This is a genomic window from Rhizobium sp. NFR07 (assembly GCF_900111905.1).
In the GTDB taxonomy this organism is placed as follows: Bacteria; Pseudomonadota; Alphaproteobacteria; order Rhizobiales; family Rhizobiaceae; genus Neorhizobium.
The window spans coordinates 1-55,403 of record NZ_FOKM01000026.1 but is presented as its reverse complement, the minus strand read 5'-3'; the positions used below and the strand labels follow the sequence as shown (position 1 = coordinate 55,403).

Genomic DNA, 55,403 nt, shown 5'->3' with positions numbered 1-55,403 from the left:
TTGATCAGGCCAGCGTTGCCGCTTGATCGTGGCACCAGAGGATATGTGAGCGCGCAACGCGCGCCATTTTTAGGGATAGGAGTGAAGTATGGTGGACGCGAAGATGTTGGACAAGATGAGCTCGGCGCCCGGGTTCATCGCAGCGCTGGATCAGAGCGGTGGTTCAACGCCCAAAGCGTTGCTCGCATACGGCATTGCCGAAACCGATTACCAGGGCGACGAGGAAATGTTCCGCCTGATGCACGCAATGCGCGTCCGCATCATGAGCGCGCCGGCCTTTTCCGGCGACAAGGTGATTGGCGCCATCCTGTTCGAACGGACCATGGACGGTGACGTCGATGGCCAGGCCGTTCCCTCCTACCTCTGGGAAAAGCGCGGCGTCGTGCCCTTCCTGAAGGTCGACAAAGGCCTCGAAGCCGAAGAGAACGGCGTGCAGCTGATGAAGTCGATGCCCGATCTGGATGCTCTCCTGATCCGCGGCCGCGAGAAGGGCATTTTCGGCACCAAGATGCGCTCGGTCATTGCCAATGCCGACAAGGCCGGCATTGCAGCCGTCGTCAAGCAGCAGTTCGAGGTGGCGCGCCAGATCATCGGCCAGGGCCTGATGCCGATCATCGAGCCTGAAGTTTCCATCAAGAGCCCGACGAAGAAGGAAGCAGAAGCCATTCTTCGCGATGAGATCGCGGCGCAGCTCGACAAGCTCCCTGCAGGCGAAACCGTGATGCTCAAGCTGACGATCCCGACCGTCGCAGATTTCTACGCACCTCTGATCGCCCATAAGTCGGTCATTCGCGTCGTCGCTCTTTCCGGCGGCTACAGCACCGATGAGGCATGCGAAAAGCTCAGCCATAACCATGGCATGATCGCAAGCTTCTCACGCGCCCTGGCGGAACACCTGCGTGCCTCGATGAGCGATGCGGAATTCGATGCGAGCCTGGGCGCAACGATCAATCAGATCTATGCGGCAAGCGTGAACAAGGCCTGATAGGCCTTTTCAAGGAACCGTTGCAGCGGTCTGCCAGCCTTCGAGGCGCGGATCCTGCAGGGAGGGAGAAAACCGCGTCGGCAACGGCGCGGTTTTTCCGTTTTGCCATCATCTTTCCAGCCATCATCTTTCTCGATTGCCACCATCACAAAGATTGGCTGGTGGCAGAGGACTGTCCCGCCTAGCATCGCACCAGTTTGATCTGGAGAATGCCATGCCCACCGTCGATTTCGTCACCGTCGATGTTTTCACCGCCGAACGCTTCACCGGCAATCCGCTGGCTGTAGTGCCGGATGCGCGTGGCCTCAACACCGAACAGATGCAGCAGATCGCCAAGGAATTCGGCTATTCCGAAAGCACGTTCGTGCTGCCGCCCGAAAACGCCGAAAACAGTGCGGAGGTGCGCATCTTCACGCCGACCATGGAAGTGCCCTTCGCCGGGCATCCCAATGTCGGCACCGCCTATGTTCTTGGCCAGCAGGCGGATCTGTTCGGCAAGCCGGTGGGCGATCGCCTGCGGTTCGAGGAGAAAGCCGGGTTGGTGGAGGTCGAATTGAAGCGGGATCGCGACGCCGTGGTCGCGGCAACGATCCGCGCACCGCAACCGCTCGAGATCGGCGAGACCATGGATGCCGCCCTCATCGCCCGCTGCGTCTCGATCGATGCCGATGCAGTGCGCAAGGATCGCCATACGCCGGTTTTCGCCTCCGTCGGCCTGGCCTTCGTGCTGACGGAACTGCGAGGGCTGGATGCTCTCGGGCAAGCCCTACCCGACCTTTCCGCATTCCGCGAGGCGGTCGAGCGCTACAAGGGCGATGGTCTGGGCATCCCGGTATTCCTCTACGTGCGGGACGACGTGCATCCGTGGAATATCCGCGCCCGCATGTTCGCGCCGCTGGATGACGTGCCGGAGGATCCGGCGACGGGTAGCGCGTCTGCTGCACTGGCCGCATTTCTCATCGAAAGGGAGCCCGCTCAGGACGGCCACTTCCACCTGACGATCGAACAGGGCGTCGAGATGGGCCGGCGCAGCATCATTGAACTTGATGTCGTCAAGCATGCAGGTGAGGTCACCGACGTCAGGGTCAGCGGACGCTGCGTCTTCGTCATGCGCGGCAGCATCGAGTGCTGATCAGAAGAATTCCCGCCCCAGCAACGCAACGGTCCAGATCGCGAAGGCCAGGAGCGCGATCTTCCAGAAATCCATGCGGCGCTTCAGCCCTGGCAGGCCGAGCGGCTTGATGATCTGGACACCCATGGCGAGGATCAGGATGATGGCGAGCGCTTTGGTCATTTCTTATCCGCTGACGGCCGTTTTCCGGTCTCGCCACAGGGTGGACATTTTTCAACTCCACCACAGATAGGCTTGGGGAGGGGCGACGCGATTCACAGACTGGCTGCCCTCCCCTTCGTTATCGCCCTGCTCGACCCGGCGCAACATGCCGGATAAGGCTGAGGCGCCGCCGCCGAATGTTTGACTCGAGCAATTTGTAGAGACGATGCGACGAAACCTCCTCCCCGTCCTCGCCCTTTTATCCGGTACCCTCTTCCTGTTTCTCGGCAACGGCCTCCAGGGCCTGGTGCTACCCCTGCGCGGTACCCATGAAGGATATTCCAACGAAGTGCTCGGCCTGCTCGGCACGACCTGGGCGGCGGGCTTCGTCATAGGCTGCTTCGTCGCGCCGAACGTGGTCAGGCGCATCGGCCATGTCAGGGCGTTTTCAGGCTTCCTGGCCCTGATCTGCATGAACGTCCTGCTGACCGGTCTGTTCGTCGATCAGACCGCCTGGCTGGTCCTCAGAGCGATTACCGGTTTCTGTACCGCCGGCACCTCGATGATCATCGAAAGCTGGCTGAACGAGCGCGCTACGCCGGAAAGCCGCGGCACGATCTTTTCCTTCTATATCTCCATCACCCTGTTCGGCGTTGTCGGCGGCCAGATGATGGTGCCCTTCGCAGATGTCACGACATCGACGCTCTTCATGATCTGCGGCATTCTCTACAGCATCGCCGCATTGCCGACGACGCTCTCCAAGGCGGCCTCGCCGCAGCCGCTGAAACGCGCGCGGCTGGATCTCAAGGGCCTGTTCAGGAACTCGCCGATTTCCTTTGTCGGCATCCTGCTGATCGGCATTGCCAACGGCGCCTACGGCACGCTGTCGGCCGTCTTCGCCACCCAGGCGGGCCTGTCCCAGGGCGCGGTGGCGGCCATGGTCAGCATCACCATCTTCGCCGGCGCGATCATGCAGTTCCCGGCCGGCCGGCTGTCCGACAGGCTCGACCGCCGCCACGTTCTGGCGGGACTATCCGGAGCCGCAGCACTCGCCGGCCTCGCGGTCGCGGTATTCAGCCCGACCAGCGTCTATGGCATCATCGTGCTCGTGGCGATCTATGGCGCCGCCGCAAACGCGCTCTACCCGATCGCCGTCGCCCATGCCAACGACTTTGCCTCGTCCGAGGACTTCGTCAAGATATCCGGCGGACTTCTGCTTCTCTACGGCATCGGCACGATCATCGGCCCCAGCATCGGCGGGCCTGTCATGAGCTGGGCGGGCCCATACGCCCTCTTTCTCGTCACGGCCATCTCGCATATTCTGATCAGCGCCTACGCGATCCTGCGCAGCCGGCAGAGAGCAGCGATACCGGCCGAACAGCGCGATGCCTATACCGCTGCCCACGCGCCGGCGACACTCAGCACGCCGGAAAGCGTCGCGCTCGATCCGCGCGCCGTTCCAGCTGATGGCCCGTCCGACGACCGGAGGAATTGAGCATGAGCTTTTTCGACGAAGAACGCCCGATCAATAAGACCGCTCACGAGATCGGCCAGGATCTCTCGATCTTGTCGGTAGACGATCTCGACGACCGAATCGCGCTACTCAGGCAGGAGATCGCTCGGCTCGAAGCCGACAGGCAGAAGAAGCAGGCCGACCGTTCTGCGGCCGACAACCTGTTCCGAAAATGAAATCGGCGCCGGAAATGCCCGCAAGTATTCGGCGGCTGTTTAAGTAAATATTAATCATTAACAGACATTATCGGACCGTCCAGGCTTCCTGGACTCAGACAGTTTCTCCACCCGGCGAATGGTCTGATTTCTCCCTGTTTTACCTTGAGAGCCGCCTTTCCGCGGCTCTTCTTTTTTACGTCCCGCCCGATTGTGAAATGGCGTGAACTCAAGGTACAAGGCGCCGATATTCCGCAAGCGCCGAAATCTGTATCAAATCAAGAACATTAGCACTCGTTTACCCGATCTTGTGGGTATTAACCTTTAGTTAATAAACGCCTTGCAGATTTGCAGTATAACGACCATGTTCAAGTCAATCAGGGCCGCGATGGAACTTTTTGGCCGTTGTGGCCTTTGCATCATCGTGATTGCATTAGCAGGATGACTTTCATGTCGGAACAGGGTTTGAATACTGTCAACTTCGCCGGTCGCGCCGCTGCGTCTCCGCAGTTCAAGACGCTATACTCCGAAGGCATGGCACTCGTTGAAGAAACGGCGAGCTATCTCGACGGCACCGGCCGCGCTGCATCGAAAGTCCTGCCCCGCATCGCCTCGGTTCTCTACGCTGCAGAATCCATGCGCCTGACCACCCGCCTCATGCAGATGGCCTCCTGGCTGCTGCTGCAGCGCGCCGTCAACAATGGCGAGATGTCGCGCGATCAGGTTCTGGCCGAGAAGAACAAGGTCCGCCTCGACGGCTTCAACGTCGATCGCAACGCACCGGGCTGGCTTGAGCTTCCGGAAGGTTTCCGCGATCTCGTCGAACGCTCGCTGCGTCTGCAGAACCGCGTCGCCCTGCTCGATCGCGAAATCTACCGCCCGTCTGATGCCGTTGTCGTTCCCGACAATGAAAACAGCGTCCGCGCCCAGCTGGACCTGCTGAACACGGCTTTCGGCAACTAATCTGCCCCGCATACCCGGTCTGCATAGTCTATGATTTGAGTGCGGCTCTTCAGCCGCACTTTTTCGTTGGCGAACTCGTCGAACATCCGCGCATGGGTCTGGAAGGAATTCCAGTTGTTGCGGCGCTCCCGGTATTTCGACACCCAGTCGATCAGCTCGTCGAAGCTTTCCTGCGTCTCCCCGCCCTGCTTGCCTCGCAGCGTGACATTGGCGACGCATTCGTCTTCCGGCAGGTCTAGGAAGATCAGCAAGGTCGTCCGCGGCAGGAGAACGTTGATCAGCCAGCCATGCACGCCTTCCATCAGCCACTCGTCCTGATAGGAAAGCTGCCGGATCTCCTCGGCGACGACAGTCTTGTCACGCGCCAATCCGAACCGGCCGGGCTGCCAGTAGACAAGGTCCATATGGGTCGGATGAAGCCCGAGACAGGGCGCAAGCCGCTTCGCAAGCCAGGTCTTGCCCGATCCGCCATTGCCTATGATGGCAACGCGGCGAAATCTCTCCTGCTGTCCTGCCTCCACCATCGCTCGATCCCCGAAACGCTGACCGGGAACAGAAAACGAAAAAAGCCCGGCTTGCGCCAGGCTTTTTTTGGGTCCGCCAAGGTTCGGATTAGAGGCCGAGGCCGCCGAAACGCTTGTTGAACTTGGAAACGCGGCCACCGCGGTCCATCAGCTGCTGGTTGCCGCCGGTCCAGGCCGGATGGGACTTCGGATCGATTTCGAGGTTCATGACTGCGCCTTCCGAACCCCAGGTCGAGCGGGTTTCGTATTCGGTGCCATCGGTCATGACAACCTTGATCATGTGGTAGTCGGGATGAATCTCAGCCTTCATGTCGCTAATCCTGCGCTGCGGGGTCACCATGCCGCATTTGCGATCACCGACCCTCTGTAATAGATGAAGCCGCAGACCGGTCCGGTCACGGCTTCCCAATTCGATGCGGAGCCTATACAGGAAGGTCACCGCAAGCACAAGTCCCGTGCGCGCGAGTTTGATATAGGTTCTACATGGCCTCGCCGTCTATGGCAGGATGGGCTTTATAGGACCGAAATTGCGCATCATGCCTGCTGGGAATCGCTTCTGATTGTCGGGTTGAGGCGCCAGCCAGGAGAGCACGTGGCAGTCATGCCCCAGACTGATAAGACGACCGAGAAGAAGAATCGCACGCTGAAACCTCTGGCGCGGCTGATCCCCTATCTTTCCCGCTATCGTGGCCTCGTTGCCGCAGCATTGTTCTTTCTCGTGCTCGCCGCCGCCACGACGCTGGCTTTGCCGCTCGCTCTGCGGCGCATGATCGACCACGGCTTCGCATCCACCGACGGGCATTTCATCAACAGCTATTTCGGTATGCTGCTGGTCCTCGCCATCCTCCTCGCGACCGCGAGCGCCATGCGCTACTACTACGTCATCACGATAGGCGAACGCGTCGTTGCCGATCTGCGGCGCGAGGTGTTTGCCCATGTCACCCGCCTCTCCGCCTCCTTCTTCGACGTCAACCAGTCGGGCGAGATCGTCTCGCGCCTGACGGCCGATACGGTCCAGATCAAGTCGGCCTTCGGATCGTCGGCATCCCAGGCGCTGCGCAACACCATCCTCTGTCTCGGCGCCATGGGCATGATGATCTATACCAGCCCCTGGCTCTCCACCATGGTGCTGGGTGCGATCCCGCTCATCGTCTTCCCGATCGTCGGCTTCGGCCGCTCCGTGCGCCGCCGTTCGCGTGCCGCACAGGATACGCTGGCGGAAAGCTCCGCCTTCGCCTCGGAAACAGTTGCGGCAAGCCGCACTATCCAGTCCTTCAATGGCGAGAGTGTTGCCAGCGACCGCTATGCCTTGGCCGTCGAGAATGCCTATGATGCCGCCCGCTCGGCGATCCGTTCCCGGGCATTGCTGACCGGCTTTGCCATTCTCCTCGGTTTCGGCTCGATCGTTGCCGTTCTCTGGTACGGTGCGCAGAGCGTCCTCTCCGGTACTATGACGGCCGGCACGCTTGGCCAGTTCGTGCTCTACTCGGTCATCGCCGCAAGCTCGCTTGGCCAGCTTTCTGAAGTCTGGGGCGAGCTTTCCGCAGCCGGCGGTGCCGCCGAACGCCTGACCGAACTGCTGCATGAGGTTCCTGCTGTACGGGATCCCGAAAATCCGAAGACGCTCCCCTCCCCGCCGCGCGGCGAAGTGGAGTTCAATTCGGTCTCCTTCGCTTATCCGGCCCGCGTCAGCGCGATCACGCTCAATGCGCTCTCCTTCAAGGTCAGGCCCGGCGAAACGGTTGCGATCGTAGGCCCCTCCGGCGCCGGCAAGAGCACGGTCTTCTCGCTGCTGATGCGATTCTACGATCCGCAGAGCGGCCAGATCACGCTCGACGGCGTCGACCTGCGCGAAACGCGCCTCGCCGATTTCCGGTCCCGCATGGCGATCGTGCCGCAGGACGTGACGATCTTTGCAGCGTCGATCCACGACAACATCGCCTTTGGCATGCCGAATGCCACCCGCGAAGCTGTGCGCGAGGCGGCAATTGCGGCCCAGGCGGACGAGTTTATCTCCAGGCTGGATCAGGGCTATGACACGATGGCCGGCGAGCGCGGCATCACGCTGTCAGGCGGCCAGCGCCAGCGCATTGCGATCGCCCGCGCTGTCCTGAAAAACGCGCCCGTCCTGCTGCTCGACGAGGCGACCTCCGCACTGGATGCCGAGAGCGAGACGCTGGTTCAGCGCGCGCTGGACGGGCTGATGGAAAACCGCACGACGCTCGTCATCGCCCACCGGCTGGCGACCGTGCTGAAGGCCGATCGCATCCTCGTTCTCGATGCCGGCCGCGTCGTCGAGGAAGGCACGCATCAGAGCCTCGTGGCCAAGGGCGGGCTCTATGCCAAGCTTGCACGCCTGCAGTTCCAGGACCTTGAACGGCCATCCGTTGCCGCCATCTAGGGATAGACATGACCTTTGAGCCTCCGGACCCGAACGCTCCGCTCGATACGCTGCTCGATCAGGTCCAGAGGAATACCTTCCTCTATTTCTGGGACGGCGCCCACAAGGACAGCAAGCTGCCCTATGACAAGCGCTGGGTAAACGGCGCGCTCGCCACCGAGATGATCTCGATCAGCGGCACCGGCTTCGGTGTGATGGCGATCATCGTCGCATCCGAGCGTGGCTGGATCACGCGACCAGAGGCTTTGGAGCGTATCGACCTCATCGTCGAGCGCCTCATGCTGGCACCCCGCTTCCACGGCGCCTTCTCCCACATGATCGACGGCACCACGAGCGCCTCGATCCAGTTTTCCCAATATGACGACGGCGGCGACATCGTCGAAACCATGCTCCTGCTGCAGGGGCTGATCTGCGCGCGGGAATATTTCACCGGCACGACGGACACCGAGACGACGCTGCGCAACCGCATCACCAAACTGTTCGACGAAGTCGAGTGGAACTGGTTCACAAAGGGCAGAGAAGATGGCCCGCTCTACTGGCACTGGAGCCCCAACCACGAATGGGTGATGAACCTTCCGATCGTCGGCTGGAACGAGGCGCTGTCCGCCTATGTGTTTGGCGCCGGTTCCGATACCCACCCGATCAAACCGGAAAACTACCATTCCGGCTGGGCACGATCCGGCGCGATGAAGAATGGCCAGGACTATCTCGGCACCACGCTTCTCCTCGGCGAACCCTTCGGTGGCCCGCTCTTCCTGTCGCAATATTCATTCTGCGCGCTCGATCCGCGCGGTCTGAGCGATCGTTACGGCGACTACTGGCAGCAGGCGGTCGCCCATACCCGGATCAACCGCGCCTATTGCATGACTGTGCCGGCCTACGAGCAGTACGGCGTATGGGGCTTGACCGCATCGGAAGCGCCTAACGGCTACAACGCCAACTCTCCCACGGTGGATACAGGCGCGATCGCACCGACGGCAGCACTCTCGAGTTTCCCGTTCCTGCCGCAGGAGTCGGAGGAAGCATTGCGGGCCTTCATCCGTTATGAAAACAGCAAGCTCTTCGGCGATTACGGTTTCGTCGACGCCTTCGCGCCTTCCACCGACTGGGTGGCCGCCACCTATATCGCCATCGACCAGGGCCCGATCGTCGCGATGATCGAGAACCACCGGTCGGGACTCTTATGGTCGTTATTCATGAAGGCGCCGGAGGTGAAGCGGGGACTGGAACGGCTGGGCTTCACGTCCAGCCACTACAGCGCCTGACGACGTGTGATCGACCTTACTCGGCCTTCTCGAACACCCATTTCACCACATATTTGCCGTTGGCCTTGAGCTTGGCCTTGGTCGTCACGGTGACCGGACCGCCGAGCGCGGCTTCGGCCTGACCGAACATCTCGCGCGCGTCTGCAATTGCCTGATGATAGGCGCTGTTGTCCCGGCGCGGGGTATCGGCGACTGCCTTGATGAGGGCGGTCATATCGGGCTTTCTGGGGGGCATTCTCAACGTTCCGTAAGCTTCAGCTCGATGCGGCGGTTCTGGGATTTCACCTCCGGAGTATCCCCCTGCGCGATCGGCTGGAATTCACCGAACCCGGCCGCGACAAGGCGGTTTGCGGGAACGCCCTTCGAGATCAGGTATTTGACCACCGAGGTCGCGCGCGCGGAGGAAAGCTCCCAGTTATCACGATAACGGCCGGAACCGGAAAGCGGCGAATTGTCCGTATGGCCGTCGACGCGCAGCACCCAGTTGATCTCCGCCGGGATTTCCCGCGCGAGCTCAAGCAGTGCCATCGCGAGCTTGTCCATTTCGACGCGGCCGGGATCGTCGAGTTCGCTGCCGCCGACAGGGAACAGCACTTCCGACTGGAACACGAAACGGTCGCCGACAATGCGGATGTTCTCGCGATCCGACAGGATTTCGCGCAGGCGACCGAAGAAGTCGGACCGGTAACGGTTCAGTTCTTGCACCCGCGCGGCAAGTGCCACGTTGAGGCGCCGGCCGAGATCGGCGATCTGCGCCTGCGAGGTCGAATCCTTTGCCTCGGACGCCTGCAGCGCCTGCTCGACAGCCGCGATCTGCGCACGGAGCGCCGCGATCTGCTGGTTGAGAAGCTCGATCTGGCTCGCCGCCCGCTGGCTGATCTGCTGCTGTTCGTTCAACTGGCCGGTCAGTTCGCCGACCCGGGCATTGGCGGCATTGCTGCTGCCAGCACCCTCGCTCAATAGCTGCTGCAGGCGGGAGCGATCACCTTCCACGGCGGCAAGCGACGACTGCAGATTGGCGAGCTGGTCTTCAAGGTCCTGATTGCCGCTCTTTTCAAGCGCAAGCAGTTCCGTCAACTCGGCGATCTGGCTGTTCAACCGGCTCAACACCTCGTCGCGGCCGGTGATCTCGCGGCTGAGCAGGAACTGCGCCAGCACGAAGACCGTGAGCAGGAACATGATGGCCATGAGGAGCGTGGACAGCGCATCCACGAACCCCGGCCAGAAGTCGACGCTGCGTTCGCGGCGGCGGTTCTTGGCGAGCGCCATCGTTTACTTGCCCCCGCTCTTGTCGGCCGCGATCTTGTCGGAAAGCCGATCGAGCGTCCGGCGCATGGCCTTGGATTCCTCCTGCTGGGCTTCGATCCAGTCGCGCAGCATCTGCTGCTCGTTGCGCATGTTCTTGACCAGCCCCTGGATGCCCTCGGCGAGATTTGCCATGGCGGACATGGAGCGTTCGGTGCTCGCGCCATCCTGACCGGTCTTGATCTGAGCGGCAGCGAGCTTGCGCAATTCGGTCGTGAGAGCCTTGAGTTCGTCGAGGGAGGCGCTGTTTTGAGCGCCATCGGCTATCGGACCGTCATAGCCGACATCGGTCACTGAGGAGAGCCAGTTTTCAAGCTCCGTATAGAAACGGTTCTGCGCGCGGCCGGCCTGCAAGTCGAGGAAACCCAGGATCAGCGACCCGGAAAGACCAAGCAGAGAGGACGAAAACGCCGTACCCATGCCGGCAAGCGGCTGTGCAAGACCGCTCTTGATCGCGCCGAGAATATCGTTCGAGCCGCTGGAGGCAGGGTCGAGTGCGCCGATGACGTCGCTGATCGAGCCGATCGTGCCGATCAGGCCCCAGAACGTGCCAAGCAGACCGAGGAAGACGAGAAGCCCGATGAGGTAACGCGAGGTATCGCGCGATTCGTCCAGCCGCGTGCCGATCGAATCGAGGATCGAACGATAGGCGACGGTGGAAAGCGCCACCTTGCGGCGACGGCCGATCAGGGTGCGCATCGGCGCGAGCAGGCGTGGCTCGCGGCCGACCTTGTCGGCATTGCCGCCGGCAGCCCGGAAGGAATTGAACCAGCTGACTTCGCGGGCAAGGCCGATTACCTGGACGAAGACGAGCAGGATGCCGATCGCCAGCACGCCGAGGATCAGGCCGTTCAGTCCCGGATTTGTCTGGAAGGCGTGCGCAGCCTGGCGATAGAGGATGGCGGAGACGAAGCCGACAAGGATCAGGAAGACAAGCATCGTCCAGAGGAAGGACGCCGGATTGGAGAGCTTGTGCTTGTAGCCGCCGCGGCCGGTCTCCGTTTCGTCCAGATCGTCCACTGTCGCATTCGCCATGATATACCTCGCCTCCGGTATGTTGGCCGGAGGCTAGTTTAAAATTGCGACGAATTGAAGTGTCCAAGCGTCGGAAAACAGTGGGCTATCCGCAGATGCTCACCTTCTTCCGACAGGCAATCAGCGGGTCGGGACCGGACGGTTGATGACTTCAACCAGCGCCTTCTGGATCAGTTCGTTACCGGCAACGGCGGAGCGGCTTTCGAACATGTTGGTCGTGCCCTTCATGTCCGAGACGAAGCCGCCGGCTTCGCGGATAAGCAGCAGGCCAGCCGCCATGTCCCAAGGCGAAAGCTCGGTTTCCCAAAAACCGTCGAAACGACCGGCAGCGACATAGGCGAGATCCAGCGCGGCAGCGCCCAGGCGGCGAACGCCGGCGACTTCGCCCATGATATGACGCAGTTCGACGAGGAACTTGCCGTGATTGTTGCGGCCCAGATGCGGCACGCCGCAACCGATGACGCAATCCGAAAGCACGCGGCGGGCCGCGACGCGGATACGGCGGTCGTTGAGGAAGGAGCCGCCGCCCTTCTCGGCAGTGTAGAGTTCGTCGGTCGCCGGGTTGAAGACAACGCCGGCAACGATCTCGCCATTGCGCTCCAGGGCAATGGAGACGGCGAACTGCGGGATGCCGTGCAGGAAGTTTGTCGTGCCGTCGAGCGGATCGACGATCCAGCGATGCGCGCCGTCGGTACCCTTCTCCTCGCCGCCTTCCTCACCGAGGAAACCGTAGGTCGGGCGCGCCTTCATCAGCTCGTCGCGAACGATCTTCTCGGCCTTCAGGTCTGCCTGGGAGACGAAGTCGCTCGGGCCCTTGACCGATACCTGAAGGTTCTGCACCTCGCCGAAATCGCGGGTCAGCGACTTGCCTGCTTTCAGGGCAGCCTGCACCATGACGTTGAGAAGGGCTGAACGGGCCATTTTCGGAATCCTTGAGCCCCTGGGCAGGAATGCCGGGGGAACACGCTTGTTTCTTTTTCGATTGGGCGGCTTCAAGACCACAAATTGCCGCTAAATTCAAGTCGTGCGACAGTCCGCGCTGTTGTCATTTGAGGTACAGCCTGCGAAAGGAGGGCAAACCTATCTCGGAGACCGCATCATGCGCATGCCCATTCCCTTCCTCATCAGCCTCGGCATGCTCCTGACCATGACCTTTCTTTCCGTCGGCCTGTGGTCGGCGCTGCCCGCGGATATGATGCTGCCAATTCACTTCGACTGGCTCGGCACTCCGGATGGTTTCGCACGTCCGGCCGTGGCGCTCTTCCTTCTGCCGGCCGTCATGCTCGGCGTAATCGCGGTCTTCACCATCGCGCCTATGGTCAGGCCGCAGGCAATCAACAGCCCGGCCCTCTATGTCTGCATCTGGCTCGTCGCAATCCTGATCATATCGGCGGCCCACGGCCTGGTCATCCGCCAGGCGCTCTTTGCACTGAAGGGCTGACGATCAGCGCGGTTCGCGCCTGAACCTGTTCGCGGCGTCGATCGCCTGCTTCTGCTGGTCGTCGTTGATGCCGAGGTAGAAGTCTTCCAGCCCCGCATCCTGCAGCCCCGCGCGCCTTGACAGCACATACCACTTGGCAGCCTCGACCGGGTTCGGCCGCGTTCCAAGTGCGTTGATGTAGAGATAGGCGAGCTTGTTCTGGGCGACGACATTGCCTCGCGTGGCCGCGATCCTCAGCCACTCGAAGCCCCGGTCGTAATCGCGGTCACCACCGATACCGTTGACATACCAGATGCCCATGTCGAGCTGGGCCGTGTCATAACCGGCCTTGGCGGCCCGCTCCATCCACTGCCGCGCCCGTTCGCGCTTCTCGGGCGCAACCTGTTTCAGCGACATATAAAGCTGGGCGACGGCATATTGTGCATCCGCCACGCCCTGCGCCGCGGATTTCTCATAAAACGGCAGGGCCAGTTCCAGGCCCTTGTCGCCGGGATTTTCAGAGATCAGGATCTGGCCCCAGTTGAACTGGGCGGCCGCATTGCCGGCCTCGGCCGCACGGCGCATGTAGTCGTCGGCCTTGACCTTGTCGACTTGCACGACACGTCCCTGCATCAACAACAGCGCATACTGGAACATGGCTGCGGGATCGCCACGCTCTGCGGCCTGCCCGTACCAAAAGGCCGCCGACTTGGCGTCGCGGGCGATGCCCAGTCCCTTGGTCATCATCTCGGCCACCAGCGTCTGGGCCGCCGCGTCGCCCTTTTCGGCACGTTCGAGAGCCTTGCTCATCGCCGTGACGTAAAGGCCGCGCTGATAGGCGCCATAGGCATCGTCGATCGGGCCGTCATAGGATTTTTCCGCGGGTGCAGGCGGCAAAGCCGCCCCCATGCGCTGATAGAGCTCGACACCACCCGAAGGAACGATGCCATCCGGTTGCTGCTGCTGTTCCATCCTGCCTGCGTCAGGCCCGACCGGCCGCGTCACGGCGCGGTTGGACTGCGCATGGGCGGAAGCACCGGCCACGGCGGAAAGAAGCAGAACGGTTGTTATCTTCAGCGAATGGCGAAGCGGGCTTGTCGTCGATGGCATGCGGACCATCAAGCCCCAAACCGTGGCGCTTTTTCGTCCAGCAGGGCGTTCGCCTTTTCGACCGCACTGGCGGGGCCACCATCGGCTTCGAAGACAGCGCTGCGAAGCGCCACGAATTCCGCCCCGCTCTCGGCCACTGTAACCACCGATTCGACCGCGGTTCCACCCATGGCGATGCAGGGGATCTCGATCATTGATGCCCACCACTCCGCCAGCGCGACATTCTTGGGATGCGCTTCCGGCTTGATGTCGCCGTCGAAGCGGCCGAAGAAAATATAATCAGGGCGCAATTCTCCGATTTCGAGTGCCGTATGTCGCTCCGATGCGCCGCCGGCCCCCACGATCAGCTTCGGCGTGAATTTCTCGATCGCCTCGCCCAGTTCTTCCGGCGAGCCGTCCATGTGAAGACCATCGGCCTTGGCGCGGCCGGCAACCCGGCTATCACCATAGATGATCGCGGCAGCGCCCGCATCCTGGATGATCTGCACGAGACTTTCGGCACGCTTCTGGAATGCCTGATCGTCGAGTTCGTATTGCGGCAGCACGACGGAGGCGACATCGCCGCCCGACAGCGCTTGGCTAAGCAGGCTTGCCTGGCGTTCGGCATCGGCCTCGTTCGGCACGATCAGCACAAGGCGGCAGCGATCTTCCGGTTCTGTCATGTTTCTTCCCGTCTGGCGGCCAGGGCAACATCGAATGCTGCCTTCCGCTCTCGTTTTCCTGTGCGCAATTCGATAGACCGGACGGATTGAAGGATCAACCACCAGAAACCCGCCTGCCCGATGATAGATCTCCCCAGCGTCTCATTCTTTATCGCCGCAGTTCCGGCCGTGATGCTCGTCGGGCTGTCGAAAGGCGGCATCGGCGGCGCGATCGGCCTGCTCGGCGTGCCACTGATGTCGCTTGCCGTCGATCCGGTCCAGGCCGCAGCAATCTTCCTGCCGATCCTGATCCTCATGGATATCGTCGCCCTCTGGTCCTGGCGGAACTACAACGATCCGAAGACCCTGCTGATGATCCTGCCGGGCGGCGTGATCGGCATCGCGCTCGGCTGGGCGACATCGGCCTATGTGTCGGACAACGCGCTGAGACTGGTGATCGCATCGGCGACCATCCTCTTCACCGTCCGCTATTTCTGGCAGGTCTATGGTCGCAGGGGTGAAGTGGTGGCGCCCCTGCCCCATCGGCCGGTCGCCGCAACCTTCTGGGGCTCTCTGTCGGGCTATGCCAGTTTCGTCGCCCATGCCGGCGGCCCGCCCTTCCAGATCTATGTTCTGCCGATGCAGCTCGACCCGAAGGCCTATACCGGCGCCAGCATCCGCTTCTTCGCCATCGTCAACGCGGTGAAGGTCATTCCCTATTTTTTCCTCGGCGCTCTGGACAGCAAGAACCTCACGCTCTCCGCAACGCTTCTGCCCGTCGCCTTGATCTCGACCATGCTCGGCGCCGCTGTTGTGAAGCACCTGAAGGCGGAGACCTTCTATCCGATGACCTACGGTCTCGCCTTCCTCGCCGGCCTGAAGCTTCTCTGGGACGGCCTGCCTTTCTGACGGAAACAAAGTCCTGAAACGATTCTGGCCGTGGCCCTTATGGAACCACGACCAGAACAGGTATGGATTGTTTTACCGCTTGTGGACTACTGGCAAGTCATTCGGAGTCCGCGGCGGAGGCTCTATAAGCTAGCTCTAATGGCGCGTATTCGCCTTGAGCCGCTGCATTTCGTCCTTGAGACGCAGCTTACGACGCTTGACCTCTGCAATCTCCCTGTCATCGGCAGATGGTGATGACAAGATCGTCTGGAGCTCCTCCTCCAGATCGCCGTGCTTCTTCTCAAGCGATGCTATATGAGCCTGGATGGTCATGTGGCATGTCCTTCCCTATTGCCTGCTCCGGCCATCCCTTCGGCCGAAGCTTCAGGTTTACGAAGGAAGTGTGACACGATCGGCCGCGTTTGTCGAAGGAGAATTCGTGGTCAGAACGCGGCAAATTCGTGACCCTGCCTAACTTCCCGTTAACGCGGTTTGATGGTAGGAGCTTGCGCATTATGCCGGGCCCATTCAAAAGCCCGGAAAGACAGGGGACTGAAGACATGGCAGATCAGGAACAGGCGGATATCCGGCTTGCACTTGCGAAACTCCGGCAGGAGCACGAGGATTACGACGCCGCGATCAACGCCATGATAGAAGTCGGCTGCGACGCTTTGCGCGTGCAGCGAATGAAGAAGAAGAAGCTCGTCATCAAGGACAAGATGACCCAGCTTGAAGACCAGATCCTCCCAGACATCATTGCCTAGGATAAAGAGTATGGCCGAAACACCGCCCGTCGCAATCATCATGGGGAGCCAGTCCGACTGGGAAACCATGAAGAACGCCGCCGAGACCCTGGATGCGCTTGAGATCGACTACGAGGCGCGCATCATCTCCGCCCATCGCACGCCCGACCGACTGTTCGAGTTCGCCAAGGGCGCCCGCGAGGAAGGCTTCCAGGTCATCATCGCCGGCGCCGGTGGCGCAGCCCATCTTCCCGGTATGGCCGCCTCGATGACGCCGCTGCCGGTCTTCGGCGTGCCGGTCCAGTCCAAGGCGCTCTCCGGCCAGGACAGCCTGCTCTCGATCGTCCAGATGCCGGCCGGCATCCCTGTCGGAACGCTGGCGATCGGTCGTGCCGGCGCGGTGAACGCCGCCCTTCTCGCTGCCGCCGTGCTCGCCCTGTCCGATGACGACATCGCCTACAGGCTCGACGAATGGCGTGCCCGCCAGAGCGCCGCAGTCGCCGAATACCCGATGGACGAAGCATGAAGGCCCAGACGATCGGCATTATCGGCGGCGGCCAGCTCGGCCGCATGCTGGCCATGGCGGCCGCGCGCCTGAACCTGCGCACCATCATCCTGGAACCGCAGGCCGATTGCCCGGCAGCCCAGGTCGCCAACCAACAGATCACGGCAGCCTACGACGATCCCGCCGCCCTGGCCGAGTTGGCGAAGCGCTGCGATGTCGTGACCTACGAGTTCGAGAACGTGCCGGTATCGGCCGCCGAGACGCTGCAGAAGTCGGTTCCCGTCTACCCGCCCCCGAAGGCGCTGGAAGTCGCCCAGGACCGGCTGGTGGAAAAGCGCTTCCTCAACGATTGCGGCATCGAGACGGCCCGTTTTCACGCCGTCGACAGCCAGCAGGAACTCGAAGCGGCACTCGCTGACTTCGGCGGCAAGGGCGTGCTCAAGACCTGCCGCCTCGGCTATGATGGCAAGGGCCAGCGCGTGTTCCGCTCGCCGGACGATTCGCCTGCAGGTGCCTATGAGGCCCTGGGCTCCGTCCCGCTGATTCTCGAAAGCTTCGTGCCCTTCGAGCGCGAGATATCGATCATCGCAGCCCGCGCCGTCGACGGCACCATCCGCTGCTATGATCCGGCAGAAAACGTCCACCGCAACGGCATTCTCCACACCTCCACCCTCCCCGCCGCGATCTCGGACGAGACTGCAAAGACGGCCCGTGAGGCCGCAGAGAAGCTGCTGGCTGCGCTCGACTATGTCGGCGTCATCGGCATGGAATTCTTCGCCATGGCCGACGGCACGTTGATCGCCAACGAAATCGCGCCGCGCGTCCACAATTCCGGACACTGGACGGAAGCGGCCTGCGTCATCTCGCAATTCGAGCAGCATATGCGCGCCGTTGCGGGCTTTGCGCTGGGCGATCCCGGCCGCCATTCGGACTGCGTCATGACCAACCTGATCGGCGACGACATTCTCGCCCTGCCGGAATGGCTGGCGACGAAGGACGTGCTTGTCCACCTCTACGGCAAGACGGAAGCCCGTCCCGGCCGCAAAATGGGCCACGTGACGGAACTGAAAGGCCGGAAAACGTTGTCATAAGGTTGACACGGGCGAAGGCTCGGGTTATCTGCACGCCCAACCTGAGGCGCGCCCCTTGATCTCAAGAACTAGGCGGCGCGCTTTCGATTGATAGAGACAAGCGGCTCTACGAGCCCACAGACTGCTGGACCAGTACAATGAAGATCAAGAACTCGCTTAAGGCGCTGAAGGCTCGTCACCGCGAAAACCGTCTGGTTCGTCGCAAGGGCCGCATCTACATCATCAACAAGCAGAACCCGCGCTTCAAGGCCCGCCAGGGCTGATTGCGGCAGGCGGGTTCGCTCGCCGGCAATCAAATTGTCGATAGCGCGACAATTCGGCTTTGACCTTCGGCGCATGCGGTTTACCTTATCCGCATGCGCCATTTCATTTTGAGCATCCCGCTACTTGCAGCCGCCGGCCTGGCAACGCCCGTCTTCGCACAGGCTCAGACGCCCTCGCCACAGGCAGAATCGCCCGCCGCCCCTGCCCCACCGGCACCGCCGCCCCAAGGCGAGCAATCCCCCGCACCGCAATCGGCATCCGCCAAGCCCGTCGACGCTCTGTTCGACGCCTTGAAGCGGGAACGTGATCCGGAAAAGGCGAAAAGCATCGCCAACCAGATCATCGCCGAGGTCAACGATTCGGGAAGCGCTACGGTCAACCTGCTGATGCAGTGGTCGGCCGACGCCATCAAGGAAAAGAAGAACGCGGCGGCACTGGACTTCCTCGACCGCGCCACCCTTCTCGATCCCGATTTCACCGAAGGCTGGAACCGCCGCGCGACGCTGCATTACGCGATGGGCGACCGGCGCAAATCGATGGCCGACATTGCCGAAGTGCTGAAGCGCGAGCCGCGCCATTTCGGCGCTCTTGCCGGTATGGCCGGCATTCTGACAGAAGCCGGCGACGACCAGCTGGCGCTGAAGGCCTGGGAACGTTACCTCGACGTCTACCCCGCCGACCGCGACGCCCAGGAAGCCGTGGTGAAGCTCTCGGAAAAAATCGCCGGAAACCGTACGTGAGGCAGATATCGGATCGCTCCGCATGATCTTCCCCATCGCGGTCCTGGCCGTCCTCGCTGCCGCCTTCGGATTTACCGCATGGCAGGCGGGAGCGATTGAGCGACGGTTTCCGAGACACGGCGACCTGACAGACGTCGGCGGCTACAAGCTGAATTCCCTGCACATCAAAGGGCCGGAGCATCCATCTCTCCCGCCGATCGTCTTCATTCATGGCGCAAGCGGCAATCTGCGGGATCAGGAAACCGCCTTCCGCAAATCGCTGGAGGGAAGAGCCGAACTTCTCTTCGTCGACCGCCCCGGCCACGGCTATTCCGAGCGCGGCGGACCTGAAAACGATGTCCCCGAAGGTCAGGCAGCCGCGATCGCCAGACTGATGGAACTGAAAGGCATCGACCGAACGATCATCGTCGGCCACTCCCTCGGCGGCGCGATCGCTGCAAGCTTTGCCGTCTTCCATCCAGAAAAGACGGCAGGCCTACTGTTTCTCGCTCCGGCCACCCACCCTTGGCCGGGCGGTGTCGACTGGTACTACAATGTTGCGGCCACGCCCTATCTCGGCTGGTGGTTCACCCATCTCCTGAGCCTTCCCGCGGGCATGATGATGATGGACGGAGCCACCAAGGCAGTCTTCAGTCCGAACCAGCGCCGCGACCGCTATGTCGACGAGGGTGCACCGGCACTGGTGCTGCGGCCGGAGAATTTTCGCAACAACGCCATCGACGTCGCCAATCTCAACGCGTATGTCGCCCGGATCGCGCCCCGCTACAGGGAGATCAGGACACCGACCGTCATCGTTACCGGCGACAGCGATCCCATCGTGCTTGAGGAAATCCATTCGCAGGGCCTCGCCCGCGATATCGCCGGCTCCGAACTGGTGATGATCCACGGCCTCGGCCACAAGCCCGATTACGTCGTCACCGATGTCGCGGTCGCGGCTCTGGAAAAGCTCTCCGGCATCGATCGCGATCTCCAGTCCATGGCCCGCGCCGCCGAAGCCCGCCTCACCCAGTCCGGCGTGCCGAGCCGTCCGGCTGTCGGCCTTTCCGTCGAGAAGGGCTGACCGCCCTAGACCGGCGGCATGCGTCGCGTCACCGACGTGCCCTTGATCACCGCAGTGCTCGTTACCGCATGATCTGACAGGCTTTCGAGCACGTCGTCCATCTCCTCGATCGAATGCACCACCAGCCGCGCCAGGAACGGGTCGTCGCCGGTGATCTTGTCGCATTCGATGAACTGCGGGATGTCCTGGATAAGCCTTTCGACCAGATGCAGCTTTCCCGGTAGCGGACGGATCCGCACCATGGCCCGGATCTGGTACCCCAGCGCCTTGCTGTCGATATCGATGGTGAAGCCTCTAATGATCCCGTCGGACTGCAGCCGTCGCACCCGCTCGGCCACGCTCGGCGCCGACAGCCCGACCAGCTTGGCGAGTTCAGACATGGGCAGGCGCCCATCCGCGTCGAGCGCAGCGAGGATACGGCCATCGATGGCGTCGGGCTGTATGCTCAAATCCAAGCCTCTATGGCGCTATTACCTCTGCAATCGAAGGCATACTGCCATATCCGCCATCTTCGATCCATGGATTTCAACCTTTCGCCCCATCACACTGTGGGGCGACAACGGAGGTGTCCATGCTGATCGGTATTCTTGCGGGCTTGGCCACCTGTGCGCTTTGGGGCCTGACCTTTATCGCGCCTCGTGCAGTGGAGCCTTTCACCGCATGGGATCTGACAGTCGCCCGCTACGGCATCTTCGGCCTTGCTTCAGGCCTGCTCATGCTGCACCGGCGGTTTCGACCGACCGGCATCCCGCGCAATCAGATCGCGATCGGTCTTTCGCTCGGTGGGCTGGGCTATGTCGGTTATTTCGTCTGCGCCGCCTATGCCGTCAAATGGGCGGGCGGAGCGCTACCACCACTGATCATCGGAACGATGCCGGTCATCATGGCCTTGATCGCCAATCGGCGCGAACAGGTGGCGGAGTGGCGGCATCTTGTCTTGCCCCTGGCAATGATCGGCGCCGGCCTGCTGATCGTCAATCTTGCCACCGTGGCATGGGCCAGCGAAACGGATCGGGACGATGCTCTGCTCGGAACGATCATGGCCGTCGCCGCCCTCTCCATCTGGGTCGCCTATGGACTGACCAACGGGGCCGTGATGCGCAGCACAAACGCGCCGGACGCGCTTCGCTGGACCGGCCTGCAGGGACTGGGCGCTGCAATCGGCAGCGTAGCACTCCTGCCGCTCACGAGTTTGGGGGAGGCCTCGGCGGACTTGGGCAACTTCACCGCCTGGACCCTCATCATGGGCCTCGCCGGCTCATGGCTTGCGACATGGTTCTGGGTAGTCTCCTCCCGCAACCTTCCCCTGACGCTCGCAGCCCAGCTCATCGTCGCCGAAACCGTATTCGGCCTTCTCTACGGCTTCCTCTATGAAGAGCTCTGGCCCAACCCGTCGGAATGGATAGGCTGCACGCTACAGATCATCGGTGTCTGCCTCGGCATCAGAGTGCTGACCCTCGCCACAAAGCAGAACGGCCGGATCGCTCCGGCCGTTTGAAATCTTTCGCAATCCAACTTTCGCCTTACATGCCCGACTGGCCGTCGGAGCCGATATAGGCGATGCGCAGCATGTTGGTGGCACCCGGCGTTCCAAGCGGCACGCCGGCCGAGATGATGACGCGGTCGCCCGGCTTGCCGAACCCTTCCGACACGACGATGCGGCAGGCGCGGTTCACCATGTCGTCCAGGTCCGTCGCATCGTGGGTGACGACGCAATGCAGGCCCCAGCAGACCGACAGGCGGCGCGCCGTCTGGATGATCGGCGACAGCGCGATGATCGGCACGTTCGGGCGCTCGCGCGAGGCACGCAGGCCCGTCGTGCCCGACGAGGTATAGGTGACGATGGCCGACAGACGCAGCGTCTCGGCGATCTGTCGGGCCGCGAGCGAAATCGCGTCGGCACCGGTCGCTTCAGGCGTCGCGCGCTGGGCGTAGATGATGCTCGGATAGAGCGGATCCTGCTCCACCTGGCGGGCGATCGACGCCATCATCGAAACGGCCTCCACCGGATACTGGCCGGACGCGGATTCAGCCGACAGCATGACCGCATCGGCGCCTTCGAAGACGGCGATCGACACGTCGGAGACTTCGGCGCGGGTCGGGACCGGCGAGGAGATCATCGATTCCAGCATCTGGGTGGCGACGACGACCGGCTTGCCGGCGCGGCGGCAGGCGCGCGTCAGCTGCTTCTGGATGCCGGGAACGGCCTCGATCGGCATTTCAACGCCGAGATCGCCGCGGGCGACCATGACGGCGTCGGAGAGTTCGATGATCTCGTCGATCCGCTCGAGCGCCTGCGGCTTCTCAATCTTTGACATGATGCCGACGCGGCCACGGGAGATCTTGCGGACCTCGGCCAGATCTTCCGGACGCTGGACGAAGGACAGCGCGACCCAGTCTGCCTCCTCGGTCGCCAGAACGGCGTCGAGGTCGGCCCTGTCCTTTTCGGTCAGCGCACCAACGCCGAGCAGCGTGTCGGGCAGGCTGACGCCCTTGCGGTCGGAAATGCTGGTTCCGGCAACGACCGTACAGACGATGCTCTTGCCGTCAGCCTTCTCAGCCTTCAGCGCCAGCTTGCCGTCGTCGATCAGCAGGCGGTCGCCGGCCTTGACCGCTTCCAGGATTTCCGGATGCGGAAGGAAGACGCGCTTTTCGTCACCGGGCGCTTCATTGTTGTCGAGCGTAAAGGTCTGGCCGGGGGTCAGCGTCACCTTGGTATTGGCAAACTTGCCGACGCGCAGCTTCGGGCCCTGCAGGTCGCAGAGAATGCCGATCGGACGACCACTGCGCTCTTCGACCGCGCGGATGCGCTTGATCAGCGTCCGCATCACGTCATGGCTGGCATGGCTCATGTTGATGCGGAAAAGATCCGCACCCGCTTCATGCAGCTTCTGGATCATCTCCTCTTCGGAAGATGCCGGGCCGAGCGTGGCAAGGATCTTTACTTTGCGGTTGCGCCTCATCAATTCTGGCCTTCCTGCGTGCCGGGCGTATCGGAAAGCTGGACCATCCAGCTGCCCTGACGACCCGTGTCATATTCCTTGAAGCCCATGCGCTGATAGCCACGGGCGAAACAATCGTTGACGCCGACGATCTTGAACTCGTTCTCGGCGACGCACATGTTCACATTGCCGGTCCAACGGCCGCCCCGGGCGGAGTCCTCGGCATAAAGATAATAGTAGCGGGACTGGAGCTCGCCCTCGATCAGGGTCGCGCAGGTGGAAGCGGGCACCTGCCACCAGCCTTCGGTATTCCAGCCGTCCTGCGCACGGTAACCGATCGCCACGCCGACAAGGTTCTGCGTGCCGTTGCAGACGCGAAAATCCGCGTGAGCCGGCGACGCCATGAGAAGCGGCCCACCGATGCACAAGGCGAGAGTCCCGGCCGGTACGGAAAGGAACGCACGAAGATAGTTTTTAAGGGATTTTTTCGACACGGTTTCCGTCAGGACTCCATGGTTATTCGTGACGCACTTTCTCGCGCGGACGGCTTTGAAAGTCAACGAAGCTCCAATCGATTATAATGCCCTTTTTGGTCGTCTTTTCGTGAACTCTTCACAAGACCTCTCGGACGTGGCCGAGCATGCCACCCTTGCGCCTCGTCCGGCACCATGCCATCACCGGCCGCAGAACACCGTTCGCAATTGCCCCTATTTCCAATACAGGCCCCATGCAGGACTTCACACCGTTCGAAATCATAGAAGGCGACTATGACAAAGGCATGGTGCTTCTCGCCGACCATGCGATGAACCGGCTGCCGGAGCGCTATGGTAGCCTCGGCCTGCCCGATACCGCCTTCATGCGTCACATAGCCTACGATATCGGCATTGAGGGCATGACGCGCCGGCTGGCGGCCATGCTCGGCGTGCCGGCCGTTCTCGGCTGCTTCTCCCGCCTGCTGATCGATCCGAACCGCGGAGAGGACGACCCGACGCTGGTCATGAAAATTTCCGACGGCGCGATCATCCCTGGCAATCATCCAATCACCGACGCCGAGTGGCAATTCCGCCTCGACACCTATCATCGGCCCTATCATCGCGCCGTCGAGCAGACGATTGCCAGGACCGCATCCGCGACAGGCAAGGCGCCGCTAGTGTTGTCGCTGCATTCCTTCACCCCATTTTGGAAGGAATTCGCCCGCCCCTGGCATGCGGCTATCCTCTGGGACACAGACGACCGCGTCGTGCTGCCGTTCCTCGAACATCTGCGCGAGCCGGGCGATATCGTCGTCGGCGACAACGAACCCTATGACGGCGCATTGAAGGGCGACACCATGTATCGCCACTGCATGATGACGGGCATACCGCATGCGTTGCTGGAAGTCCGGCAGGACCTGGTCGGCGACGACGCCGGCATGGATGCCTGGGCGCAAAGACTGGCGCCGATCTTCAACCGGCTGAATGCCGACCCCACATTGCACGAATACAGAATCTTCCCGTCGCGCACCGGCCCCTATCCGGCGTGACCGACAGACAAAGCAAGGAGACGTTCCGATGACCGAGCTCACCAGGGAACAGCAGACGGAACTCGAGGCGGCCGCCTTCCGCCGGCTTGTCCAGCATCTGCGCCAGCGCACCGACGTGCAGAACATCGACATGATGAACCTTGCCGGCTTCTGCCGGAACTGCCTGTCGAACTGGTACAAGGACGCCGCGAACGAGGCGGGTATCGACCTTTCCAAGGATCAATCGCGGGAGATCGTCTACGGCATGCCGTTTGACGACTGGAAGAAGCTTCACCAGAAGGAAGCCAGTGACGCTCAAAAAGCCGCATTCGAAGTCAACAAGCCGCCCCACGAGTGATCCGGACGCGGCAGGCTGAAATGCCCATGACGATTGATTGGGCTTGACCTTGCCACCGCTTTTCGGCACTTGACCACCACTCAGAGACATTCCCATCACCAGGAGGCCCCGATGTCTGATGCTCATGGCGTCGCCCGCGACCAACTCCGCGCATTTGTCGAGCGGATCGAAAGACTCGAAGAAGAAAAGAAGACGATTGCCGACGATATCAAGGACGTCTACGGCGAAGCCAAGTCCATGGGCTATGACACCAAGATCATGAAAAAGGTCATTGCCCTTCGCAAGAAGGACGACCAGGAGCGCATGGAAGAGGACCTGATCCTCGACACCTATCTCAGCGCGCTCGGCATGATCCCGGGTGCTGCGACCGACGAAGAAGAAGCAGCCTGACCCGATCGTTTCAAAGCCCGCCGCAAGGCGGGCTTTTTCTTTGCAGCCTTCCCGACGACCATCATCCCCTTTTGGGAGCCTCCCATGCCTGACCATGACGTGATCGTAATCGGCGCCGGCTTTACCGGGCTTACTGCCGCTGTCGCGCTGATGGAGGCCGGTTGCGATGTCGTGCTCGTCGAGGCAAGGCAGCGCGTCGGCGGTCGGGCAGAGGCCGAATATCTGCCGGACGGGACCCGCATCGATACCGGCGGTCAATTCTTCTGCCGCGACATGACGCATCTCGTCGACTTGGCGAAGCAGCATGGCGCCGAGGAAGTCTGGACCTATGTTTCCGGCAGGCCTTCCTACCGGCCGCCGCTCGCCGAGCAGAGGGGAGAGAGCATATGGCAAGAGGTCGACCGCCTGCGCGACCGCATGATCGCCCTCGACCTTTCCGATCCGGCGCTTGCCGGCCTGACGGTCGCTCAATGGATCGAACGCCAGCAGGACGAGGATCCCGCGGTTCTGGATTCCTTCCGCCGCCTGGTCATGGGGCTCTGGTGCCGCGCGCCGGAAGAGATCAGCCTTGCCTATCTGGCATCGAACGACCGCCGCATCACCAATGTCTATCCCGAGCTGGAAATGTTCCTGGCCGGCACGATGCAGGGCCTCGCCGAAAAGCTCGCAGCCCGGCTTGGCGATCGTCTGCGCCTGTCCTCGCCGGCCACCTGCGTCACCTTGATGGATGATGAGGTGGAAGTGGACGTAAACGGTCGTGCAATCACCGCCCGGCAGGTGATCTTCGCCGTTCCGCCCGTCATGGCCCGGCAGATCGAAATTTCGCCAGCCCTGCCCGCCCGGTTGACGAAGGCGCTCGACGCGTGGTCACCCGGATGCGTCATCAAGCTGATGATCGGCTATGAGACTCCGTTCTGGCGAGACAGGGGCTTGAGCGGCTCGGTGCGCTGGAGCACGCCCCAGGGCATGTATGCCTGCGACATCAGCCATGGAAATTATTACGGCCTCGTCGTCTTCATCGGCGGCCCCCTGGCCTCCGACTGGCATAAGCGCCTGCAATCCGAACTGGTCGCCTTCGTGACAGACGAACTCGCAAGCGCGCTTGGCGAAGAAGCGCGAACACCACGCTCGACCTGCGTGAGGGATTGGGTCAACGATGCCTGGAGCGATGGCGCCTACAGCGACGTCATCACCGATCTTCACTCACCCGATGCCGAGGATGTCCTGCTTGAAGGTCTGCCACGGCTGCGTTTCGCCTGTTCGGAACTCTCGCCCTCGTTTCCCGGCTATATCGAAGGCGCCATCGTCGCCGGCAACGAGGCCGCACAGACGGTGCTCTGGAAATTGGGAAAGTAGATTGATCGGCGAGCCAAGGGCATTCCTCACGAAGGCGGGAGGAATGCCGGAACTGGTTTGGCGGATTAGTTGAAGCGGTTCGGATCGATTGCCACGGTCGCGGCGACCGGCTTGAACCCATCGCTGCCATAGGCGGCGGAATATTCGCTGTTCAGCGTCCGTGTCACGACGCGCGGCGCCTTCACCGAGACGACATCACCCGACTTGCCGTTGTTCAGCGCCCACTTGGCCAGGGCATCCTGGGTCAGGTTGCCGGAAGGCTGTGCGCTCGGCTTACCGGACCGTCCACCCTTCGTCGGGGTCGCAGCGGCGGAGGCCGAAACCGGCTTCGGCGCATCGAAGCCGTCACCGAACTGCTTGGCGCGGGATGGCGCCTGCAGGATCTTCGGCGACAGGGCTGCGACATAGACGGGCTTGTGCGGCGGCGCGACAGGTGCGGACTGCTGGGCCGGGCGAGCCGTGCTGGCAACCGGGGTTACCGCTGCGACCGGAGCGGCGGGCCGCTGCTCCTCGTCCATGCTCTGCGACAGCGCCGCGACGAGCTCAGGCGTCAATGCTTGTTCCTGCTCCAGCGGCGTCTGTGCTGCCGGAGCGGCATAGGCCAGCTGCGGCGCAGCCGGGCGATGGGCCGGAAGCGGCACCGCGGCCATCTGCTGCAACGGCACCGGAACATTCTCGAGCGAGGCCGTCATGGAAGACGTATCGGCATCGCCCTTCAGGCCGCGCGCACCGAGCAGTGTCGGCACCGGCACGGAATATTTCGCGAGATCTTCGAAATCTCCATTCGGCGTCTGACCGTTTGCGGTTGCGGCGGTCTGCAGCGCCAGCGCTTCCTGCGCCGGGTTGCGCTGCTGCGAATAGAGAGCGGTCGCCAGCCCGCCTGGGCCATCCTGACGGAAGGCCGGGCGCGAGGCCGGGATCGGCGCTGCGATATTGGCAGGTTGCTGCTGTTGCGCCGGCTCGGCGGATGCGACCATCACGCCGGGCAGCGGTGCATTGTCGTCGGCATCATCAGCCGGCTGCTTGGCGGCCGGGATCGTCGACGGCTGCTGGCGCGGCGACGCCATGGTCGGCGTGCTGCTTTCGCCGTTATCCTCTTCCTCGTCGGCACCGCCGCCGAAGAGAGCGGCCAGGAAGCCGCGGCGCTTGCGTTCGCCGGCAGGCGCGCTGCCGGCCGTGGAGGCAATCTCGATCGAGCTTGAACCGACACGCTTCTTGTAGTCGGCCAGAGCCTGATCATAGCCCGGCAGCGGATTTCCATCAGCCGGCAGATGAAGCGTGTTGCCCTTGGGGAAGATCTGCACCAGCTCCTGGCGGCTCATGCGCGGCCATGCGCGAACACCGCCGACGTCGAGATGCACGAAGGGCGAACCGGATTTCGGATAGAAGCCGACGCCACCGACCTGCATCTGCATGGCAAGTGCGCGAAGCGTGGCGAGCTTTACGCCCGGAATGTAGAAGTCCATCGCCTTGCCGAGCATGTGCTGGCTGTTCTTCGCCACGCCGGTATTGCGCGAGCGGCCGCGCAGCATGCCGTTGGTCGAAGGCGAACGATAAGCGGACACGACGTGGATATAATCCTTGGCACCGCTGCGCCGATAGACTTCCCAGACGAGGTCGAAGAGCCGCGGATCCATCTTGGTCGGCTCGTTCTTGCGCCAGTCGCGCAGGAAATTGTTGATCTGCGCCAGGCCCTTCGGATCGAATCGGCCATTGCGCTTGAAGGTGATCTCGGCCTTTTCGCCGGTATGGATGAAATAGAGCTTTAGGCTGCGGTTCTCCGCAGCCGCCTCGGTAACAGTTGCCGAAAGGATCGATCCCGCCACGACAGCAAGCGCTGCGCCCATGGCCACGCGCTTGGTCAGCGATTGAAATGCCTTGAGAGCGAGATGTCGCATGCTCGCGCTCGAGAGCGTTTCTTTTGCATTCAACAAAGGCAAAGCGATCCCCGTCCTGTAGACAACATCCCTCGCTGTCTCATTTGACTGACAATTGCGGTCACACGATGGCAAATTTGCCACACATGTACAAGCATCTCTTCTATAGTCAATGAACTGCTAAGGATAGATTGACGCAGATTGCCATGGTTTCCTTGCCTGAAGATGACGGATCGCTAATCGAAATCCCTTTTCAAGCGGCTTCCTTCAGCGGATCATCCGGATCGATTCCGTAATCCTTGAGCTTGCGGTAAAGCGTCGAGCGTCCGATGCCGAGTTTGCGGGCAACCTGGCTCATCTGGCCGCGATAGAACTTCAGCGCGAAGCGGATCAGCTCCTCCTCGACATCGGCAAGTTTGCGCACTTCGCCCGCATCGTCGGTGCTGACGATGACATTGTCCGATGCCGGATAGGCAGCGGCGAGTAGCGCGCGAGGATCCGGCCGGTTGGAACGGGGCGGCATAGAAGGTTGTGGAAAACTCGGCTCACTCATGTCGAGACGGCTGACCGAGGGCTCCATCGCCATGGCCGGCGCCACTGCGGTCGCTGCCAGTTCCGCCGTACGGAATTCGGGAACCTGTGCTGCGATCTGGGGGAAGTCGAGTTCCGTCAGCTCTTCGCCTTCTGCCAGGACGACGGCACGGAAGATGGCGTTTTCGAGCTGGCGGATATTGCCTGGCCAGTCGTAAGCGGTCAGCAGACCAAGCGCGCCGGCGCTGACACCGAGATGGCGCGGCAGCTTCTGCTCGACGGAGAATCGCTCAGCGAAGACACGCACGAGATGCGGAACGTCCTCCTTGCGGCGGCGAAGCGCCGGAATGGTGATCGGGAAGACGTTGAGGCGATAATAGAGATCCTCCCGGAACCGGCCGGCGCGGACCTCTTCGATCAGGTCCTTGTTGGTGGCCGAGATCAGGCGCACGTTGACCTTCTGCACCTTGCCGGCGCCGACGGTCTCGATCTCGCCCTGCTGCACGGCGCGCAGCAGCTTGACTTGGACGTCGAGCGGCAGGTCACCGATCTCGTCAAGGAACAGCGTGCCGCCATCGGCTTCGACAAACTTGCCGGTATGACGCTCGGTTGCGCCGGTAAAGGCGCCCTTCTCATGGCCGAACAGGATGCTCTCGACCAGATTGGCCGGGATCGCACCGCAATTGACGGTGATGAACGGCTTGTTGGCCCGGTCGCTGCCAGACTGGATGGCGCGGGCGATCATTTCCTTGCCGACGCCGGATTCACCTTCCAGCACCACCGGAATGTTGGAATGGGCGGCGCGCTGGGCGAGATCGATGACGCGCAGCATGTCCGGGCTTGCCGAGACGATGTCGTTGAAGCCGACGACACCCGGGCGACGACGTCCGGCCTTGGACTTGCCCTCGCGCTGGTCGAGCTTGAGTGCGTTGGAGATCGAGGTGGCGATCCGTTCGGGGGAGACCGGCTTGACGACGAAGTCAAAGGCGCCGGCCCGCATCGCCTGGACGACGGATTCGATGCTGCCCTGCCCGGTCTGCACGATCACCGGCGTCGTTGTGCCCGTTTCGCGCAGCGCGGCGAGGAAGCTCAGCCCGTCCATCTCCGGCATCATGAGATCGAGCACGATGACGTTCACGTCGCCGTTGGATCGGGCGAGAAAGTCGAGTGCTGCTCTTCCATTTTCTGCAAGATGCGCCACATGCCCATGCCGCTCGACGGCGTTCTTCAGAAGGCGGCGCTGGATCGGATCGTCATCAACGATCAGGATGTGAGCAATCATGCTTTCGGCTCCCGGCAACGTTCATCGTGCGCCCTTTCTGGGCTCTTATGCCTAAGGTTGTGCCAGATAGGCTTGAACATCCCCTTTTGAGAAAAGCTCACATTTTAACCGTCTGAACGAAAAGCGGACGTCTGGAGCCGACGGATGCGAAATGCTAACCCTCGTTGATCGATTTCAGGAAAGGACCAGTCATGTTGAACCGCCCCGCGCAGCCGCGCATCGCAATGGCCACAGCCACCGCGAGCGTCGCGCCCTCCGAACCTGTAAACGATCCCGTTCTGGGCACGCTGCCCGTCTGGAAACTCTCCGATCTCTACGCCGCCAAGGATGCACCCGCCTTCGCCGCCGACCTGAAGAAAGGCGAGACGGATGCGCTCGCCTTCGAAACGAAGTGGAAGGGCAAGCTTGCCGAAGCTGCGACGAAGACCGGTACCGGCGGCATCGGCGAGGCGTTGAAGGAATACGAGGCGCTGGACGACCTGCTCGGCAAGATCGGCTCCTTTGCCGGCCTCACCTATTTCTCCGACACGTCCAATCCGGCCAACGGCAAGTTCTATGGCGACGTCCAGGCGAAGCTGACGGACATGTCTGCTCATCTCCTGTTCTTCGCACTCGAGCTGAATCGCATCGACGACACGGTCATGGACGCCTGCATGGATCGCGATCCGGCCGCCGACCACTATCGCCCCTGGATCGTCGACCTCCGCAAGGACAAGCCCTTCCAGCTGGACGACAAGCTGGAACAACTCTTCCTCGAAAAGTCGATGACCTCGGCCGCCGCCCTCAACCGCCTGTTCGACGAGACCATGGCCGAGCTGCGCTTCGACATCGATGGCGAGAAGCGGCCGCTGGAAGTCACCCTCAACATGCTGCAGGAAGCCGATCCGGCCGTGCGCGCCAAGGCTGCCGCCGCCCTCTCGAAGACCTTCGGCGAGAACCTGCGCGTCTTCACGCTGATCACCAACACGCTTGCCAAGGACAAGGAAATCTCCGACCGCTGGCGCGGCTTCGAAGACATCGCCGACAGCCGCCATCTGGCGAACCGCGTCGAGCGCGAGGTGGTCGATGCGTTGGCCGAGGCTGTGCAGCAGGCCTATCCGCGCCTCTCCCACCGCTACTATGCGATGAAGGCGAAATGGCTCGGCATGGACCAGATGAACTACTGGGACCGTAACGCCCCGCTGCCGGAAACACCGAAGGCGCTGATCCCGTGGACCACCGCCAAGGACACCGTCCTTTCCGCCTATGGCGCCTTCGCCCCCGAGATGGCTGACATCGCCGGCCGCTTTTTCGATGAGGAATGGATCGATGCCCCTGCCCGTCCCGGCAAGGCGCCGGGCGCCTTCGCCCATCCGACCGTGCCGTCCGCCCATCCCTATGTCCTGGTCAACTATCTCGGTAAGCCGCGCGACGTGATGACGCTCGCCCACGAGCTCGGCCACGGCGTGCATCAGGTGCTGGCCGGCGAGCAAGGCGCGCTGATGTGCCAGACGCCTCTGACACTGGCGGAAACCGCATCAGTCTTTGGCGAGATGCTGACCTTCCGCGCGCTTCTGGAAAAGACGACCGACAGGCGCGAACGCAAGGCGATGCTCGCCCAGAAGGTCGAGGACATGATCAACACGGTCGTGCGCCAGATCGCCTTCTACCAGTTCGAGCGCAAGCTCCACACGGCCCGCAAGCACGGCGAACTGACGGCGGAACAGATCGGCGAACTATGGCTGTCGGTTCAGAACGAGAGCCTCGGCCCGGCGATCAGGATCTCGGAAGGCTACGAGACATGGTGGACCTATATCCCCCACTTCATCCACTCGCCCTTCTATGTCTACGCCTATGCCTTCGGCGATTGCCTGGTGAACTCGCTCTACGCGGTCTACCAGAACGCCGCTCCGGGCTTCCAGGACAAGTATTTCGAGCTGCTCAAGGCCGGCGGCACCAAGCACCATTCGGAACTCCTGAAACCCTTCGGCCTCGACGCCACCGACCCCACCTTCTGGTCAAAGGGCCTGTCGATGATCGAGGGCCTGATCGATGAGCTTGAGGCGCTGGACAAGGAACTCGGCTGAGGGCCTGAAACGACAAACGGCCGGGGAGACCCGGCCGTTTCGTTGAATGGTAGCAACGAGGTGGCACCTTGTTCCGGGCATCCCGGTCAGCCTAGGACTCCCTCATCCCTGTGCTTGTCACAGGGATCCAGCAGCGTCGCGTCTGCGACGCTGGAGAGTCCTTTAACGCGAAAGACTTCGCGTGGCTGGATTCTTGTGACAAGCACAGGAATGAGGGGAGCAAGACTTACCTGATCACCGGCTCCACCGTCAGGTCCCGCCCGCTGGACGCGATCACCCGCACGCGCGAGCCGACCGGCAGGTCCGGCCCCATGACTGACCACATCGTATCGTCGAGCTTGATGCGTCCGCGGCCTTCGAGGATCGGCTCGGACAAAGTCGCCGTCCGTCCGATCAGGCTCTCGCCACGGCGGTTGAGTGTCGGTTCGTCGGTCCTGCTGCCCTTGCCATTGTAGATCCGGCGACCGACGACGGCGAAGAGAACGGACAGCACGGCAAACAGCAGAAGCTGCACATGCCAGCCCCAGAAGGCCGAATCCCAGAGCGCGAGCGACAACGCGCCCACCACGACCGCGGCAGCGCCGATCCAGATCAGGAAGACGCCGGGCACCAGCAGTTCCAGCACCAGAAGCACGATGCCGACGATCCACCAGCTCCATGCCCCGAGGCTGTTCCAGAGTTCGATCACCATCGCCTTATCTCTCGGAGGTCGGCGGCGTGAATGGCGGCACGACGGCGGTTACCGTCGGCGTGCTGCGGGCCGGACGCGGGGGCTGCGGGCGTGGAGCAGAGGGCGCCGGGCCATTGCCGTCGCCGAACACTTCCTTGGCGATCGCCCCGATGCCACTAAGCGAACCGATCAGCGACGAGGCTTCGAGCGGCATCAGCACGACCTTGGAATTGTTGGCCTTGCCGATCTCGACCAGCGCCTCGGTATATTTCTGCGCCACGAAATAGTTGATCGCCTGCACGTCGCCGGCCGCGATCGCCTCGGACACGGCCTGCGTCGCTTTCGCTTCCGCTTCGGCCAGACGCTCGCGCGCTTCCGCCTCGCGGAACGCCGCCTCGCGCTCACCCTCGGCCTGCAGAACGGCCGCCTGCTTTGCGCCCTCGGCACGCAGGATCTGCGCGTTGCGGGCACCTTCGGCCTCCAGCACCAGCGCGCGCTTCTCGCGCTCGGCCTTCATCTGCCGGGCCATGGATTCAACCAGGTCCTTCGGCGGCTGGATGTCCTTGATCTCGATGCGGGTCACCTTGATGCCCCACGGATGGACGGCTTCATCGACCACGCGCAGCAGGCGCTCGTTGATGACGTCACGGTTGGACAAGAGCTCGTCGAGATCCATCGAGCCCATGACCGAACGGATATTGGTCATGGTCAGGTTCTGGATGGCGTTTTCCAGGTTGGCGATCTGATAGGCCGCCTGGGCAGGGTTCAACACTTGGTAGAAGGCCACCGCATCTGCTGCGACGCTGGCATTGTCCTTGGTGATCACTTCCTGCGTCGGAATGTCGAGCACCTGCTCCATCACGTTCATTTTAGAGCCGATGCGCTCGATGAACGGTGTCAGGATGTTGAGGCCCGGCTGCAGCGTACGCGTATATTTGCCGAAACGCTCGACCGTGTAGGCATATCCCTGCGGTACCGTCTTCACCAAGGCGAAGAGCAGCATGATCGCAAGGATCACCACCACGATCACGAAAATATCAAACCCACCAATATCCATAGAATAAATCCCCCATGACGATGTCGCTGCCATATGTGTGGCGGAGGAAGTTCAGGTCAAGCATTCACAAACGCAGGCTAACGTTCTAAAGAGCCACACGAAGACCGGTCGCAGCCTACCCGGACAAAACAAGGACCCTGACCATGAAGACTATCGTCGTCTGCTCCGGCGGACTGGATTCCGTTTCGCTTGCCCATAACATCGCCGCCAAGGGCGAGCTCATGGGCCTCATTTCCTTCGATTATGGCCAGCGCCACAGGAAGGAACTGGAATTTGCCGCCGCTGCTGCAAAACGCCTCGGCGTATTCCACCAGATCATCGACATGCGCGCCATCGGCAGCCAGCTTACCGGCTCCGCTCTGACCGATAATGTCGACGTTCCCGACGGCCATTACGCCGAAGATACGATGCGCATCACCGTGGTGCCGAACCGTAACGCGATCATGCTGACCGTTGCCTTCGGCGTAGCAGCAGCAAAACAGGCGGATGCGGTCGCCATCGCCGTCCATGGCGGCGACCACTTCATCTATCCCGATTGCCGACCGGGTTTCATCGACGCCTTCGACACGATGCAGCGCCATGCGCTGGACGGTTACGCCTCGGTGAAACTGCTGGCACCTTACGTGACCGGCTCCAAGGCCGACATCGTCACCGATGGCGCGCGCACCGGCACGCCCTTCATCGAGACATGGTCCTGCTACAAGGGCGGCGACAGGCATTGCGGCCGCTGCGGCACCTGCGTCGAGCGCCGCGAGGCTTTCCACCTCGCGGGCGTCGAGGACCCTACCGACTACGAGGATCCGGATTTTTGGAAGGCGGCGACCGAAGGCTTCAGGGCCGAAGAGATCCGCTGATGTACCGGATCACCAAGGAATTTCATTTCTCCGCCTCGCACCAGCTCTCGCACCTGCCGGCCGATCACCAATGCGCCCGCCTGCACGGCCACAACTATATCGTCGTCGTCGAGCTGGCCTCCGCCGACTTGAACGACGACGGCTTCGTGCGCGACTATCACGAACTGGCGCCTCTCAAGCGTTATATCGACGACGAGTTCGACCATCGCCACCTGAACGATGTGCTCGGCCACGACCGGGTGACGTCGGAATATCTGGCGAAGCATTTTTACGACTGGTGCAAGACCCGCCTGCCGGAAACCACGGCCGTCCGCGTCAGCGAAACGCCGAAAACCTGGGCCGAGTACCGGCCATGACCGGCTCTGTTGAGACGATCCGCATCAGCGAGATCTTCGGCCCGACCATCCAGGGCGAAGGCATGCTGATCGGCCAGCCGACGGTCTTCGTGCGTACCGGCGGCTGCGACTATCGCTGTTCCTGGTGCGATACGCTGCACGCCGTCGACAGCGCCTATCGCCATGACTGGACGCCGATGGATGCCGAGACGATCTGGAAGGAAGTCCGCCGTCTTTCCGGCGACACACCGCTGATGGTCTCTCTGTCCGGCGGCAACCCTGCCATCCAGCCGCTCAAGCCGCTGATCCGGCGCGGCAAGAACGACGGCTACCGCTTCGCCATAGAGACGCAAGGGAGCGTGGCGCGCGACTGGTTTGCCGATCTCGACGTGCTCGTCCTCTCGCCGAAACCACCATCGAGCGGCATGGAGACCAACTGGGACGCCGTCACGGACTGTCTTGCAGCGGCTGGAAAAGCGCCGCGCATCGCCCTCAAATTCGTCGTCTTCGACGATGCCGACTATGATTTCGCAAGAGCGGCGTCGCGGCGCTATCCGGAATTGCCCGTCTACCTCCAGCCCGGCAATCACACGCCTCCGCCGCCTGATGACGATGACGCCCGTATCGATCTCGACGGCATCATGGACCGCATGTTGTGGCTGGTCGACAAGGTGACCGGCGACCGCTGGTTCTCCGCCACGGTCCTGCCGCAGCTCCACGTCCTGCTTTGGGGCAACAAGCGCGGCGTCTGATCGCGGGCGGCAACGACCATATCCCTTTGCCTTTTCGCCTTCGGCCCTAGATTCGAAAGCGGGATCGAGGAGGTAGGGTTATGCGTCGTGACGTGCTGATCGTGGGAGCTGGACCGACCGGCCTTGTACTGGCGCTGTGGCTGACGAAGATGGGCGTTTCTGTCCGCGTCGTCTCGAAGGCGCCCGGCCCGGGCACCGCATCACGTGCGCTTGCCGTGCATGCCAGGACGCTCGAACTTTATGGCCAGCTGGATCTCGCCGACGCCATCGTTTCCGAAGGCCATCACGTTGCCGGCGTCAACGTTTGGGTCGGCGGTGAAAAGCAAGCGCGGGTATCGCTGGGCGATATCGGCGAGAGTCTGACGCCGTACCCTTTCCTGCATATCTATCCGCAGGACCGACACGAGACGCTTCTGCTCTCGCGGCTGGAAGCCATGGGCGTGACGGTCGAATGGAACACGACCTTCATCGACTTCGAGGAAACGCCCGACGGCGTGGTCGCGCGCCTCCAGACGGCGGACGGTTGGCAAACCACATCCGAAACAGCTTTCCTTGCCGGCTGCGATGGTGCCAGCTCGGCCGTGCGCAAATCCCTCGGCTTCGGTTTTCCGGGCGGGACCTACGAGCAGACCTTCTATGTCGCCGATGTCGAGGCATCCGGACCGCCCATGAACGGCGAACTCAACATCGCGCTCGATAGCGCGGATTTTCTCGCCGTCTTTCCGCTCGACCAAGGAACACGGGCACGTCTCATCGGCACGGTGGAGGAAAGCGATGCCGAAGCGGGCAGCCTGCGTTTCGAGGACCTGAACGACAAGGCAGTCGAACATCTCGGTATCGAGGTCACTTCGGTCAACTGGTTCTCAACCTACCGCGTCCATCACCGGGTGGCCGAACAGTTCCGCAGGGGACGCGCCTTGATTCTTGGCGATGCCGCGCATATCCACAGCCCCGCCGGCGGCCAGGGAATGAATACCGGCATCGGCGATGCCATCAACCTCGCCTGGAAGCTGAAGGCCATCCTGTCCGGCAGCGTCCGCGACATTCAGGCAGTCGAGCGGCTGCTGTCGTCCTTCGAGGAAGAGCGCATCGCCTTCGCCCGCAAGCTGGTCCGCACCACCGACCAGGCCTTCAGCCTTGCCACGTCGGATGGTCGTATCGCGCAATTCGTTCGCACGAAACTCGTCCCGCTCGTCATGCCGGCGGCGAGCAGACTGGAGCCGGTGCGCGAATTCATGTTCCGCACCGTCTCCCAGATCATGATCAACTACCGTGACGGCTATCTGAGCGTCGGCGAGGCCGGTCAGGTCCATGGCGGCGATCGCCTGCCCTGGCTGGATACGGGCAACGGTCGCTCGAACTACGACGAGTTCACCAAGCTCTGCTGGCAGGTGCAAGTCTACGGCTACGCCGGATATGCGGTGGAGGACTGGTGCAGCAGGAACGCGATCCCATTGCAGGTCTTCCCCTGGCAACCGGCCTGCGAGGATGCCGGCCTCGCCCGCGATGCCGTCTATCTGCTGCGGCCCGACAGCTATGTAGCGGCTGCCTTTCACGGAGCCTCAACCGAAGCGCTTGAGCGCTATTTCGAAGATCACGGCATCAATCTGCCGGCAGCAGAAAATGCCGTCTATTCGGCGTAGATCATCTTCTTCGTCATGCCGCCATCGACCGAAAGCGTCTGCCCCGTCACGAAACCTGCACCGGCGAGATAGAGCACCGCATCGGCAATATCCTTAGGCCGGCCGACGCGACCGGCGGGATGCTGCGTCTCGTCCTCATGGCTGAGCTTCGTCTCGTTGGTGATCCAGCCCGGCGCGATCGCGTTGACCCGGATTTTCGGCCCGAGGCTGACGGCAAGCGCATGGGTGAGAGCCACCAGCCCGCCCTTGGAGGCGGCATAAGCTTCCGAGTTCGGCTCCGACATGAAGGCGCGGGTCGACGCCATGTTGACGATCGAGCCGCCTTCCCGCATCAGCGGCGCGACCGCCCGCGTCATCAGGAAGGCACCGGTCAGGTGGCTGTCGATCACCCGGCGCCAGTCGGTCAGCGACATGTCGAGGATCGGCGTACCGAGCGCACCGCCGGTGGCACCGGCATTGTTGACCAGCAGGTCGAGCCGATCCCACTTGAGTTCGGCAACCGCGATTTCAACCGAGGCCTCGTCGGACACATCGCATTCGACCTGCCGCACGCCCTCGACCGGATGTGCCGCTTCCGTCAGATCGAAGGACGCGACCTCATAGCCTCTCGCAGACAGCGCCTCGCAGATACCGGTCCCGATCAGCCCGGCCCCGCCGGTAACGATTGCCTTCATCATGACCTGCTCCTATTCGCTGACGTCAAACCCAGCCCTGCAGCTCCCGCCGAACCACAGTCTCCAGCACATTCATGCCGCCTTCGCTGTCATTGAGGCAGGGAATGTGGACAAACTTCTCGCCGCCGTGATGCATGAAGATCTCGCCCGCCTCGCCGGCGATCTCTTCCAGCGTTTCCAGACAGTCGGAGACGAAACCGGGGTTCATGATCGCGACCCGCTTGATGCCCTCCGCTGCCAGCCCTTCCATCGTCTTGTCGGTATAGGGCTGCAGCCATTCCTCGGGCCCGAAGCGAGACTGGAAGGTGATCCGAAGCTGTTGCTCGGTATAACCGAGCGCGTCGCGCAGCAGCCGCGCCGTCTTCTGGCAGAAACAGTAATAGGGATCACCCGCCTTGAAATAGGATTGCGGGATGCCGTGGAAAGAGGTGATCAGCAGCTGCGGCTCCCAGTCCAGCGTCGACAGCGTCTGCCGCACCGAATTGGCCAGTGCCTCGATATAGACCGGGTCGTCGTGATAGGTCGGCACGGTACGCACGGCCGGCTGCCAGCGCAGCTTCATCAAGTGCTCGAAAGCCTTGTCGTTGACGGTCGCGGTCGTCGCCGCCGCATATTGCGGGTAGAGCGGAAAGAGCACGATCCGGTCGCAGCCCTGTTCCTTCAGCGCATCGATCTTCGAGGCGATCGACGGACTGCCGTAGCGCATGCCCCAGTCGACCACGACATTCGGCAGATCCTTCAACCGCTCGGCCATCAGCTCACCCTGGTTGCGGGTATAGGTACGCAGGTAGCTCTCGTTGAGATCCTTGTTCCAGATCTCCTCATAGGCCTTGCCCACCTTCTGCGGCCGCTTGTTGAGCACGATGCCGTAGAGGATCGGATACCAGTAGAGCTTCGACCATTCGATGACGCGCGTGTCGGAGAGGAACTCCGCGAGATAGCGCCGCATGGACCAGTAATCCGTGCCGTCGGGCGTCCCGAGATTGACGAGCAGCACGCCGACCTTTCCGAAGGAGACAGGCGGGTGGCCGGCGGGCATGAAGGGTGACGAAGAGGTCATGAATGTCTTCCAGATGAGCGTACCGAAACCAATACGGTGATGGCGAAGCTGCGGATTACTTAGAAACAAAAAACGGCCCGGGAAACCCCGAGCCGTCATTGTGATCGGGACATTTTGTCCCGATCTATCCTTTCACCGCGCACTGCGGTCCTTGATCAGCGTCAAGAAACTCATTTCGCCGGCAGATCGAGCTCTTCGCCAACGAGGATGATGTTCGGATTGCGCAGCGTGTTGGCCTTGGAAATATCCGTCCACTTCTCACCGTCGCCATAGGTGCTCTCGGCGATCTTCCACAGCGAATCACCCTTCACCACCGTGTACTTGGTCGGACCGGCAGCCGGCGGCGTCGTCTGGCCCTGGGCCTCGACGGCGGCAGGGGCCGTCGCAGTTGCCGGGGCCGTCGTCGACGGGGCCGGAGCCGGCGCTGCCGGAGCGGTTGCCGCTGGAGCAGGTGTGGCCGGAGCAGCAGGCGCCTGGGCGGTCTGCTTCGGTGCCGGCTTGTAATCGGCCGGCGTCAGGTCGGTGATGCGGCCGTCCGTGTAAGGCTTGTAGGGGCTGTTGGCGGCAATGTAATCGGCAACCGCGTTCTCGAGGTTGGGGCCGAAGTCATAGGCGTTCTGGGCATTGGTGTTGAACACTTTGTAGCCGTCACCGCCCGTGCGCACGTAGTTGTTGGTGACGACGCCATAGGTCTTGGCCGGGTCGATCGCCACGAACGCATCGCCTTCCTTGACCTGCACGTCGCTCACCCGCGAACCGGCGGGCTTCGACTTGTCGAATGAGAACTTCATGCCGGCGACCTGCGGGAAGCGTCCCGCGCCGTCGTCGATCTGGCTGACGCCGTTTTCCAGCGCGGCCACAACATCCGAACCCTTGAGCTGGAAGGTCGCGATCGTGTTCTGGAACGGCAGAACCGTCAGGACTTCGCCCATTGTCACGTCGCCGGCATCGATCGAGGCACGCAGGCCGCCGCCGTTCTGGATCGAGAGCGTGATGCCCTGATCCTTGACGCGGTCGAGCTGGGCGTCGGCAAGCAGGTTGCCCATCGTGCATTCCTTGGCGCGGCAATTGACGCGGTCGCCATCGATGGCGCTTTCCGACTGTCCGACAACCTTCTTCTTCAGCTCTTCGAGCGGTCCGCCGAGTTCCTTGACCTTGGCGACATAGGCTTCGTTCTGAGCGACCGACGCATCAAGCAGTTTCGGCGCACCGGATGTCGACTTGACGGCACCGTTGTCGTCGAAGACCACGGTAAAATCACCGAGATATTTGGAATAGGCATAGGCCGTCACGATCGGCACGTCGACGCCGGCCGGGTTCTTGACGATGGTCGGATACGGGCCTGCAGCCTTCGTGTCGGTGCTGGACAGGTATGTATGACTGTGGCCGCCGACGATCACATCGATGCCGTCGACCGCTGCGGCGATTTCCTGGTCCCTGACGTAGCCGACATGCGACAGCACGACGATCTTGTTGACGCCCTGACCCTGCAGGTCCGCGACCGCCTTCTTCAGGTACTCGATCTCGTCCTCGAAGGTGATATCCGGGCCGGGCGACGAGGTTTCGTCCGTATCGGTCGCGAGAACCGAGACGACGCCGACCTTCTGGCCGCCGAAGTCCTTGATCATGTAGCCCTTGTACTTGTCGGCAAGCTCCGAGCCCGGCTTGGCGATCGTATTGCCGGAGATGATCGGGAATTTCAGCGCGTTGATGAACTTCAGGAGTTCGTCCGGGCCGTCATCGAATTCGTGGTTGCCGATCGCCATCGCGTCGAAGCCGATGCCGTTCATGAACTCGGCGACGGGAGCGCTCTTGTAGGTGCTGTAGAACAGCGAGCCCTGGAACTGGTCGCCGGCATCCAGCACCAGCACGTTCTTGCCCTGCAGCTCGCCGCGGCGCGCATCGATGGCAGCCTTCACGCGGGCAATGCCGCCGAAGCATTCGTTCTTCTCCGCCTCGGATGCGGTGCAGGTGGAATCATATTTGTTGATCGGCTCGATGCGCGAATGCAGGTCGTTGATGTGGAGAATATTGAGTTCGAAATCGGCCAGCGCTACGCCGCTCGAAAGGGCCATGACCGAGGCGGTCAGGATGCCCAGTCCCATAGTCTTCATCATCAGATATCTCCTTTGCAATGCGCCGCGCAAAATGCGGCCGTTCCCGATTGTTCTAGTGTCAGTGCGTGACAGCCGTTGTGCGGCGCATGTTTTCACCAAGCAAAATCGGTTTCAAGGCAAATATGACAAGGGTGCCACGCGCAACTTTACGCCCATAACGCGAAAACCCCGCTCGCGCGGGGTTTCCGTGAAGATCGAAAGGAATGGGTGGTTCAGCCGCGACGCGTCAACGAGAACTGGGCACCGCTGTCCTGCGTGCAGTTCAGCTGGCTCGGCGAGACCAGCGAGCAGTTTACCCGCGACTGCGTCTTGCGCACCAGCGAGGTCATGTTGATCTCGACCAGCGTCGGCGACAGTGTCGTGTAGTTGCCCGACGCGAGTAGCGCGTTGCTGTCGCTGGCGCGGGTGTTGAAGGTGCCGCCCTGGAAGGTCGAAACGATCCCGTTCGGATCGACCCAGCTGCCCTCGACGCCCTGCGGACGCGGAGCAGCGGCCATCTGACGAGGCGGCGGCGAAGACACGCAGGCGCTCAGGCTGGCTGCGGCGACGAGCACGAGGCCCAATTTGAAATTCATGATCTATCTCCCGCGATTCGGTCGGTCATGCCTCGGTGTAGAGCATGGCGTGCCGCTTCATGTATGGCAAGGCGTAGGCTTGTACAGTAGTGCGACAGGCTGTTTCCATAGAAAACGCCCGCCGGATGGCGAGCGTCTCCCGAGTACACAGAAAATAACGTCCGCGTCCGCTTAACGAACCAGGATGTTCTTGAACTGCCAGGCGTCCTTTTCGTCGATGTCTTCCGGGAAGAGGCCCGGGCGACCTTCGAGCGGGGTCCAGTCGGTGTAATGGCCTTCGACCGGGCCGAGGTAAGGCGTCTGCACTTCCAGGCAGCGCTTGTAGTCCACCTCGTCGGCCTCGACGATGCCGGCCTTCGGATTTTCCAGCGCCCAGACCATGCCGGCGAGAACCGCCGAGGTCACCTGCAGGCCGGTAGCGTTCTGGTAAGGGGCGATGCGGCGGGTTTCTTCCAGCGACAGGCGCGAACCGTACCAGTAGGCATTCTTCTCGTGGCCGTAGAGCAGCACGCCGAGTTCGTCGACGCCGTCCTCCAGTTCGTCCTCGTCGAGAACGTGCAGGACCGGCTGCTGATTGCCGCCATTGCCGAACATTTCGTGCAGCGACAGAACCGCATCGTTTGCCGGGTGATAGGCATAATGGCAGGTCGGGCGATACACGACTTCGCCGTCCTTCTCGACGGTGAAGTAATCGGCGATCGAGATCGACTCGTTATGGGTGACGAGGAAGCCGTATTGCGGACCCGGCGTCGGGCACCAGGTGCGAACGCGGGTGTTGGCACCCGGCTGCTCCAGGTAGATGGCGGCCTTGCAGCCCTTCTTGTGCTTCTTGGCGTTCTTCGGCATCCAGTTTTCGTGCGTGCCCCAGCCGAGTTCGGCCGGCTGCAGGCCTTCCGAGATGAAGCCTTCGACCGACCACGTGTTCCAGAACACGTTGAGCGGCTTCGGATGCTTGGTGCGCTGGGTGTCGCGTTCGGCGATGTGGACGCCCTTGACGCCCAGCTTCTTCATCAGCTTGGCCCAGCCTTCGCGATCGTTCTGATCCGGCTCGTCGAACTTGACACCCGTGTCGTTGGCGAGGTTGACCAGCGCCTGCTTGACGAACCACGAGACCATGCCCGGGTTCGCGCCGCAGGTGGAAACGGCCGTGGTGCCGCCCGGGTTCTTCTTCTTTTCATGGCGCACGGTTTCGCGCAGCGCATAATTGGTGCGCTCGGAATTCTTCATGCTTTTGTCGAAGTAGAAGCCGAGCCACGGCTCGACGACCGTGTCGATATAGAGAACGTCGAGCTTGCGGCACAGCTTCATCAGGTCGAGCGAGCCGGTATCGACCGACAGGTTGACGCAGAAACCCTGGCCACCCTTGCCGTCGTCGAGAAGCGGCTTCAGCAGCGTTTTGTAATTGTCCTTGGTCACATGCTCCTTGATGTGACGGACGCCGTGCTTCTTCAGGATTTCCATGTCGGACGGTTCTTCGCGCGGGTCGATGACCACCATCCGGCTCTTGTCGAACTTGAAATGGCGCTCGATCAGCGGCAGCGTGCCGCGGCCGATCGAACCGAAGCCGATCATCACGACCGGGCCGGTGATTTCGGCGTAAACCGGGTAGTTGGTATCCGACATGTCATACTCCCTAATAATCGACTGCTCTTTAAAACCCGCAGCCAGGCTTTCACGCATAACCGGCCAGTGTGACGAGTATTTCAATGCGTGTTTGATGCGCGGCCTAGATCATAAAAATCCGTCACAATAAAGTGCTTGTTCCACGATCACGGCAAGGACAAGGCACTATCGCGCTGCAGTCTTAACGCCTTCCGTTTTGCGAAGCAGCGCGACCATTTCCGCCCGCTTCTCGGTCAGTCCCTTATAGGCCGTCTCGGCATCCGACATCGCCTCCAGCTGGTCGGCCATTGACGTGGCCAGTTCCCTGGCGTTCGGCTGTGCGAGAATGGCGGCGACCGGGTCGAGATAGATGCGGATGGTGAAGAGGATGTCGCCGGATATCGGCAGCTTGCGCAATGTCTGCCGCTCCACCCGGATGAACGCCCTTTCCGCCGGCACGCCGCGTTTCTCCTCCGCCGACTTGGCATTCGGATGGTAGAGCGCATGGGACCAGTTGACCGACCAGTTCCAGCGCACGACGATCCGCCCCGGCGCCAGATTGTCAAACATGCGGTTGATGAGACCCGCATTGCGGCTGCCGCCTTCGAAACCCGGTACATGGGCATGCACCTCGTCCATCGGCAGGCCGAACTTTTCCGACAGATGCCAGGAGGATGGAAAGGCGAGGAAGGCAGCCGCGATCCGCCAGCCATTATCGCCCTTGCGCATGATGACCAGATCGTCCTGAACCAGAAGTCCGGCACGATGCAGCGGCATCATGCTCTCGTCGGCAATATCGGTGTCGCCCCCCGCAACCACAATGTGGTTGGCGTCCGCCCGGTAACTGTCCGGATGATAAGCCGGCAGATAGTCGCAGAGCAGATCGAGAACCTCCTGCTGCGCCTCCTCGGTTCCCGCCTCCGCCCGCAGAACAAGCTCGCCATGCTGCGCGACAAGCGAACGCTTCAGCAGCACCTGCTCGTTGAGATCGCCGTCCGGCTCGATCCAGCGCTCCGGCTCCAGTTGCAGGAGGCCGATGGTGAAGGGCTTCGACGAGCCGTCATAGGGGGTGTAGGCGAGCGTCATGCGGCACAGGCTGACGTCGCGACCGGCCCCTGTCAATCTCCGCGTGTTCGTGCTTGCCTCTTGGAACATCGTCCCAGCGCACTAGAAACTGACTGAGACATTTTCATCATTCATTGCAGGGAGTTCCGCGGGAATGACCGAATTTACGCTCGCAGCCTATGTCATTGCCGGAACCGCGACGATTTCCGGCGCCTTCGGATCGAACGATCCTTCCATCAAGGCGCATGTGCTGGAAAAAACGGCGCCGATCGTCTCCCAATTCGGCGGCGACGAGGGACGCGAGCGCGTTGCAGACGGATTGGACCGTATCCTCGCGAACAAGAGGATCGAAAAATACCATTGGCATGTGGCACTTGCGACCGAGATGCTGTTTGCCACCTACGGCACGCGGCTCGATAACGACGGAACAACGCTCATGCGCTTTACAGAGGATTACATCGGACCGGTCACGGCGCTCGGTCTGCCCTCGCTGGCGGAAGCGCTCGACATCCTTGCATGGGGCAAGGAGGTGCGTATTCCGGTGCCGATCGACGCCTGGGACGACGTGACAGGGCAGTATTATTTCGACCGGCAAAAGGTGACCATCGCATTCGGCGAGCTAAAGACACTCGGCGATATCCGCAAAGCGACAACCGGGCTCTACAAGAAACAGCCGGACGTATTCGGCGAACTCTATCCAGACGATGTCGAACATCTTGTCGATAGTTTCGCAGCCATGCTGCAGGACGCGCAGGCAAAGGGCGCGGAACTGGCCGTGTTTCGCCACGGCGGCGTTTGAGAAGGAGCAGAACTCCTAAACCAGTTCAGCCCTGATCAGCCCGCGCAACGAATTGCCGACGAAGATTTTTCGCACGGCCTTGCTCGCCTCGTTCAGCACATCCGGCGTCAGCACCGCGCTTTTCGCGCGATGCTCGCGGATCAGGTCTGCCCGAAGCACGCCGGGCAGGATGCCGCTGCTGATCGGCGGCGTCATCAGGATGCCGTCCTGATCCTCGACGAACAGGTTGGTGATCGTCCCCTCGCAGAGTTCGCCGCGCTCGTTGGTGAGCAGGACCTCGTCCACATCGTCGGCGGAAAATTCCGCCCGGGCGGCCTCGTAGGGTTCGCGGCGCGATGTCTTATGGCGATAGAGCGGGTCGTCGGACTTGAGCTTCGTCGCACCGATCCTGATTTTCCAGACGGTGTCGTCACCCTGCAGGGAAAACGGCACCGCCGTCACCTCGGCCGTACCGCGGAACGACATGACGAGACGCACGCGCATCGCCTCCTCGCCCCCGACCGCCTGCTTCAGCAGACCTTCGACATCCTTCGCCTGACGAAAGCCGAGCGCATCGGCGGAACGGGAAAGCCGTCTCAGGTGCTGCTCCAGCCGGATGAAGCCCTGATCGGGCGTCCAGCGCATCGTCTCGATCAACGAGAAATCCATTGGTCCCCCACCGCGAACCGCGCCTTCAGCAGGCACTCCTCATATTCCGCTTCCTGCACCGAATCGAACACGATGCCGCCGCCGACATTGAAGACCGCCCGCCCGTCGGAAAAAAGGCTGATCGTGCGGATCGCCACCGAAAACCGCATCCGCCCCGCCGGATCGCACCAGCCGATAGCGCCGCAATAGACGTCGCGCGGTCCAGCTTCCAGCTTTTGCAATATCGTCATGGCACTGAGCTTCGGCGCCCCGGTGATCGACCCGCAGGGAAACAGCGCCCGCATGATCTCCGGCAAACCCGCCTCCGGCAGAAGCTTCGCCCGCACATGGCTGACCATCTGATGCACCGTCGGATAGGTCTCGATATCGAAGAGCTTCGGTACCGAAAGCGTGCCGGCCTCGGTGATGCGCGAGATGTCGTTGCGCAAGAGGTCGACGATCATCCGGTTTTCCGCCAGCGTCTTCTCGTCCGCCAGCATGCCGGCCTTGATTGCCTCGTCTTCGGCAGGCGACGCACCACGGGCAGCCGTCCCCTTCATCGGATGGGTCTCGATCCAGCCCTCTTCATCGACGGAAAAAAACAGTTCCGGCGAGCGCGAGACGACCGCCGGGCTTCCGGGTTCGGCGAGCCCACCGAGTTCGGCAAGCGCGCCGTAGCGCACCGGCTGCCGCTCGATCAACGACCAGAACAGGGTTTTCGCGTCACCCGTCCAGCGTGCCGTAATCGGCATGGTGAGATTGCCCTGGAAACAGTCGCCCTTGCGCAGGTGGTCATGCAGCACGCCGAAGCGCGAGGCATAGGTCTGTTCGTCCCAGGCCGCGCATGGCTCGCTCAGCATGCCCCTCGACACGGGCTCGTCGGGAGGGAAAAGTCTCGGATCGCTCTCCTCGCAGGGCGCATCGAACACGCCCATGCAGATGAGCGGCGTTTCGCGGCCGACTGGTGCCAGCGGCACAAGCTTCTCCTCGAAGGCAAATCCGGCCTCATAGGCGAGATATCCGGCAAGCCACTTGCCGGACTTTCGGTGTTCCTCGAGCCTTTGCAGCGCCGGGATAACCTCATCCACGGTCCGCGCAACCACGATCTCGATCGGGTCGGCAAGCAGGCGGGATGTCCGGGCAAGGTCGTCGCGGAAGAGAATATAGGCAGAGGAATTCTGCTCCATGTCCCTCACCTGCTTCACTCCATACCCTGTTCACGCTCTATTGCCGGCAGCCGGGGCCGGGGTCGAGCAGCGCATAGCACCGCAGCAGCAGCGTTTGAAGCGCGGACTGCGAAATCCACCGCCGCATATCCGCCTGCCAAGAAAGTCCCTACCCCGCCGCCTGGCGAAAACTGCGCAAATGCTCCACCAGCGCCCTCAACTTCGGCGCCATGTTGCGACGGCTCGGATAGTAAAGGTAGAAGCCCGCAAAGCGCGGGCAGAATTCTTCAAGCACCGGCACCAGCTCCCCGCGCGCGATGGCCGGGCGAAAACTGTCCTCCATGCCGAAGCTGATCCCGGCACCGGCGATGGCTAGGTTGATCATCAAAGCCATGTCGGTGGTCGTGATCGTGTCCGCCACCGCCACCGAGAATTCCCGGCCATCCTCCTCGAACTCCCAGCGATAGGGCGCAACGCTCGCCGCCCGGCGCCAGCCGATGCAGCGGCGGCTCGCGAGCTCGCTCGGATGGCGCGGCCTGCCGAACCGTTCGAGATAATCCGGCGATGCCACGGCCAACTGACGCTGCTCGCCCGAGACGGGCACCGCGATCATGTCCTGGGCGATCACCTCCCCCAGCCTGACACCCGCATCATAGCCTTCCGCGACGATATCGAATTCCTCGTCGGTCACGGTGACATGCAGTTTCACGTCGGGATTGTCTTCCAGAAAGGATGCCAGAAGCGGACCGGAGAGGAAGCTGTCGGCAATCGACGACACCGCGAGCGTCAGCCTGCCTCGCGGCAGCCCGCGAAGGTTCGCCGCCGCCTCGATCGCGCCCTGCATGTCGACGAGCGCCGGCGCCGCTTCGGCATAAAGCCGCTCGCCTGCCTCGGTCAGCGCCACGCTGCGGGTGGTACGGCTGACAAGCGCAATGCCGAGCGTCTCCTCGAGCTTGCGGATCGTCTGGCTGACGGCCGAGCGGGTGACCCCCATCCGGTCGGCAGCGGCGCGAAAACTCTTCTCCTCCGCGACAAGGGCAAAGACGGCGAGCGCATTGAAGTCCGGCAGCATTGGTTAGCGATCCTTACCGCCGCATGAACGAATAGGCGGCTTATCGCAACAATGCTCCAGACATATCTTCCTGGCAACCGCAATGAGGCGGAAAACAAGAGGAGAAAGTCATGGACAAGGTTGTTCTCATCACCGGCGCGTCGAGCGGTATCGGCGTCGGCATCGCCCATGAACTCGCCAAGGCGGGTGCGACCGTTGTGCTCGGCGCCCGCCGCACCGATCGGCTGGAAGAAGTCGCTGAAGAGATCCGCAAGGCCGGCGGCAAGGTCATGACCCGCAAGGTCGACGTCACCGACCGAGCCGATGTCGCAGCCTTCGCCGACGCCGCGCGAAAGGAGTTCGGACGGATCGACGTCATCGTCAACAACGCCGGCGTCATGCCGCTCTCGCCCATGGCCTCACTGAAGGTCGACGAATGGGATCGCATGGTCGACGTCAACATCAAGGGCGTGCTCTACGGTGTCGCCGCAGTCCTTCAGGAAATGACCGAGCGCGGTTCGGGCCAGATCATCAATATCGCTTCCGTCGGCGCGCTCGTCGTCTCCCCGACTGCAGCGGTCTATTGCGCCACCAAATATGCGGTGCGTGCGATTTCCGATGGCTTGCGGCAGGAAAACGACAAGCTGCGGGTCACCTGCATCCATCCGGGCGTGGTGGAAAGCGAGCTTGCCAGCACGATCACCGATCCGACCGCGATCGAAGGCATGAAGACCTATCGCGCCATCGCGCTCACGCCCGACGCCATCGGCCGCGCCGTCCGCTTCGCCATCGAGCAGCCCGAGGATGTCGACGTCAACGAGATCGTCGTGCGCCCAACGCGGGCCGCGTTCTGACCGGGAGCTAACCGACAAGCCAGCAAGAGGAGACCATCATGTTTCAACAGATCCGATCCCAGGTCGTATCCAATGTCGCTGCGGTGGGTACCGCCACGTTTCTTGGCCTTGCACCAGAGGTCGCTGTTGCCCAGGCGACCGATGAGCGGCGGGAGCGTGGGGCCGCGGTCATCCGCGGCCTCAACAACGGCATGACGCAGCCGACGCTCGAAGGCATGCGAAGGGAATTCCCCTTCCTTGCCGAGGCGACGGAAGCCTATGCGCTCGGCGACGTCTGGTCGCGCCCCGGTCTAGACAACCGCACGCGTCAGCTCGCTGCAATCGCCGCCTTCGCCGCGATTGGCGAGACGGCCTACATGAAGATCCATGCCGGTTATGCGCTCAACATCGGCGTGTCGGAGGAGGAGCTCAAGGAGGTCATCTACATGGTGACGGTGCCGGCCGGCTTCCCGAAGGCGATCGCCGCCTCCCAGGTCCTGTCGCAGCTCTTCGAGGAGCGGCGCGAGACCGAAAATGGAGAGACGAAACCATGAGCAATCCCCTCCTGATCATCGTCACCATTATCATCGCAACCGCCGCGTCTCTCGGCGCGGTGGCCCATATCGCAAAGGCAGAGGACACCATGTCCAATAGAACTCAGACCCAGGCCGCACAGCCTCAAAACCATCCCTATCTCGGCATGTGGGTGACCGGCGACGGCCGCATCCGCCAGGAATTGCTACCCACCGGCCGCTATGACGAGGCCCGCGGCACGCGCCGGAGCGCCTACCAGGGCCGTTATCTCGTCACCGGCAGCCATATCGACTACTGGGACGACACCGGCTTCACCGCCGACGGCACCTTCGTCGATAACGACACGCTGCATCACGGCGGCATGGTGTTTTACCGGGAGAAGTAATTCGATCAGGCGGCTGGCGTGCCCTGGTGAAAGACCATACGCCAGCTGCCGTCCGGCTCCAATCGCCAGATGGAACTGCGGTTCGTAACGAGTCTACCGCCGTCGCTGGCTAACCTGACACCACGATATTTCGACAAAGCAATCGTTTCGCTAAAATGCGCCATCCCTGACAAGCTTGGCGTATTCGATCTGCATTGCGATCTACCTATGCCTCCGTGCTATCCGATCAACAGTTGTTGAGAATCTATGTAACGAATATTGCTCGCAGCGAAGAAAACAGTTGAAAAATGCCGCCCACACCTTTCAGTCGCAGCGAACACTCACCCAAAGACTTTTCAAATCTCAAGGAATTTCCGAAAATGTGATGCTGTCGGTAGAGGACGGGCACTGCGCCTCACTGACTTCCTTGAGGAGAGAGTACGCAGACTAATGTGGGCTTATGCGTCTGCGGTTTTCACCTACGAAAACCTTAATTTTCTTATTGGCTTCGTCGGCACGGCGCTTGCGCTTTGGTCGCTTTTGAAAAGCCGAGTCGCGCGGCGCTTTCTCTACACGCGCTCGGACACAACTATTATCGGTGCTACCGATGAAATTTACAACGAAAGGCTTGAAATACGCTTTGAAGGGCATGTCATCCCTCGGCTTACTAAGACAACGATGACGTTCTGGAATGACGCCGGAAAAACTCTCGACCATAATGACATCGCACCAGCCGACAAACTACGTTTGACACTGCCGATAGAGACCCAAATCATATCCGCGTCGCTGACGGACATGAGCGCTCCCGCAAACAATGCGAGGATCGAAATTAGCGATGACCGAAATATCTTCATCAACTTTGACTACCTCGATGCTCGGCAGGGCTTCAAGTTGAGTTGTCTTCACACTGGGAAACGACGCGCTGCCCGTGTGGAGGGAACGATCAAGGGTTTAGGTTCTCCACGTGACGCCGATTATACTTCTGGTCTTGGCGCAGCTTGGGTCATGATCAAAGTTCTCGCCTTTATTGGCTCGACCGGTGGCACAGGATTCGCAGTAGCAGTCGGCATCAATTACGCGCTTGACCAATACCTTCATACATTTTTCAAGGCAGTGATCGGCGGCATATGCGTTATCGGCGCCGTCATCCTTGGCTTCATGATTCTTGATCGTTTTGGCTTCCTTGATGGCAACCGCACACGTCCACGCTTCAAAGATGATGAACCAAACCTACGGGCGGAAATTCACGAAGATCTCTTCGAAATGCCGAGACCGTAACGCTTTCTCCTACGAATATGCCCCGGCCAGATCGTAGCATGTAGCGGAGACGAAAGCGGTTTACGAAGCATGCAACAACCGGGAGCGCGAAAACTACTTCGTTATTGCCACTCACGACCGCCAGATCGGGCAGGATTATCTGTAGCCGTAACGCGCTGTAGACTGCTTTAACGTACCCGGCATCAATTCGCTCGATCTTGGCGCTCTCCAGCTTTTGTTGCTAAGCGCTCGGAGAGATCGTGTTGAACTTGATACCCTCAATTTTGCCCACCCTCGAAATTGCACTTCGTCAACTTGCGGCTGCTCATCGAAGCTATTTCCATCGAATTCAAACGGATAGTGCAAGAAGGGTTTGTTAGTACGTTTTCACCACCTGTTAACCATAAAATAACCCTCTCCTAATAGAGTATTAGCGAACGCCCTGACGCAAATAAAATCGTTTACTTACATGCACTTATCGGGAAATCTATCGTGTATGCAAAACGAAACCCTTTACGTTTGGGTAAGTATTTGAGCTTGCCGGACATTCCATGACGATCGACACCAAGACAGGCACGACCCGGCGAGGGAGACGCAAGGCTTTTGGCCTCGCTGTCACTCTTGCGGCCCTGTCCTGTGGTGTCTCGGCCGGTGCGCAGAACCTGTTTCCGACCAATTCCAGCCCCCTGCCCGCGCTTCCCGATACGCAGCTCGGAACGCCCGGCGCATCCACCGTCACCCGGGGCACCCAGACGGAGCCTGGCACATCCCAGACGGGCGTTCAGCAGTCCGGCCCGCAGGTGTTCGGCGCGACGGATCCCTATGCGCCGACCGCGGACCAGCAGCCCGAGGGGCAGGAGAATGCCCCTGCCGCAGCAGCGCTTCGGGAGCGCCCCTACGAAGACGACCTCAACCAGCCCTATGCCGAGGATCTCGATCCCGGTGCCGAGCCGATCGATCAGCAGGAAGCCCCGCGACAACAGGTCGATCCGACCGGCATCCGCATGGGCACGTTCATGCTGCGCCCTTCGGTCAGCCAGAGCATCAACACCGAGAGCACACGCACCAACGGTTCGCGCGACACCCGCCATTACCTCGCCACCGGCATTCGCGGCACCCTGACATCCGACTGGTCGCGCCACGCGCTGACCGTCACCGGCGAAGGTATTTATGAGCGCAATCTCAAGGGCAACCAGGACGACACCGATCCGGAAGCCAACCTCAATGCCGACCTGCGCCTCGATCTCGCCGACGACACCGAGGCACACCTGACCGCAGGCTACAGTTTCGAGCGCGAGGATGTCTCCGATCCGAACTCGCTCGGCGGCAATGCTGAACAGGCGGGCATCCACGAATTTACCGGCGGCGCATCGATCGAGCGCGAAGTCGGGCGTATCCACGGCTTGGCCGCCATCGGCGCCACACGCTCGATCTATACGGACGGCAAGTTGTCCGATGGCACAGTCGTCAGCATGAAGGACCGCAACCGCACCGGCATCGATGGCCGGCTGCGCCTCGGTTACGAACTGTCCCCGGCACTCATCCCGTTTGCCGAGATCGCCTATGGCCACACCTTCTATGACCGCCGCCGCGACAGCGCCGGCTTTGCACGTTCGTCCGATACCTATGCCGGCCGTCTCGGCGTCGAATTCGATCTCGGCGAGAAGATGCGCGGCGAGATCGCCGGCGGTTATCAGCGCGTCGCCTACGAGGATGCCCGCCTCGACGCCGTCGATGCCTTCACCCTGGATGGCAATGTCCGCTGGTCGCCCCAACGCGGCACTGACGTCGATCTTGGCCTGCGCACCGCCATGCAGGATGCCACCGCGCCGGGCGAAAGCGGCTGGGTCGAATATCAGCTGAACTCGGCGATTGCCCGCGAGGTGCGAGACAACCTTGTTGCAAGGCTCACCGGCGCCACCACCTTCCGCGACTTCCAGGATTCCAGCGATAACGACGTCACCTGGATCGTCGGCACCGGCCTGACCTGGAGCATCAATCGTTATCTCGATATGACGGCCGACCTGGAATACGAGCGCACGACAGGCGGTGAATCGAATGAAGACATCGTCCGCGCCGGCGTAGGCCTGACGGTGAAGCGCTGATCCGTTCACGTTTCCGTGAACTCAAGCCATGCGACATCGCGCGAACTCTCGACCGATAGTTTTTCCAGTGCCGTAAATTTAGGCGAGCGTCCTTACATATTGCCACTAAAGCACGAATATCGTTCGCATATTGTCGATCGGCACGCTTTCGGCGAACGAATGTTTCATGCACCGCTTTCCGACGGCTTGCGCCATGCGCGACGCGCAGACACACCGGCATCAATGACTAGGCCTTATCCACTGTGAACACGGCTCAACCCGAGCCGTCGCCCTTTCCAACTGTTAGCAGCTGCAACATATAGCCGCATAGGCGGCATGTTTTTGCCGCAGTGCAGCATTGGCTGCATCGAGTTAGTCTGAGGATTTCAAAGTGGCTAGTTTCTCCAATAGCAGCGTCAAGACCGGAGGCGTTTCGGCCTCTGCAGGCGCCAACAACTACACATTCGCCCTGGTCGCACTGACCTCCCTGTTCTTCATGTGGGGCTTCATTACCTGCCTCAACGACATTCTGATCCCACATCTGAAGAACGTATTTTCGCTGAACTATACGCAGTCGATGCTCATCCAGCTGTGCTTCTTCGGCGCCTATTTCATCGTGTCTCTGCCCGCCGGCGCGCTGGTCAAGCGCATCAGCTACAAGTGGGGCATCGTCGTCGGCCTCTTGATCGCCGCCATCGGCTGCGCGCTCTTCATCCCGGCCGCCGCCTACCGCGTCTATGCACTCTTCCTCGGCGCGCTTTTCGTTCTGGCGACCGGCGTGACAGTGCTCCAGGTCGCAGCCAACCCTTATGTCACCGAGCTCGGCGCGCCTGAGACGGCCGCAAGCCGCCTGACGCTCACCCAGGCCTTCAATTCGCTCGGCACGACGATTGCGCCGCTGTTCGGCGCCTTCCTGATCCTGTCCGCCGCAACCGGTGACATCCAGAGCGCCACGGGCGAGCAGCTCGAAGCCATGCGCCTGGCGGAAGCCGACGCCGTCCGCTTCCCCTACATGCTTCTCGCAATCGCCTTCCTGGTTCTTGCCGCCATCTTCGCGGCGCTGAAGCTGCCGCATGTCGAAGAGGAAGAAGTGGCCTCGGCCGGTGACGAGCGCGCCTCCGCCTGGTCCTACCGCCACCTGGTTCTCGGCGCTGTCGGCATCTTCGTTTATGTCGGCGCCGAAGTGTCGATCGGCAGCTTCCTGGTCAACTATCTGGCCGAGCCGACGATTGCCAACATGCCGGAATCCGAAGCCGCCCATTACGTCGCCTATTTCTGGGGTGGCGCCATGGTCGGGCGCTTCATCGGCGCCTATGCGATGCGCTACATCGACGACGGCAAGGCGCTCGCCTTCAACGCCCTGCTCGCAGGCGTCCTGCTGCTGCTCACCGTATTTGCCGGCGGCAAGCTTGCCATGTGGGCGGTCCTGGCCGTCGGCCTGTTCAACTCGATCATGTTCCCGACCATCTTCAGTCTGGCGCTGAAGGGTCTTGGCCGCCACACCAGCCAGGGCTCCGGCATCCTGTGCCTCGCCATCGTCGGCGGCGCCATCCTGCCGGTCGTCATGGGCGGCCTGGCGGATACGATCGGCATCCACCTTGCCTTCCTCATGCCGGTTATCTGCTACGTCTACATTCTCTACTACGGTCTCGAGGGTCATAAGACCGCCTGACACCGAATATGCGGGCGGGGCTCATGCGCCGCCCGGATCGACGGACAAAGAAAAAGCCCTCGCAGCGATGTGAACTGACCCCGGAAAGTTGGACCCAACTTTTCGGGGTTTTGCATGTCTAGATACAGCATATCGTTCAAGCAGTCGGTGGTGTCTGCCTATGCGGGTGGTACGGATGGTTTCCGTGCGATCGGCACTCGGTTCGGGATTGATCATTCGACGGTTCGCAAGTGGGTGGCAATCCATGCGGCTCACGGTCTTTCGGGGCTGGAGAAGAAGTTCAGCCGCTACGATGCCGAGTTCAAGCTATCGGTACTTCATCGGATATGGGAAGATGGGCTTTCCCATCGTCAGGCTGCGGCGGTTTTCAACATCCGCAACAAGAGCAGTATTGCCGATTGGGAGAGGCGCTACGAACGCGGCGGAAC

General features: G+C 61.7%; 59 protein-coding genes. 33 read left to right on the top strand and 26 right to left on the bottom strand.

What is annotated here, in order from left to right; translation table 11 throughout:
• Window positions 1-88: 88 nt before the first annotated feature.
• Together BM216_RS32110 and BM216_RS32105 are read left to right on the top strand one after the other, a co-directional pair.
• Window positions 89-985, top strand: coding sequence for a fructose bisphosphate aldolase (locus BM216_RS32110; protein ID WP_093004281.1), 897 nt, complete (start codon window positions 89-91; stop codon window positions 983-985).
• Between the two features lie 214 nt (window positions 986-1,199).
• The gene (locus BM216_RS32105; protein WP_093004279.1) at window positions 1,200-2,117 is read left to right on the top strand and encodes a PhzF family phenazine biosynthesis protein; all 918 of its coding nucleotides are present in this window, start codon (window positions 1,200-1,202) and stop codon (window positions 2,115-2,117) included.
• Here the strand turns inward: BM216_RS32105 and BM216_RS34420 are convergent, their stop codons facing one another.
• The gene (locus tag BM216_RS34420; RefSeq protein ID WP_093004277.1) at window positions 2,118-2,279 is read right to left on the bottom strand and encodes a hypothetical protein; all 162 of its coding nucleotides are present in this window, start codon (window positions 2,277-2,279) and stop codon (window positions 2,118-2,120) included.
• 205 nt (window positions 2,280-2,484) lie between these two features.
• Between BM216_RS34420 and BM216_RS32095 the strand changes: the two genes are divergently transcribed.
• From BM216_RS32095 to BM216_RS32085, 3 genes are all read left to right on the top strand, one after another.
• Window positions 2,485-3,753: an MFS transporter gene (locus BM216_RS32095; protein ID WP_093004275.1), complete on the top strand. Its 1,269-nt coding sequence runs from the start codon at window positions 2,485-2,487 to the stop codon at window positions 3,751-3,753.
• Between the two features lie 2 nt (window positions 3,754-3,755).
• Window positions 3,756-3,947 (top strand): DUF1192 domain-containing protein, encoded by a 192-nt coding sequence (locus BM216_RS32090; protein WP_093004273.1) that lies wholly within the window; start codon window positions 3,756-3,758, stop codon window positions 3,945-3,947.
• 429 nt (window positions 3,948-4,376) lie between these two features.
• Window positions 4,377-4,889, top strand: coding sequence for a protease adaptor protein RcdA (locus tag BM216_RS32085; protein WP_093004271.1), 513 nt, complete (start codon window positions 4,377-4,379; stop codon window positions 4,887-4,889).
• Here BM216_RS32085 and BM216_RS32080 read toward each other — a convergent pair.
• The gene (locus tag BM216_RS32080; protein WP_093004269.1) at window positions 4,886-5,413 is read right to left on the bottom strand and encodes a P-loop NTPase family protein; all 528 of its coding nucleotides are present in this window, start codon (window positions 5,411-5,413) and stop codon (window positions 4,886-4,888) included. The two genes, BM216_RS32085 and BM216_RS32080, sit on opposite strands and share 4 nt — an antisense overlap.
• A gap of 88 nt (window positions 5,414-5,501) precedes the next feature.
• Complete coding sequence (gene rpmE, locus BM216_RS32075) at window positions 5,502-5,723, bottom strand: 50S ribosomal protein L31 (protein WP_093004267.1); 222 nt, start codon at window positions 5,721-5,723, stop codon at window positions 5,502-5,504.
• Between the two features lie 291 nt (window positions 5,724-6,014).
• On the opposite strand from rpmE, the gene BM216_RS32070 reads away from it, so the two are divergent.
• Window positions 6,015-7,814: an ABC transporter transmembrane domain-containing protein gene (locus BM216_RS32070; protein WP_093004265.1), complete on the top strand. Its 1,800-nt coding sequence runs from the start codon at window positions 6,015-6,017 to the stop codon at window positions 7,812-7,814.
• Between the two features lie 8 nt (window positions 7,815-7,822).
• The gene (locus BM216_RS32065) at window positions 7,823-9,079 is read left to right on the top strand and encodes a glucoamylase family protein (protein ID WP_093004263.1); all 1,257 of its coding nucleotides are present in this window, start codon (window positions 7,823-7,825) and stop codon (window positions 9,077-9,079) included.
• Window positions 9,080-9,095: 16 nt separating this feature from the next.
• On the opposite strand, the gene BM216_RS32060 is transcribed toward BM216_RS32065, so the two are convergent.
• From BM216_RS32060 to BM216_RS32045, 4 genes are all read right to left on the bottom strand, one after another.
• Window positions 9,096-9,293, bottom strand: coding sequence for a hypothetical protein (locus BM216_RS32060; protein ID WP_244530453.1), 198 nt, complete (start codon window positions 9,291-9,293; stop codon window positions 9,096-9,098).
• Window positions 9,294-9,316: 23 nt separating this feature from the next.
• Window positions 9,317-10,348 carry a peptidoglycan -binding protein gene (locus BM216_RS32055; RefSeq protein ID WP_093004259.1) on the bottom strand — a complete coding sequence of 344 codons (1,032 nt, stop codon included), beginning with the start codon at window positions 10,346-10,348 and terminating at the stop codon, window positions 9,317-9,319.
• Between the two features lie 3 nt (window positions 10,349-10,351).
• The gene (locus BM216_RS32050; RefSeq protein ID WP_093004257.1) at window positions 10,352-11,419 is read right to left on the bottom strand and encodes a flagellar motor protein MotA; all 1,068 of its coding nucleotides are present in this window, start codon (window positions 11,417-11,419) and stop codon (window positions 10,352-10,354) included.
• Between the two features lie 120 nt (window positions 11,420-11,539).
• The gene (locus BM216_RS32045; RefSeq protein ID WP_093004255.1) at window positions 11,540-12,340 is read right to left on the bottom strand and encodes an inositol monophosphatase family protein; all 801 of its coding nucleotides are present in this window, start codon (window positions 12,338-12,340) and stop codon (window positions 11,540-11,542) included.
• Between the two features lie 178 nt (window positions 12,341-12,518).
• Between BM216_RS32045 and BM216_RS32040 the strand changes: the two genes are divergently transcribed.
• Window positions 12,519-12,860 (top strand): DUF1648 domain-containing protein, encoded by a 342-nt coding sequence (locus BM216_RS32040; RefSeq protein ID WP_093004253.1) that lies wholly within the window; start codon window positions 12,519-12,521, stop codon window positions 12,858-12,860.
• A 3-nt stretch (window positions 12,861-12,863) separates the two neighbouring features.
• Here the strand turns inward: BM216_RS32040 and BM216_RS32035 are convergent, their stop codons facing one another.
• Both BM216_RS32035 and BM216_RS32030 read right to left on the bottom strand, forming a co-directional pair.
• The gene (locus tag BM216_RS32035) at window positions 12,864-13,949 is read right to left on the bottom strand and encodes a tetratricopeptide repeat protein (protein WP_093004299.1); all 1,086 of its coding nucleotides are present in this window, start codon (window positions 13,947-13,949) and stop codon (window positions 12,864-12,866) included.
• Window positions 13,950-13,957: 8 nt separating this feature from the next.
• Complete coding sequence (locus tag BM216_RS32030; RefSeq protein WP_093004251.1) at window positions 13,958-14,611, bottom strand: thiamine phosphate synthase; 654 nt, start codon at window positions 14,609-14,611, stop codon at window positions 13,958-13,960.
• A 120-nt stretch (window positions 14,612-14,731) separates the two neighbouring features.
• Here BM216_RS32030 and BM216_RS32025 point away from each other — a divergent pair, with 120 nt between their 5' ends.
• Window positions 14,732-15,499, top strand: a complete 768-nt coding sequence (locus tag BM216_RS32025; protein WP_093004249.1) for a sulfite exporter TauE/SafE family protein — start codon at window positions 14,732-14,734, stop codon at window positions 15,497-15,499.
• 135 nt (window positions 15,500-15,634) lie between these two features.
• Here BM216_RS32025 and BM216_RS32020 read toward each other — a convergent pair whose 3' ends face one another.
• Window positions 15,635-15,811, bottom strand: coding sequence for a YdcH family protein (locus tag BM216_RS32020; protein ID WP_093004247.1), 177 nt, complete (start codon window positions 15,809-15,811; stop codon window positions 15,635-15,637).
• Window positions 15,812-16,038: 227 nt separating this feature from the next.
• Here BM216_RS32020 and BM216_RS32015 point away from each other — a divergent pair, with 227 nt between their 5' ends.
• From BM216_RS32015 to BM216_RS31990, 6 genes are all read left to right on the top strand, one after another.
• Window positions 16,039-16,242, top strand: coding sequence for a YdcH family protein (locus tag BM216_RS32015; RefSeq protein ID WP_093004245.1), 204 nt, complete (start codon window positions 16,039-16,041; stop codon window positions 16,240-16,242).
• 10 nt (window positions 16,243-16,252) lie between these two features.
• Window positions 16,253-16,747, top strand: a complete 495-nt coding sequence (gene purE, locus BM216_RS32010) for a 5-(carboxyamino)imidazole ribonucleotide mutase (RefSeq protein ID WP_093004243.1) — start codon at window positions 16,253-16,255, stop codon at window positions 16,745-16,747.
• Entirely contained in the window at window positions 16,744-17,817 is a 1,074-nt protein-coding gene (locus tag BM216_RS32005; RefSeq protein WP_093004241.1) for a 5-(carboxyamino)imidazole ribonucleotide synthase, read from the top strand. The genes purE and BM216_RS32005 overlap by 4 nt, the downstream gene beginning before the upstream one ends.
• A gap of 137 nt (window positions 17,818-17,954) precedes the next feature.
• Window positions 17,955-18,080, top strand: coding sequence for a type B 50S ribosomal protein L36 (ykgO, locus tag BM216_RS32000; RefSeq protein WP_093004239.1), 126 nt, complete (start codon window positions 17,955-17,957; stop codon window positions 18,078-18,080).
• Between the two features lie 93 nt (window positions 18,081-18,173).
• Complete coding sequence (locus BM216_RS31995) at window positions 18,174-18,821, top strand: tetratricopeptide repeat protein (protein ID WP_093004237.1); 648 nt, start codon at window positions 18,174-18,176, stop codon at window positions 18,819-18,821.
• A gap of 22 nt (window positions 18,822-18,843) precedes the next feature.
• A complete protein-coding gene (locus tag BM216_RS31990) occupies window positions 18,844-19,881 on the top strand; it encodes an alpha/beta fold hydrolase (protein WP_093004235.1) in 1,038 nt (345 codons plus the stop codon).
• Window positions 19,882-19,886: 5 nt separating this feature from the next.
• Here BM216_RS31990 and BM216_RS31985 read toward each other — a convergent pair whose 3' ends face one another.
• Complete coding sequence (locus tag BM216_RS31985; RefSeq protein WP_210217097.1) at window positions 19,887-20,336, bottom strand: Lrp/AsnC family transcriptional regulator; 450 nt, start codon at window positions 20,334-20,336, stop codon at window positions 19,887-19,889.
• 116 nt (window positions 20,337-20,452) lie between these two features.
• Between BM216_RS31985 and BM216_RS31980 the strand changes: the two genes are divergently transcribed.
• Window positions 20,453-21,379 (top strand): DMT family transporter, encoded by a 927-nt coding sequence (locus tag BM216_RS31980; RefSeq protein WP_093004233.1) that lies wholly within the window; start codon window positions 20,453-20,455, stop codon window positions 21,377-21,379.
• A gap of 25 nt (window positions 21,380-21,404) precedes the next feature.
• Here BM216_RS31980 and pyk read toward each other — a convergent pair whose 3' ends face one another.
• Window positions 21,405-22,844, bottom strand: a complete 1,440-nt coding sequence (gene pyk, locus BM216_RS31975) for a pyruvate kinase (RefSeq protein ID WP_093004231.1) — start codon at window positions 22,842-22,844, stop codon at window positions 21,405-21,407.
• Window positions 22,844-23,227, bottom strand: coding sequence for a DUF1036 domain-containing protein (locus BM216_RS31970; RefSeq protein WP_093004295.1), 384 nt, complete (start codon window positions 23,225-23,227; stop codon window positions 22,844-22,846). Before BM216_RS31970 ends, pyk begins: the two co-directional genes overlap by 1 nt.
• Before the next feature lie 323 nt (window positions 23,228-23,550).
• On the opposite strand from BM216_RS31970, the gene BM216_RS31965 reads away from it, so the two are divergent.
• From BM216_RS31965 to BM216_RS31950, 4 genes are all read left to right on the top strand, one after another.
• Window positions 23,551-24,345, top strand: coding sequence for an N-formylglutamate amidohydrolase (locus tag BM216_RS31965; protein ID WP_093004229.1), 795 nt, complete (start codon window positions 23,551-23,553; stop codon window positions 24,343-24,345).
• A gap of 28 nt (window positions 24,346-24,373) precedes the next feature.
• On the top strand, window positions 24,374-24,682 hold the full coding sequence (locus BM216_RS31960; protein ID WP_093004227.1) for a DUF1244 domain-containing protein: 309 nt from the start codon (window positions 24,374-24,376) through the stop codon (window positions 24,680-24,682).
• A 111-nt stretch (window positions 24,683-24,793) separates the two neighbouring features.
• Complete coding sequence (locus BM216_RS31955) at window positions 24,794-25,072, top strand: DUF2312 domain-containing protein (RefSeq protein ID WP_093004225.1); 279 nt, start codon at window positions 24,794-24,796, stop codon at window positions 25,070-25,072.
• Between the two features lie 84 nt (window positions 25,073-25,156).
• Window positions 25,157-26,428, top strand: coding sequence for a flavin monoamine oxidase family protein (locus tag BM216_RS31950; protein WP_093004223.1), 1,272 nt, complete (start codon window positions 25,157-25,159; stop codon window positions 26,426-26,428).
• A 65-nt stretch (window positions 26,429-26,493) separates the two neighbouring features.
• Here BM216_RS31950 and BM216_RS31945 read toward each other — a convergent pair whose 3' ends face one another.
• Entirely contained in the window at window positions 26,494-28,326 is a 1,833-nt protein-coding gene (locus BM216_RS31945) for a peptidoglycan L,D-endopeptidase MepK (protein WP_093004293.1), read from the bottom strand.
• 232 nt (window positions 28,327-28,558) lie between these two features.
• Window positions 28,559-30,118, bottom strand: a complete 1,560-nt coding sequence (locus BM216_RS31940) for a sigma-54-dependent transcriptional regulator (RefSeq protein ID WP_093004221.1) — start codon at window positions 30,116-30,118, stop codon at window positions 28,559-28,561.
• A gap of 224 nt (window positions 30,119-30,342) precedes the next feature.
• Between BM216_RS31940 and BM216_RS31935 the strand changes: the two genes are divergently transcribed.
• A complete protein-coding gene (locus BM216_RS31935) occupies window positions 30,343-32,184 on the top strand; it encodes a M3 family oligoendopeptidase (protein WP_177231017.1) in 1,842 nt (613 codons plus the stop codon).
• A gap of 226 nt (window positions 32,185-32,410) precedes the next feature.
• Here BM216_RS31935 and BM216_RS31930 read toward each other — a convergent pair whose 3' ends face one another.
• Both BM216_RS31930 and BM216_RS31925 read right to left on the bottom strand, forming a co-directional pair.
• The gene (locus BM216_RS31930) at window positions 32,411-32,875 is read right to left on the bottom strand and encodes an NfeD family protein (RefSeq protein ID WP_093004217.1); all 465 of its coding nucleotides are present in this window, start codon (window positions 32,873-32,875) and stop codon (window positions 32,411-32,413) included.
• Between the two features lie 4 nt (window positions 32,876-32,879).
• Window positions 32,880-33,911: an SPFH domain-containing protein gene (locus BM216_RS31925; RefSeq protein ID WP_093004215.1), complete on the bottom strand. Its 1,032-nt coding sequence runs from the start codon at window positions 33,909-33,911 to the stop codon at window positions 32,880-32,882.
• 143 nt (window positions 33,912-34,054) lie between these two features.
• On the opposite strand from BM216_RS31925, the gene queC reads away from it, so the two are divergent.
• The 4 genes from queC to BM216_RS31905 all read left to right on the top strand — a co-directional run bounded on the left by queC (window position 34,055) and on the right by BM216_RS31905 (window position 37,495).
• A complete protein-coding gene (gene queC, locus BM216_RS31920; protein ID WP_093004213.1) occupies window positions 34,055-34,765 on the top strand; it encodes a 7-cyano-7-deazaguanine synthase QueC in 711 nt (236 codons plus the stop codon).
• Window positions 34,765-35,121, top strand: a complete 357-nt coding sequence (gene queD / locus BM216_RS31915; protein ID WP_093004211.1) for a 6-carboxytetrahydropterin synthase QueD — start codon at window positions 34,765-34,767, stop codon at window positions 35,119-35,121. Before queC ends, queD begins: the two co-directional genes overlap by 1 nt.
• Entirely contained in the window at window positions 35,118-35,852 is a 735-nt protein-coding gene (queE, locus tag BM216_RS31910) for a 7-carboxy-7-deazaguanine synthase QueE (protein ID WP_093004210.1), read from the top strand. Before queD ends, queE begins: the two co-directional genes overlap by 4 nt.
• Before the next feature lie 80 nt (window positions 35,853-35,932).
• The gene (locus BM216_RS31905; RefSeq protein WP_093004208.1) at window positions 35,933-37,495 is read left to right on the top strand and encodes an FAD-dependent monooxygenase; all 1,563 of its coding nucleotides are present in this window, start codon (window positions 35,933-35,935) and stop codon (window positions 37,493-37,495) included.
• On the opposite strand, the gene BM216_RS31900 is transcribed toward BM216_RS31905, so the two are convergent.
• The 6 genes from BM216_RS31900 to BM216_RS31875 form a co-directional block, all read right to left on the bottom strand.
• Window positions 37,483-38,172 carry an SDR family oxidoreductase gene (locus BM216_RS31900; RefSeq protein WP_093004206.1) on the bottom strand — a complete coding sequence of 230 codons (690 nt, stop codon included), beginning with the start codon at window positions 38,170-38,172 and terminating at the stop codon, window positions 37,483-37,485. The two genes, BM216_RS31905 and BM216_RS31900, sit on opposite strands and share 13 nt — an antisense overlap.
• 22 nt (window positions 38,173-38,194) lie before the next feature.
• Complete coding sequence (gene hemH / locus BM216_RS31895) at window positions 38,195-39,229, bottom strand: ferrochelatase (protein ID WP_093004204.1); 1,035 nt, start codon at window positions 39,227-39,229, stop codon at window positions 38,195-38,197.
• Window positions 39,230-39,399: 170 nt separating this feature from the next.
• Complete coding sequence (locus tag BM216_RS31890) at window positions 39,400-41,346, bottom strand: 5'-nucleotidase C-terminal domain-containing protein (RefSeq protein ID WP_093004202.1); 1,947 nt, start codon at window positions 41,344-41,346, stop codon at window positions 39,400-39,402.
• 212 nt (window positions 41,347-41,558) lie between these two features.
• Window positions 41,559-41,921, bottom strand: a complete 363-nt coding sequence (gene omp10, locus BM216_RS31885) for an outer membrane lipoprotein Omp10 (protein WP_093004200.1) — start codon at window positions 41,919-41,921, stop codon at window positions 41,559-41,561.
• A gap of 171 nt (window positions 41,922-42,092) precedes the next feature.
• On the bottom strand, window positions 42,093-43,544 hold the full coding sequence (locus BM216_RS31880; protein ID WP_093004198.1) for a homospermidine synthase: 1,452 nt from the start codon (window positions 43,542-43,544) through the stop codon (window positions 42,093-42,095).
• Between the two features lie 165 nt (window positions 43,545-43,709).
• The gene (locus BM216_RS31875; RefSeq protein WP_348272032.1) at window positions 43,710-44,645 is read right to left on the bottom strand and encodes a heme-dependent oxidative N-demethylase family protein; all 936 of its coding nucleotides are present in this window, start codon (window positions 44,643-44,645) and stop codon (window positions 43,710-43,712) included.
• A gap of 97 nt (window positions 44,646-44,742) precedes the next feature.
• On the opposite strand from BM216_RS31875, the gene BM216_RS31870 reads away from it, so the two are divergent.
• On the top strand, window positions 44,743-45,387 hold the full coding sequence (locus BM216_RS31870; protein ID WP_093004196.1) for a hypothetical protein: 645 nt from the start codon (window positions 44,743-44,745) through the stop codon (window positions 45,385-45,387).
• 15 nt (window positions 45,388-45,402) lie between these two features.
• Here BM216_RS31870 and BM216_RS31865 read toward each other — a convergent pair whose 3' ends face one another.
• The 3 genes from BM216_RS31865 to BM216_RS31855 form a co-directional block, all read right to left on the bottom strand.
• Complete coding sequence (locus BM216_RS31865; protein WP_093004194.1) at window positions 45,403-46,035, bottom strand: aminotransferase class IV family protein; 633 nt, start codon at window positions 46,033-46,035, stop codon at window positions 45,403-45,405.
• Entirely contained in the window at window positions 46,020-47,201 is a 1,182-nt protein-coding gene (locus BM216_RS31860; RefSeq protein ID WP_093004192.1) for an aminodeoxychorismate synthase component I, read from the bottom strand. Before BM216_RS31860 ends, BM216_RS31865 begins: the two co-directional genes overlap by 16 nt.
• A 148-nt stretch (window positions 47,202-47,349) precedes the next feature.
• Window positions 47,350-48,252 (bottom strand): LysR family transcriptional regulator, encoded by a 903-nt coding sequence (locus BM216_RS31855; protein WP_093004190.1) that lies wholly within the window; start codon window positions 48,250-48,252, stop codon window positions 47,350-47,352.
• A gap of 110 nt (window positions 48,253-48,362) precedes the next feature.
• On the opposite strand from BM216_RS31855, the gene BM216_RS31850 reads away from it, so the two are divergent.
• The 7 genes from BM216_RS31850 to BM216_RS31815 all read left to right on the top strand — a co-directional run.
• Window positions 48,363-49,085 carry an SDR family oxidoreductase gene (locus BM216_RS31850; protein ID WP_093004188.1) on the top strand — a complete coding sequence of 241 codons (723 nt, stop codon included), beginning with the start codon at window positions 48,363-48,365 and terminating at the stop codon, window positions 49,083-49,085.
• A 38-nt stretch (window positions 49,086-49,123) separates the two neighbouring features.
• Window positions 49,124-49,618 (top strand): carboxymuconolactone decarboxylase family protein, encoded by a 495-nt coding sequence (locus tag BM216_RS31845; protein WP_093004186.1) that lies wholly within the window; start codon window positions 49,124-49,126, stop codon window positions 49,616-49,618.
• Window positions 49,615-49,983, top strand: a complete 369-nt coding sequence (locus BM216_RS31840) for an Atu4866 domain-containing protein (RefSeq protein ID WP_177231016.1) — start codon at window positions 49,615-49,617, stop codon at window positions 49,981-49,983. The genes BM216_RS31845 and BM216_RS31840 overlap by 4 nt, the downstream gene beginning before the upstream one ends.
• A gap of 429 nt (window positions 49,984-50,412) precedes the next feature.
• The gene (locus tag BM216_RS31830; RefSeq protein ID WP_093004184.1) at window positions 50,413-51,240 is read left to right on the top strand and encodes a hypothetical protein; all 828 of its coding nucleotides are present in this window, start codon (window positions 50,413-50,415) and stop codon (window positions 51,238-51,240) included.
• Window positions 51,241-51,770: 530 nt separating this feature from the next.
• Complete coding sequence (locus tag BM216_RS31825) at window positions 51,771-53,324, top strand: outer membrane beta-barrel protein (RefSeq protein ID WP_093004182.1); 1,554 nt, start codon at window positions 51,771-51,773, stop codon at window positions 53,322-53,324.
• A gap of 370 nt (window positions 53,325-53,694) precedes the next feature.
• Entirely contained in the window at window positions 53,695-54,975 is a 1,281-nt protein-coding gene (gene fucP, locus BM216_RS31820; RefSeq protein ID WP_093004180.1) for an L-fucose:H+ symporter permease, read from the top strand.
• A gap of 114 nt (window positions 54,976-55,089) precedes the next feature.
• The coding region (locus BM216_RS31815; RefSeq protein WP_143102789.1) for a helix-turn-helix domain-containing protein at window positions 55,090-55,403 on the top strand (314 nt) is incomplete at its 3' end.

Coding starts and splice junctions, on each gene's coding strand:
- BM216_RS32095 (WP_093004275.1), top strand. CDS start 2,485: ATGCGACGAAACCTCCTCCCCGTCCTCGCCCTTTTATCCGGTACCCTC.
- BM216_RS32045 (WP_093004255.1), bottom strand. CDS start 12,340: ATGGCCCGTTCAGCCCTTCTCAACGTCATGGTGCAGGCTGCCCTGAAA.
- BM216_RS31850 (WP_093004188.1), top strand. CDS start 48,363: ATGGACAAGGTTGTTCTCATCACCGGCGCGTCGAGCGGTATCGGCGTC.
- BM216_RS32065 (WP_093004263.1), top strand. CDS start 7,823: ATGACCTTTGAGCCTCCGGACCCGAACGCTCCGCTCGATACGCTGCTC.
- BM216_RS32085 (WP_093004271.1), top strand. CDS start 4,377: ATGTCGGAACAGGGTTTGAATACTGTCAACTTCGCCGGTCGCGCCGCT.
- BM216_RS32070 (WP_093004265.1), top strand. CDS start 6,015: ATGCCCCAGACTGATAAGACGACCGAGAAGAAGAATCGCACGCTGAAA.
- BM216_RS31970 (WP_093004295.1), bottom strand. CDS start 23,227: ATGGCGTCGCCGGCTCACGCGGATTTTCGCGTCTGCAACGGCACGCAG.
- BM216_RS32020 (WP_093004247.1), bottom strand. CDS start 15,811: ATGACCATCCAGGCTCATATAGCATCGCTTGAGAAGAAGCACGGCGAT.
- BM216_RS32040 (WP_093004253.1), top strand. CDS start 12,519: ATGCGCATGCCCATTCCCTTCCTCATCAGCCTCGGCATGCTCCTGACC.
- BM216_RS31995 (WP_093004237.1), top strand. CDS start 18,174: ATGCGCCATTTCATTTTGAGCATCCCGCTACTTGCAGCCGCCGGCCTG.
- BM216_RS31990 (WP_093004235.1), top strand. CDS start 18,844: ATGATCTTCCCCATCGCGGTCCTGGCCGTCCTCGCTGCCGCCTTCGGA.
- hemH (WP_093004204.1), bottom strand. CDS start 39,229: ATGACCTCTTCGTCACCCTTCATGCCCGCCGGCCACCCGCCTGTCTCC.
- BM216_RS32035 (WP_093004299.1), bottom strand. CDS start 13,949: ATGCCATCGACGACAAGCCCGCTTCGCCATTCGCTGAAGATAACAACC.
- BM216_RS31870 (WP_093004196.1), top strand. CDS start 44,743: ATGACCGAATTTACGCTCGCAGCCTATGTCATTGCCGGAACCGCGACG.
- BM216_RS31825 (WP_093004182.1), top strand. CDS start 51,771: ATGACGATCGACACCAAGACAGGCACGACCCGGCGAGGGAGACGCAAG.
- BM216_RS31900 (WP_093004206.1), bottom strand. CDS start 38,172: ATGATGAAGGCAATCGTTACCGGCGGGGCCGGGCTGATCGGGACCGGT.
- BM216_RS32080 (WP_093004269.1), bottom strand. CDS start 5,413: ATGGTGGAGGCAGGACAGCAGGAGAGATTTCGCCGCGTTGCCATCATA.
- BM216_RS31925 (WP_093004215.1), bottom strand. CDS start 33,911: ATGGATATTGGTGGGTTTGATATTTTCGTGATCGTGGTGGTGATCCTT.
- BM216_RS31945 (WP_093004293.1), bottom strand. CDS start 28,326: ATGCGACATCTCGCTCTCAAGGCATTTCAATCGCTGACCAAGCGCGTG.
- BM216_RS31905 (WP_093004208.1), top strand. CDS start 35,933: ATGCGTCGTGACGTGCTGATCGTGGGAGCTGGACCGACCGGCCTTGTA.
- BM216_RS31830 (WP_093004184.1), top strand. CDS start 50,413: ATGTGGGCTTATGCGTCTGCGGTTTTCACCTACGAAAACCTTAATTTT.
- BM216_RS32110 (WP_093004281.1), top strand. CDS start 89: ATGGTGGACGCGAAGATGTTGGACAAGATGAGCTCGGCGCCCGGGTTC.
- BM216_RS31840 (WP_177231016.1), top strand. CDS start 49,615: ATGAGCAATCCCCTCCTGATCATCGTCACCATTATCATCGCAACCGCC.
- BM216_RS31950 (WP_093004223.1), top strand. CDS start 25,157: ATGCCTGACCATGACGTGATCGTAATCGGCGCCGGCTTTACCGGGCTT.
- BM216_RS31930 (WP_093004217.1), bottom strand. CDS start 32,875: ATGGTGATCGAACTCTGGAACAGCCTCGGGGCATGGAGCTGGTGGATC.
- omp10 (WP_093004200.1), bottom strand. CDS start 41,921: ATGAATTTCAAATTGGGCCTCGTGCTCGTCGCCGCAGCCAGCCTGAGC.
- ykgO (WP_093004239.1), top strand. CDS start 17,955: ATGAAGATCAAGAACTCGCTTAAGGCGCTGAAGGCTCGTCACCGCGAA.
- BM216_RS31880 (WP_093004198.1), bottom strand. CDS start 43,544: ATGTCGGATACCAACTACCCGGTTTACGCCGAAATCACCGGCCCGGTC.
- BM216_RS31965 (WP_093004229.1), top strand. CDS start 23,551: ATGCAGGACTTCACACCGTTCGAAATCATAGAAGGCGACTATGACAAA.
- pyk (WP_093004231.1), bottom strand. CDS start 22,844: ATGAGGCGCAACCGCAAAGTAAAGATCCTTGCCACGCTCGGCCCGGCA.
- rpmE (WP_093004267.1), bottom strand. CDS start 5,723: ATGAAGGCTGAGATTCATCCCGACTACCACATGATCAAGGTTGTCATG.
- BM216_RS31955 (WP_093004225.1), top strand. CDS start 24,794: ATGTCTGATGCTCATGGCGTCGCCCGCGACCAACTCCGCGCATTTGTC.
- BM216_RS31980 (WP_093004233.1), top strand. CDS start 20,453: ATGCTGATCGGTATTCTTGCGGGCTTGGCCACCTGTGCGCTTTGGGGC.
- BM216_RS32050 (WP_093004257.1), bottom strand. CDS start 11,419: ATGGCGAATGCGACAGTGGACGATCTGGACGAAACGGAGACCGGCCGC.
- BM216_RS32055 (WP_093004259.1), bottom strand. CDS start 10,348: ATGGCGCTCGCCAAGAACCGCCGCCGCGAACGCAGCGTCGACTTCTGG.
- BM216_RS32015 (WP_093004245.1), top strand. CDS start 16,039: ATGGCAGATCAGGAACAGGCGGATATCCGGCTTGCACTTGCGAAACTC.
- BM216_RS32025 (WP_093004249.1), top strand. CDS start 14,732: ATGATAGATCTCCCCAGCGTCTCATTCTTTATCGCCGCAGTTCCGGCC.
- BM216_RS31845 (WP_093004186.1), top strand. CDS start 49,124: ATGTTTCAACAGATCCGATCCCAGGTCGTATCCAATGTCGCTGCGGTG.
- BM216_RS31860 (WP_093004192.1), bottom strand. CDS start 47,201: ATGGAGCAGAATTCCTCTGCCTATATTCTCTTCCGCGACGACCTTGCC.
- BM216_RS31890 (WP_093004202.1), bottom strand. CDS start 41,346: ATGATGAAGACTATGGGACTGGGCATCCTGACCGCCTCGGTCATGGCC.
- BM216_RS32005 (WP_093004241.1), top strand. CDS start 16,744: ATGAAGGCCCAGACGATCGGCATTATCGGCGGCGGCCAGCTCGGCCGC.
- BM216_RS31865 (WP_093004194.1), bottom strand. CDS start 46,035: ATGGATTTCTCGTTGATCGAGACGATGCGCTGGACGCCCGATCAGGGC.
- BM216_RS32060 (WP_244530453.1), bottom strand. CDS start 9,293: ATGACCGCCCTCATCAAGGCAGTCGCCGATACCCCGCGCCGGGACAAC.
- BM216_RS31960 (WP_093004227.1), top strand. CDS start 24,374: ATGACCGAGCTCACCAGGGAACAGCAGACGGAACTCGAGGCGGCCGCC.
- BM216_RS34420 (WP_093004277.1), bottom strand. CDS start 2,279: ATGACCAAAGCGCTCGCCATCATCCTGATCCTCGCCATGGGTGTCCAG.
- BM216_RS32105 (WP_093004279.1), top strand. CDS start 1,200: ATGCCCACCGTCGATTTCGTCACCGTCGATGTTTTCACCGCCGAACGC.
- BM216_RS32030 (WP_093004251.1), bottom strand. CDS start 14,611: ATGACAGAACCGGAAGATCGCTGCCGCCTTGTGCTGATCGTGCCGAAC.
- queD (WP_093004211.1), top strand. CDS start 34,765: ATGTACCGGATCACCAAGGAATTTCATTTCTCCGCCTCGCACCAGCTC.
- BM216_RS32090 (WP_093004273.1), top strand. CDS start 3,756: ATGAGCTTTTTCGACGAAGAACGCCCGATCAATAAGACCGCTCACGAG.
- purE (WP_093004243.1), top strand. CDS start 16,253: ATGGCCGAAACACCGCCCGTCGCAATCATCATGGGGAGCCAGTCCGAC.
- queC (WP_093004213.1), top strand. CDS start 34,055: ATGAAGACTATCGTCGTCTGCTCCGGCGGACTGGATTCCGTTTCGCTT.
- BM216_RS31855 (WP_093004190.1), bottom strand. CDS start 48,252: ATGCTGCCGGACTTCAATGCGCTCGCCGTCTTTGCCCTTGTCGCGGAG.
- BM216_RS31940 (WP_093004221.1), bottom strand. CDS start 30,118: ATGATTGCTCACATCCTGATCGTTGATGACGATCCGATCCAGCGCCGC.
- BM216_RS31935 (WP_177231017.1), top strand. CDS start 30,343: ATGGCCACAGCCACCGCGAGCGTCGCGCCCTCCGAACCTGTAAACGAT.
- queE (WP_093004210.1), top strand. CDS start 35,118: ATGACCGGCTCTGTTGAGACGATCCGCATCAGCGAGATCTTCGGCCCG.